The following is a 56,310-nucleotide window of genomic DNA, read 5'->3' as shown; positions in this document are numbered from 1 at the left end:
ATTTCAAATCGATGGGAAGCCAACAGCTGGTGCAGTCAACGATGTTGCCTTTTGCTGCTTGGCCGATGGTACAGGAAAAAGAGGATCAAACGGAATTTTTATTTGAGCCCAGTATTAAGGAAATATTCCACGCATTAGTTCCTCGCCTGATAAAAGCAAATATGTATCGTATCTTGCTGGAGAGCCAAGCTGCCAACTTGGCGGCCACCATGAATGCCATGGACGCGGCCAGCAAGAACGCCGGAGAATTGGCCGAAGCGTTGGGTGTAAAACTCAACAAAGTACGTCAAGCCGGCATTACCAATGAAATTTTGGACATCGTGAACGGGGCCGAAGCCTTGAACGGTTAATTTTGAAGCGGAGAATAAATTATGAATACCGGAAAAGTCAGCCAAGTAATTGGAGCTGCCGTAGATATACAATTTGACGGTGGAGAACTGCCGGCGATTGAAATGCTATTGAAATTCAATTGTCTGAAAAGCAAGTCATTGTGGCCGAAGTTGCCCAGCAATTAGGGGACGGTATGGTGCGTTGTGTGGCCTTGGAGAGCACGGACGGTTTGCAACGGGGAGCACAAGCGCGCGATACGGGCGGTCCGTTGCAAGTTCCGGTAGGCGAGGGTTGCTTAGGCAGACTGATGAATGTATTGGGCAAACCGCAGGATCACCGTGGCGAAATTAAAGCCGTCAAAAAAATGCCGATTCACCGTAATCCGCCTTCTTTGCAAGATCAAAATCCTACTCCGGAACTTTTTGAAACAGGTATTAAAGTGGTAGATTTAATTGCTCCGTATATGAAGGGCGGAAAGGTAGGACTGTTCGGCGGAGCCGGTGTAGGCAAAACGGTGCTGATTATGGAATTGATTAACAACGTGGCACGTGAACACCACGGCAGTTCTGTTTTTGGCGGGGTGGGCGAACGAAGCCGCGAGGGAAACGATTTGTGGGGTGAATTGCAAGAAACTAAACTTAGCGACGGAAGCACTGTATTAGATAAAACTGTACTTGTGTATGGGCAAATGAATGAACCTCCCGGCTCTCGTGCTAAAGTGGCCTTGACGGCTTTGACGCAAGCAGAATATTTCCGCGATGAAAAAGGACAAGACGTATTATTGTTCTTGGATAATATTTTCCGTTTTGTGTTGGCAAATTCCGAAGTATCTGCCTTGCTGGGGCGTATGCCTTCAGCCGTAGGGTATCAGCCCACTTTAAATACCGAAATCGGTAATTTACAGGAGCGTATCACCTCTACCAAAAAAGGTGCTATTACATCCATTCAGGCCGTGTATGTGCCGGCCGATGACTTGACCGACCCCGGTGTAGCGGCTACCTTCTCTCACTTGGACGCTACTTCTGTATTGTCGCGTTCGCTGGCTAGTTTAGGTATTTATCCGGCCGTAGATCCTTTGGAATCTACCTCCCGCATTTTAGATCCGCGGGTCATCGGGGAAGAGCACTATCACGTGGCACAGGAAGTGCGTCGTATTTTGCAGAAATACAAAGACTTGCAAGATATTATTGCCATCTTGGGTATGGACGAATTGTCCGATGAAGACAAAAATACCGTTAACCGCGCCAGAAAAATTCAAAAGTTTTTATCCCAGCCGTTTGCGGTGGGTGAGCAATTTACAGGCCGTCCCGGAAAATATGTTAAATTGGCCGATACAATCGCTTCTTTCAAAGGGATTGTGGAAGGGAAATACGATCATATTCCGGAGTCCTGTTTCTTTATGTGCGGCGGCATAGAAGATGTGCTCGCCAATTACGAAAAAATCAAGGATAAAGACGAATAAGTATGCCCAAAACCTTTACGCTTAATTTAATTACTCCGCAAAAACAGTTGCTCAAGGACTTGCCGATACAGTCTGTTGTATTGCCTACTTTATCGGGAGAAATGGGAGTATTGCCGGGGCATATTCCCATGGTGGTGCAACTGGGATTTGGTTCTTTGCGTTACAAAGAAAACGATACGGAAAACGAATTTGCCGTCTTGGGCGGCTTTGCGGAAATTATGCGTGAAGAAGTTAATATATTTGCGGAAGGGGCCGATTTGGTAGACGAGATAGATGAGGAAGAAGAAAAACAAAAAATCAAACGTGCCAAAGAATCTCTTTCCCGCAAAGATGCGGATATTGATTTTGAATTGGCGGAGTTGGAAATCAAACAGGCTTTGGCCCGTATGAAAGTAAAACACCGTCACTTAGGTTAAAATTAACAAGGAGAAATTATGCGAAATGTCAGCAATGAAGCAAAAGCAGTAATAGGATTAATATGGGTGGTGATTTTCGGGTTCTTTCTGGTCATCGCCTTGGGTTCTTATTTCACGGTACCGGCGGGCAGCGTAGCAGTCAAGTTGCGCTTCGGTAAAATAGTGGACTCTTATACGGAAGGTATCCATACCAAAATTCCGTTTGTGGACCAAGTGGAAAAATTCTCCGTGCGTATTAAAAAAGATTCTTTCCAAACAGAAGCTTTTTCAAAAGACTTGCAGACGGTGAAATTAACCTTGGCTATTAACCACCGCATTCTGCCCGATACGATTATTTCTATTTATCGCAACTTAGGCCCGGATTATACCAACACGGTGTTACGTCCTATGGTGGAAGAATGGACTAAAGCCGTACTAGCAAAATATTCCGCCGAAGCAGTAATTTCTAACCGGGTACAAGTGGCGCAGGAACTAGATGAAATTTTGAAGTCTAAAATGAACGAAAAACAAGTGATTGTATCGGACATCGCCATTACGGACTTTGATTTTTCTCCGCAATTTTTGAAAGCCGTAGAAGAGAAACAAATTGCCGAACAAGAAGCCAAACGTGCGACCAATTTAGTGGAAAAAGTGAAAAAAGAAGCCGAGCAGAAAATCTTGCAGGCAGAAGCCGAAGCCAAATCGTTGCGTTTGCAACGCGAAGTGGTATCCGACAACTTGATTAAACTGCGCCAAGTGGAAGCACAACTGAAAGCCATTGAGAAATGGGATGGCCGCATGCCGACGTATATGGCTGGCGGCGAAATGCCCTTTGTCATGGTAAAATAAATTCATGAAAACCTTGTTAAGATGCATGGTAGCGGCGGCTGTTATCGGGGCCATTGTGTACGGGGTGTTATATAAAAGCCCCCAACGCAAAGCCTTTGAGGCTGCATTGGCTCAAGCCCGTCAAGGGCAAGCCGCCGCACAAATGCAAGTGGCACAAGCCTATTTGGCAGGAGAAGTAATCACTCCGGACGTGTCGCAAGCGGTGGCATGGTATCAAAAAGCGGCCGCACAGGGAGATGGCGCGGCTGCCTATGAGCTGGCGCAGCTCTATTTAACAGGGGAAAAACTGGAGCGGGATATAGATTCCGGCGTTTCTTATTTGAAGTTGGCGGCGGCAAAAAATTATGCACCGACCCAGTATGCTTTGGGGCGTCTATATCAAACAGGTACCGAAAATCTGCCCGAGCATCTTGGACAAGCGGCTTGGTGGTGGATAAAAGCCAGTGCCCAAAACGATCCGGATGCACAAGCTGCTTTAGAGCAATTACAAAGTGAAAATCCGGGACTGGTTGACCGAGTTAAACAATTAGTCGAGTTGGAGCAAAAAGCGCAATCGGAGGTTAATGCAGAAACACTTGTTTTAGCAGAGGCCTATCAGAATGGGGACGCTTTGGAAAAAAATGACGAGCAGGCCGAGGCATGGTACAAAAAACTGGCTGATTCAAATGTGCCGCAAGCGCAATATGCCTTGTATCAGTGGTACATGGTCCCAACTCGATTAGACGAACTAAAAGCCTTGGAATATTTACAGAAAGCGGCCGAAGGGGCCGATGCCCGTGCTCAGTATGAAGTAGGGGACCGTATTTACCAAATGGCCCAAAATCCGGAAGAATATCAAATCGCCTTTCGGTGGTTTGACTTAGCGGCCCAGCAAAATCATGCCGGCGGTTTGTATATGCGCGGAATTATGCAAATGCAGGGCCAAGGTACCGCCAAGAATATTCGGGCGGCTATGTCTTCTTTTAAGCAGGCGGCAGAATTAGGCCATGCGGATGCTCAATATGTGCTGGGGCAATCCTATTACCGCGGTATTGGGGTCAAAGCCAACCGCAATGAAGCACGCCGGTGGTTGCAACAGGCGCGCGACAACGGAAATGAACAAGCGGCGGCCTTACTGACACAAATGCACTAATTTTTTATAACTCACTCAATAGATATCCTCCGATTTAGTCCGGAGGATTTTTTATGTAGAAATGCCGGCATTCCCTTCTAATAATGGAAAAGTCAGGAGGTGTTTGGCGGGGATTGGAAATCTAATCAAAAAAAGTACAGTGAAACCCTTTGGCTATTTTGCTACGATAAACTACTTTACAGTTGCTCTAAATAGCACAAGGGGGAAACATGAAAAAAATAATGTGGTTCGTATTTTTATGCACGTGTGCGCTGAACATCCACGCTAAGCCGCTTATAGTAACCGGCAGTGATCAGCACCGCGGCAAGGAAATCGGCCCTGTAGCGGCTTTTACTGGCCTGTCCGTTAGCGGACAGACCGAGGTAGATTTCCAACAAATTGAAGATGAAAATTACACGGTATCTCTATTCGGGCCGAATAATTTGGTGGATTTAGTAGAGGTAAAGAGTGAAGGGGGTGCTTTGTTTATCCACTATAAGGAACCGGTTGTGGTAGTGGGAGATCACCACTTGCGGGTATTGGTATTAGCCCCTTCTTTGGCGCATATTGAAGTAAAAGAACAGGGAGAGGTCCAAGTGGTAGGCTCGTTGAATGTGACGGAACTGACCATTTGGGCAGACGGAAAGACAGAAGTGGAAATAGATGCTTTGCAAGCCAACACCGTAAAGATTCATACCCAAGGAGATGCCGAGGTGGATGTGGGAGAGTTAACTTGCCAATTTTTACATATAGAAACAGCCGATAAATCTTCCGTAGATGCCCAACGGCTTAGCTGTGAACAGGTGCATGCCTTGGCGCATAACCGCTCCGATATTTCTATTTCCGGTTTAACCGGCAATTCTGTAGTGGCTGAAACCAAACAAGCCGCAGAAATAGAATTAAAGGGAAAAACAGATAGCGCTTCCTTAACTGCCCGTGACCGCAGTGAGGTAAAAGCCAGCACTTTGCAAGCAAATAATGCCGATGTTATGGCGGGCAATTCAGCACATATTGGAGTGCGGGTGGAAGGGACGCTCAATGCACAGACCGAAAAGCGCGGCGTCGTAGAATATCGGGGTTGGCCGCGTGAAATCAATCGTTCCGGTAAGGGGCTTGTGCGTAAAAACAGCTAAGAAAATTTTGTTAAAAGATCCCCCGCTTGTAAAACCAGGCGGGGAATTTTTATGCATATACTTTCTTGTGAAAACTGAATTTACTAAAATATAAGCAGGAGCTTATATGCCGCAATTTTTAGCTGATATTAAAGAAACCGAATTTTTTATAGAAGGTGCCGAAGCCCATCATGTGTCGGGCGTGGCGCGTCATACAGAAGGGGACGAAATCAAAGTGTTTGACGGGAAAGGTAAGCAGTACACCGCCCGTATTACCCGCGTGCAGAAAAATTTTATCCGCGGCGAGCTGATTACACGCTTGGAAATCAAACGCTCTGCTTTAGCGGTAGAGTTATGCTTTGCCCCGACCTCCCGCACTACCTTAGAAGATGTACTGGATAAATGTACGCAACTGGGGGTTTGCTCTTTTCAACCGATTTATACCGCGCGCAGTGAATATGATTTGCTGAAGAAATGGGAACAGAAACAGGAACGTTGGCAGCAAATTATTATATCGGCTTGTAAACAATGTTCCCGTGGAGAAATTCCGGTATTAAAAACTCCGATTGATTTTGAGCAATGCGTGGCCCGGCCGGAAACCCCGTCTTTACTGGCCTATGAAGCCGAAGAAACGCATACTTTATCTTGGGGACTGGAAAAACTGGGTAAGCCGTCCACCTTAAGCATTTATATTGGTCCGGCCGGCGGCTGGACAGATGAAGAAATTATCGTAGCGGCGCAATACGGCGTACTGCCGGTGACACTCGGCCCGCATATTCTGCGAGCTGAGACAGCCTGTATTTCTGCGTGCGCTAAATTATTATGAAATTTTTCCTAAAAACATTCGGTTGCCGTGTCAATCAAGTGGAAAGCCAAGCCATTTTAGAGGCATTTTCCACCCGTGGTTGGACGCCTTGCCCTATGGAAACGGCCGATTTATGTTTGCTCAATACGTGTACCGTTACCCATCAGGCCGATAAGGATGTGGAAAAATTAATCCGCCAAATTTTGCGTCGCAATCCTACCACACGTTTAGTGTTGACAGGTTGCTACGCGGCGGCGCATGCGGCACATATTCGCGAACTTTTTCCGCAGGCCGAACTAATTGGAAAATATGAATTGGGGAAAAAATTGTTTGGAACGGAAGATTTGTGCTGGACGGTGTCCGGCCATGAAGGGCATAGTCGTGCTTTTATTAAAATACAGGACGGATGTGATTGCTTTTGTTCGTATTGTATTGTGCCGTTTGCCAGAAAGGAAAAACGTTCTAAACCCTCGGAAGATGTATTGCAGGAAATTGCTTCTTTGGTACAAAAAGGGTTTGGCGAAATTGTGCTGACCGGTATTAACATCGGTAATTATGTATGTCCAAAAAGCGGCAAAGATTTAGCGGCTTTGTGTGAGGATATCGCCCATATGCCGGGGTATTTCCGTGTGCGTTTCTCTTCTATTGAGTTGCAAACTGTAACGGATGGTGTAATCGGCGCGATGGCTAAGTATCCGGCGCGTTTTTGCAATTATTTGCATTTGCCGCTTCAAAGCGGTTGCGATAAAGTGCTAGCGGAGATGAACCGCCATTACAATACCGCCCAATATGCCCAAAAAGTGGCCAGTCTGCGCGCCCGCGTGCCGGGGGCTAGCGTATTTGCCGATGTAATAGCGGGGTTTCCTACGGAAACAGAGGCAGATTTTCAAATCACTTACGATTTTATCGCACGCCAAAAACTATGTGGCTTGCACGTATTTAGTTATTCACCGCGTCCGGGCACAAAGGCTGCTGCATGGCCGCAACTGGCCCCGGAAGTGATTAAGGCCCGGGCGGAAAAATTGCGTGAATTGGATAAAAAATTGCGTGCTGATTTTGCTGCCTCGCTCGTGGATACCACACAAGAGGTGTTTATAGAGGAGCATAGCGGTCAGGGCATGCACGGAGTCACTTCTAATTTCCAACAAGTTTTCATAGAAAATGCTTCCGAGCAATTGCATGGTTTGATCAAAGTCCGTATCCATAGGACGGAAGGCAATTTATGTATAGGGTGCTTGGCAAAGGATAATGAATAGACCGTCAAATAAAGGAGCCGAAAATGTCTTTATCCAAAAAAACAGACACATGGGTTGAACAACAAATCATTACACCAGAGCAACGGAATAAAATACTTGCTTTTGAATCTCAAAAAAGTAATCGTACTTTTTGGAATACGGCTTTTATTATTGCAAGCAGTCTCATAGGGCTGGGGATTTGTTTATTAATAGCGGCCAATTGGGCGGTTTTACCCGCTTGGCTCAAATTAGTATGTGATTTTGCTATATTTGGCGGTTTTATTTACGGTTTGTATGAGACCACACAAAAGAAAAGAAACGGTTGGAAGGAGTTATTTGCCATTTTGTGCTTTTTAATGGTCGGCGGAACGATTGGTCTAATCGGACAAATATTCCATTTGAACGGCGGATGGCATAATTTTGCTTGTGGTTGGGCTTTGCTTAGTTTACCGTTTATTATATTAACGCGTTCTTCCTTTTTCAATATAGCTTGGCTCGTGATTATTTTAAGCGCATTGCCCTTTGAACGGTTTGAGAAATATATAGAGGTTTTCTTTAAGGAATTAACTTTATGCCAGTTGATTTTGCTGTTGTGTTTTTACGGTTTGTATATGGCAGGGGAGTTATTGCATGAGAAAATAGCGGCCTATACCCAACTATCTAAAAACGCGGCTCGCTTGTGCTTGTGGAGTGCTTACTGTTTGGTATTTTATATCGGTAGTTATTGGGGGCTTTGTAATAAAACTTTATCCTCTCAATTATACGCCCATGCTATTGTGTTTGGGTTTTTGGCTTTTCGTATGTATACAGCTTTGCGGGGAGGGCAAGTGGGGCCTTTTAAGCGCAATGCCATTTTGGTAGAAATCTATATCTTTTTGATTTTTATATCCAATATGGGCGTTTTGTGGACTACCGGTCTGGCCTTTATTGCCGGAGGTTTGCTGGTGCTTGGATTTATTTATGTGCTTCGTCGTACCCTGCGCTATATTAAAAACATGGAGGCATTCCAATGAAAAAGTACCTATTTCTCTGTATGCTTACGCTTCCTTTATTGATTTTAGCCAGTTGGGCGGGTTGGTTGGCTGTCCAACGGGAAAACGGCCGCGAGGTCAAGGTGGTAATCAGCGGATACGACCCGCGAGATTTATTATCGGGGCATTATATTGCCTATACGATTGATTGGGAGCGTACGGATTGCACGCAATTTAACGAACAGGGCGTTTGCCCTAAAAAAGATTTTTGTCAAGAAGCCCGTTGGGGCCGTCAATGCCGTTTTTATATATCGGACGTGCGGGCGAAAGCATTAGACGATTTGTTCCGTTATCACAACCGAGAGTATCTTTTTGAGGTTGTTTATGCTTATTTGTCCGGTCAGTCTCCAATCGCCAAAGAATTATTGATTAACGGGCAAGACTGGGAAACTTTTTTGGATAGTAACAAGCAGTAATAGTTACATGGCAAATTGTATTAGAAACCTTGTAACATGCTGTCTTTTGTTTCGTCAAAAACGGCCACCCTTGACACTTACTTTTTTTTTTTGTACCTTTTTGATTGTAGCCGTTTTAAGTCGTATATGTGTGTTTTTTGGTGCGTTCAACGGCGAATAAATTTAAGGAGTCAAACATTATGAATAAGAAAAGAGGTTTTACACTAATTGAATTGTTAGTTGTTGTACTCATTATCGGTATTTTATCCGCAATTGCTTTGCCGCAATATGAAAAAGCGGTTATGAAAAGCCGTTTTGCAGAAGTTAAGATGATTTCAAAAGCTATTGCTGATGGATATAAATTATGTGTATTAGAAATGGGGCCGGTTTCTGACTGTGCTTCTTCTTCTAATACAGAATTTGTCGATTTTGAAGCACCTGCTCCTTTATTAACGGGGGACGCGTGTTTGAATGATGATATTTTTTGTTTTAATACAAAATATTGGCAATACGGAACAGATGATGGAGTTGAATTTTATGTTACAAGTCTTCCTTCATCAAATATACATATACATGGGAGCATAAATGGAAAAATTCTGAATGATTGTAGCGGAAATGTTAATTTATGTAAAGCACTAGGTTTTACTAATTGCAATAGCAGTTCTTGTACAGAGCCCTAGTCACTTTTGTACACCAGGCATTAATTTGCTATAATATAAATACGAAATTTGAGCAGTAATCTTTTTTAGGCAAGAGTTAAACAAAATGGTAGCCCAAAAAAATTTATGTGTACTCATTCTGGCGGCCGGTAAAGGCACCCGAATGAAGTCTTCTCTCCCAAAACCGTTGCACCCCGTGTGCGGTTTACCGATGCTTGCGTATAGTTTGCAGGCTGCCCAACAATTAAATCCAGATACAATTTGTGTCATAATAGGTCATGAATCTTCTTTGGTAAAAGAAACAGTAACGGCCCAATTGTCCAATTGGGGTATTACCGCTCCGGTAGTATTTGCCGAACAAAAGGAATTAAATGGTTCCGGCGGTGCTGTGCGTGCGGCGTTGCCTTTGTTGCCTAAGTTTGAAGATATTATGGTATTAAATGGGGATGTCCCGTTGATCCGCCCCGAAACCTTACGCCAAATGCATTATGAATTTGAAATGCAGCAATCGGGGGCTTCCGTTTTGTCTATTCAAATGTCTGATCCAACGGGATACGGCCGAATTGTTAGAGATGAAAACGGCAGTTTTAGCCGCATTGTGGAAGAATCGGAAACCGATGAGAAAACCCGTAACATTACGGAAGTCAACGGGGGGATTTATATATTTCATTCCGATATTTTAGTCCCGGCTTTGGAAAAATTAACCCCACAAGGTCCTAAACGAGAATTTTATTTGCCGGACACTTTGCCTTTGATCCATAACTCTCAATACGAGGTACAAGTTTTTCCGTTAGCGGATATACAAGAGTCTTTGGGTGTCAACAGCCGCGCCGAACTGGCGGTAGTGGATGAAATTATGCGCTCCCGGATCAATGAAAAATTGATGGCGGCCGGTGTGCGCCTGATTAATCCAAGTGAAACCTATATTCAGGCCTCGGTCAAAATCGGCCCCGATACTACTATTTATCCAAATTGTTATATAGAAGGGGATACTGTCATTGGCTCTAATTGCTTGTTGGAAAGCAATGTGCTGATTCGCAATTGTCGCGTGGCAGATCATGTAAATATTCGCATGGGTAGTTATTTAGACGACAGCTTGGTGGCTGAAAATTGCGAAGTAGGACCGTATGCCCGTTTGCGCCCGGGGGCCGAACTAAAAACCAAAGCCAAAGTGGGCAATTTTTGCGAAGTGAAAAAATCGGTGATTGGGGTGGGCTCTAAAGTCAATCACTTAACCTATATCGGCGATACCGATATGGGTGAAGGGGTAAATATCGGTGCGGGTACGATTACCTGTAACTATGACGGGCAGAAAAAACACCGCACGATTATCGGAGACCATTGTTTTGTGGGCTCTAATACTAATTTTGTAGCACCGGTAGAAGTAAAACCGTACAGTAAAATCGGCGCCGGTTCCACGATTACCAAAGAAGTACCGGAAGGCTCTTTGGCTATTGCGCGCTCGCGTCAGGTTGTATTAGAAAACAAAGGTGTCAAACATGACTAAACTTGTCAACGGAGATTTGTGTATTTTTTCCGGAAATGCCAACTTGGCATTGGCTCAAAAAATTGCCGGCCATTTAGGTATGGAATTAGGCAAATTACGTGTAGAACGTTTTGCCGACGGAGAAATAGATGTGCAGATTTTGGAATCTGTACGTGCCCATGACTGTTATATCATTCAGCCCACTTGCCCGCCGGTTAATGAAAATTTGATGGAACTTTTGATTATGGTGGATGCTTTTAAGCGTGCCAGTGCCGGGCGGATTAACGTAGTAGTTCCGTATTTCGGCTATGCCCGGGCAGACCGTAAGGTCACCGCACGTGTGCCCATAACCGCCAAGCTAGCCAGTAATTTAATTACTACGGCCGGTGCGGACCGTATTATGACGCTTGATTTGCATGCGGCCCAAATTCAGGGATTTTTTGATATTCCTGTGGACCATATGCGTGCACGCAGTGTATTTTTGGAATATTTCAAAGATTTCAAACGGGAAGATTTAGTGGTAATTTCACCGGATGTGGGCGGAGTAGAACGCGCCCGTAAATTCGCCGCCAGACTGGATGTGGGGCTGGTTATTATTGATAAACGCCGTCCTAAAGCCAATGAGGCAGTGGTTTATAATGTAATCGGTGACGTCAAAGACAAAATTGCCATCATTTTTGATGATATTGTAGATACCGCCGGCACCTTGATTACGGTGGCCAATAAAATCAAAGAACGAGGCGCACGTGAAGTATATGCGGCTTGTTCCCACGGGCTCCTGTCCCGTGATGCGGTAGAAAAAATTAATCAATCAGCTATTAAAAAATTAATCATCACCGATTCCTTACCAATTAGGGATTTGGGCCCCAAAGTGGAAACGCTGTCTGTATCGTATATTTTGGCAGACGCCATTAGACGCAATCACGACGGTCGTTCTATTGGGGATATGTTTAGTTAATTTAATAATTAAGGAGTGAAGTAAAAATGGAAGAAATGAACATTAAAGCCGCTGTCAGAACCGGCTTGGGCGTTAAAGGTGCACTTAGCAAAATCCGCGCCGAAAAGAACGTACCCGCCGTTATTTATGGCGGACATAAAGAACCCGTGAGCATCACGGTTAGCCGCAAAGATTTGGAAAAAATCATGAAAGCGGGTAAAAACACCATCGTAGAAATTGAATTACCGGAAGGTAAAGAACAAGCGTTGGTCAAAGAAGTACAATTCCACGTGGTAACGGATTTGCCGATTCACGCAGACTTTCAACGTGTATCTTTGAAAGACAAGATGAACGTAGTCGTTCCTGTGAAACTCGTTGGCGAATCTGCTGACGTAAAAGCCTATGGCGCCATGGTAGAACACATTATGCGCGAAATCGAAGTACGCGCTTTGGTCAGCAAAATCCCGCATGAAATTGAAGTGGATATGACCCCGATGACCATTAACACCGGTATTGTCGCGGGTGATATTAAATTGCCGGAAGGCGTGGAACTGGTAACCGATCCGCAAGCCCCGGTGGTACACTTGACCATCTTGAAAGATGAAGAACCGGCCGCCGCACCTGCTGCAGCTGCTGATGCCCAACCGGAAAGCTCTTCCACTAAGGGCAAAAAAGATGCAGACGGCAATCTGACCAAGAACGCCGACGCTGCTAAGAAATAACTTTGAGTTATACACTCATTGCCGGACTGGGTAATCCGGGCGCCCAATACGAAAAAACCCGCCATAATGCCGGGTTTAGAGTAGTGGACGCATTGGCCGAGAGATTTGGTGCGGATTTCCAGTCTTGGCAAAATACAGGAGTGTATGCCAAAGTAGTAATCGGCGGACAAGATGTACTTTTGGCTAAGCCGATGACGTATATGAATTTATCGGGTCAGCTCGTTAGCGGGCTGGCCCGGTTTTATAAGATAGCGCCTTCCAACATATTAATTTGTTTTGATGATATGTCTCTAAAACTAGGCGGTATCCGCCTGCGTCCGTCCGGCTCTGCGGGGGGGCAAAAAGGCATGAAGCATATTATTGAACAGCTCGGTACTGACAAAATTGCGCGTCTGCGTGTAGGTATTGGCCCCAAACCGGACTATTTTGATGCAGCTGATTTTGTGCTGGGCAAATTTACCAAAGAAGAAGAACCTGTCTTACAAACCGCGGTTAAAAAAGCCGCTGATGCTATTCAGATTTATCTGCAAGACGGCCTAGAAAAGGCCATGAACCAGTTTAATTAAATCTCTTTTTATCTCTTGTTTTTTGTGGTTGTTTAGACTAAAATATGAAGAAGGTAGTTTATTTTACAACAGGAAAATATATTTATGAAACATTTACTATCTATATTGATTGCAATGAGTATGAGTGTTTTACCTGCGTTAGCGGCCAAGACGGCTGTTCCGACGCTTCAGCGGGTCAACACCAAAGCACCGATGTCTGTTGGTGCGGCCGTGGCAGGTGCGCAAGCTGCGGCTGCTACGGAGCAACCGGCCTCTCCGTTAGATGAGCCGTTTTCGGTGAAACACGCCTATCCGGGTACAAATGTGGCTACGGATCTAGTTGCCTTAGAGATACGATCCCTCAACCACGGAAAAGGTGTGTGTACCGGCACGCGTTTTCATAAACGCTGGATTATTACGGCAGCCCATTGTTTTGATAAGCGCTTTGATACAAAAATAAACCCTAGAATTGTGTTCGGAGCAAAACAGCTTGCCAATGGAGTATGGCAGGTAAGTATTTCAGAGCCGCAACCCGGTGCGCCTACCAATGGTACCTTGTATTTTTATCGTAACGGTTATTCTCAATTTGATGCTTATGCTCATGCGGACGATATTGCCATTATCGGAGTAGATAAAGAAGATAAGGTGATGGCTTTGATAAATAAAAATTTAAAGGAATTAGATGTTGCTACTGCCCAAATGCAGAACGTCAGTGCTATGATGGCAAAAAATAAAGCTCCTTCCTTAGCACAAGCAGAACAAGCTACTTCCGTTCAAGCTGCGGCACGTAAAAAATTGGCTAACACAATAAACGATCAAAAACGTTTTTTACAGTTGCCCTTAAACGCTTATCATTTTATGACATTTAGTCCGGAAAGCGCCCGCTTGGAACTGGCCGGACGAAAAGCAAATGGGTATTGGTTTGAACCGGTGGTAAATGAAGCTACCGAGGAGGTTCTTAACCGTAAACTCCCTGTGAAGTATCCCTTTATCTATCAAGGTGTTCCTAAAAATCAGAGTGTCGTTCAATGGCAAGGAGAAGAACCGGGTGGGATGTCCGGCACGCCGTTTATCATCAATGGTTATATCGTGACTGTAGGTAGTGGAGAAGGAAAAAACCCTTTATTGACCGACGAATTTACAGCCTTCTTGAAACGTTCTATGGGTGCGGACTACAAACAAGGTCTCTGTGTTCGCTCTGTGGCAAACGAAGAATCTATTACGCAGCGGACGCAACCGTAAAGTTTGTATTAAGATATCTAAAAAGCGTGGAGTGATGTGCTCCACGCTTTTTATATGGGATACTAATCTCCCGGCTACGGCGGGGATATTCATTGCCTTAAACTGGTTTATTAATTTTCACGTGCCACAGATACTCGGTGTTGCCGTGCGTGCCTTTGATGGGGGACTCCATCAGTTCGCACCCGGTAGCACCGTATTTTTGAGCTAAATTTTCTGTTAGAAAATTTTGCACGCGCTTAATGGCCAACTGTCTGTTCTCTTCGGTTTTGACAATGCCGTGCGGCACTTGTTTGGGCGTGAGTTCGAACTGCGGTTTAATTAAAAATACAATCTCACTTTCCGGCGCCATTACCTTGATAAGCGGCTCCATAATCATCGTCAGCGAAATAAACGATACATCCACCGCAGCAAACTGCGGCGGCGTGTCAAATAAATCAGCTCTCATATAGCGGGCATTGGTTTCGGGCCGAAAGTGAAACTTGGGATTGCGCCGGATTTCATCGGCAATTTGGCCTTTGCCTACATCTACGCCGTACACTTCGCGCGCTCCGGCCTGCAACATACAATCACTAAATCCGCCCGTTGCCACACCGATATCTACACATACTTTATCTTTTACGGAAATATTCCACGCTTGCAAAGCACCTGCCAGTTTGAGGCCGCCGCGCGACACATACGGACATGATTTTTCTTTGAGTGAAATTTTATCTTCCGGCAAAATAGTGCGGTCAGCGCGGGTATCTATTTCCCCGTTGACGAGCACTTCTCCGGCCATGATAGACGCTTGGGCGCGCGTGCGGCTTGGGAAAAACCCTTGCTCCACCAGCGCCATGTCTAAGCGTAATTTTTTACTCGGCATCTTCTTCTTCCGTATTTTCAACTGCTTCAAAAGGTTCTGTAAGCAGGGCCGCCCCTTTCTTCTTGAGTGCACTTACCTTAAATTTTACTTCTTGCAACTTTTCGGTCATCTCTTTAGAAAGCGCAATGCCTTCCTCAAACAGTTTTACCGAGGCGTCTAAATCCGTTTGTTCTTCTTCCAGTTTGGCCACGATTTCTTCTAGGCGTTGCAATTTGTTTTCAAAAGTATTTTTCATTTGACCTCCGCGTGTATCATTCCGTCTTTGACCTGTATGTAAATGGTGTCGGCAGGTTTGGTTTGGCCGACTTGCGAGATGACGTTTCCGTCTTTGTCGCGCGTAATGCTATAACCGCGTCCCAACACCGCAAAGGGGCTTAATGCTTGCAATTTTTGCATGAGTAAATCGGTGCGATTTTGTGCTTGCGTGAGTTGCTTTTCAAAGGCATTTTCCAACCGTAATAACAAATCATCGAGTTGTTGTTCTTTCTCTTGTGTTAAGAGTTCGGGATGCTTAAAAATGCGGCTTTGTACAGCCAGTTCTACGCGGCTTTTGGCGCGTTCGTAAAAAAGCGATACGGCTTGAAACAAACGTTTTTGCAGTTGTGCAATATGCGTGCGGACGCCGTCGGAATTTTGGACGACCAGTTCCGCGGCGGCAGACGGAGTAGGCGCCCGTAAATCGGCCACGAAATCGGCGATGGTGTAGTCAATTTCATGCCCCACACAAGAAATTACCGGAATTTGGCTGTTATAAATGGCGCGGGCCACCGGCTCTTCGTTAAACGCCCACAAATCTTCCATGCTGCCCCCGCCGCGCCCCACGAGTAGCACGTCTAGTGCCGGTTTTAGTTTATTCAAATCTGTAATTGCTTGGGCAATTTCCGCGGCGGCTCCTTCGCCCTGCACCAAAGCCGGGGCCAGCACGACTTCTAAATTAGGACTTCGGCGGTGCAATACCGATAAAATATCTCGTATCGCCGCACCGGTGGGAGAAGTGACCACGCCGATACGGCGCGGAAAAGCAGGAATTTCACGTTTGTGTTCCGAAGCAAATAGTCCTTCGGCTTCTAATTTCTTTTTTAATTTCTCAAATTCTAAATATAAATTGCCTTGGTGTAAAATTTCCACACTGGTAATGGAAATTTGATAGCGCCCCATTTTACCGTAGCAAGTTAAATCCCCAAATACACGCACCTGCAGTCCGTCTTGCAAAAGTTGTCCGCCTTTGCGCGCATGCCATTTGAACATCACAGCTGAAAGTAAGCTGTCTTTATCTTTCAAATCAAAATATAAATGTCCGCTTTGCGCCTCGCGCAGACCGCTTACTTCCCCTTCCACAAACACACCGCGAAACACGCCCTCCATCATTTGCTTAATGGCTAAAGTGATGGCAGAGACCGTAAATACTTGGCCGCGAAACGGTGCTTCGGGTTCCATTTATTCTCCTTTGATTTTTTTCAGCCGCTCGATAAGCGCGGCTTCTTTTCCCTGTGCGGTAGGGGTAAAAAATTTCACGGGGTCGGGCATATAAGGTTGCTTCACATAATGATTAGGGAAATCGTGTGCGTACTTGTAACCGCGGTTTTTTCCGCCGGAGCGTAAATGGTCCGGTACGCGGCGCAGTTTGCCTTCGCGCACTTCCTGCAAAGCCGCATCAATGGCTAAATAAGCAGAATTGCTTTTAGGGCAGCAAGCCACATAAATAGCCGCGTGGGCCAATGGAATGCGCACTTCCGGCATGCCCAGTTCTTCTGCGGCTTGGAAGGCTGCCTGCGCAATCATAATGGCGGCCGGTTCGGCTAACCCCACATCTTCACTGGCGCAAATTAAAATACGCCGCGCAATAAAACGAGGATCTTCGCCGCTTTCGAGCATGCGCGCTAACCAATAGACGGTTGCATCCGGGTCCGAGCCGCGCATAGATTTAATAAAAGCCGAAATAATATCGTAATGTTCGTCACCCTTTTTATCATAATTTAAGTGGCGTTTTTGTATGCATTCTTGCGCAGTTTTTAGATCTACGTGTTTGAAACCGTCGGCATCCGGTTCGGTGGTGAGCACGGCAATCTCAAGTGCGTTCAAAATCTTGCGTCCGTCTCCGTTGGCCTGCGTGATAAAATAGTCTGCCGCCTCATCGGAGAGTTGTACTTTTTCGGTCGCGGCGGCGCGGTGCAAAATTTTAGCTAAATCTTTGTCTGCTAAAGCCTTAAATTCAAATACAGAAAAACGAGATAATAAAGCGCTGTTAATATAAAAATACGGATTTTCGGTAGTGATACCGATTAGAATAATATCACCCCGCTCTACGCTGGGCAGCAAAGTATCTTGTTGGGTTTTGTTGAAATGGTGAATTTCATCTAAAATCAGTAAAGTGCGCCGTTCTTCAAAAGTGGGCGTACGTGCGCGATCTTTGGCTTCGGCAATCACTTTTTTAATATCGGCTACGCCGGCAGCCGCCGCATTGAGCTCCACTACATGGGCTTGGGTACGGCTGGCCACGTAGCGTGCCGTGGCGGTTTTACCACAACCCGGAGGCCCAAAAAAAACAGCAGATTTTAAGGTATCGGTTTCCAATAGGCGGCGCAACATTTTACCCGGGCCCAACAAATGTGGTTGTCCGGCAAAATCTTCTATTTTTTTAGGTGCTTGGCGGGCGGCCAATGGCCTGAAATCGTCTTGCATTATTTAGGTTGCTCCAAGGTATTTTGTAATTGGGAAATCAAATTATCCATGCGGATGGTGTCTTCTTGCAATTTACCGCCGCTGGCAACATCTTTCAAATAGGCTTTGGCCGCAAAGTTTAAGGCCGCCGTTAAGGCTTGACGCAACGTATCAATCACATCTTCTTCTTCTTGCAAGCGTTGCATTTCCTGCTCCACCTGCGTGGCTAAATCTGCTATTTCCACATAACCCAACTCCGGAATTTCTACTTCTACCGGAATATGTTTAATTTCTACGGTTACAGTATTTTTTGCCATATATTACACCAACTCATTATTTTGTTCACTCGCTTTTGCGATTTCTTTATCTAAACGAGTTTCTAATTTTTTTAAGGTACTGATAGTGGTACGTTTCCACTCGCGCAAAGTTTTTAACTCCGTCTCATTTTGACGCAAACGGGCAATGGTTTCTTCCTGCTGACGTATTTTTTGCCGCGCGGCCAACACGTCTCGTTGTAACGTCTGTAAACGAGAAGCTGTTTGGCTAATGAGTAATTCTAACTGTTTGAGTTTTTCTTCGTGCATTATCTAAGCTCTGCTCCGAGTTTTTCTTTCAATTGAGCCACCAATGTATTAAACGCTTGTTCTGTTTCCGTATCTTTTAGCGTGCGTTCCGGCGCCGAAAAAGCCAACGTAAACGTCAGACTCTTTTTACCGGCAGGGACATGTTCCCCTTCGTACAAATCAATTAACTGAGATTGCATTTGCACCGGTAAAACGGTTTGAGAAAGCACCGCTTGGATTTGTTCAAACGGAACCTGCTTGTCGAGTATCACGGACAAATCCCGCAAGGACGGCGGGAAGGCCGCCACAGCTTGCGCAGGGGTAAATTGTTGCGCTGAAAATAATTTTTCCAAAGGTTTTAGCGAGAATTCAAAGGCCCATACTTCCGCGGCTTTGATATCCATGGCTTTTAACGTAAGCGGATGCAGTGCCCCGAAGACACCGGCTTTTTTGCCGTTCACCACAATATCCATGCAAATTTTAGGATGCATATATACGGGTGTTTTTTCCGGCTTTGCCAGTTGCACTCCGTCAAAGTGCCCCAGCAATTGTTGCACAATTCCTTTTAAGAAATAGAAATCCGGTTTTACCGTATTATGCTCAAAGAATTCTTCGGCCGGTATGTTGCCGCACAATATCCCGGAAACGGTATAAGTTTCCGTTGGAAAACCTTTGGTTAAGCTAAAGGTGCGGGTGGCTTCAAACAACGCGGCATTTTGTTGCCCGTGGCGTTGATTAAACTCTAAGTTTTTAAGTAAGGCCGGTAACAGGGTAGGGCGCAAAAAATCCCATCCTTGTGCCATGGCATTTTTGATTTTCACGGCATTTTTGGTTTCAAAACCAAACAGAGTTAATTCTTTTTCGCCTAAAAAATCAATGTTCTTACATTCATAAAAACCGAGCGCACAAAGCTGTCTGCTCAGTAGTTCCGAGAGATCTACATTTTTGGGGTTATCGGAAAAACCGACAAACGCGCGAGAGGATCCCGTCGGAATTTGGTCAAAGCCGGCAAAACGTGCGGCCTCTTCGGCTAAATCCCAGCGGTGGTTCAAATCCCGCCTGTAAGTAGGCGCCTGAAAATGCCATTTATCTGTAGTTGCGTCAAAGTGCAGCGCCAACTGTTTGAAAATGTCTTGCAAGGTGGAAGCAGGCAGTTGCGTACCCAAAATATCGTTAATTTGTTGCGCCGTAATTTCCACCACCGGGTTTTCATACGGCAGAGGATACACGTCTCTGATTTGGCTGGGGGTGCCCCCGCATACGGATGTAATTAATTGCGTAACCCGTTGCAAAGCTAGCACAGTCATACCGATATCGGCTCCGCGTTCGAAACGTTGGGAAGAGTCGGATGATACGCCGTATTTTTTAACAGTTTTGTTAATGGTGGGCGCATCAAAGTAGGCCGATTCAATAAAAATGTCTGTGGTGTTGTCGGCAATTCCCGAGTTAGCTCCTCCCATAATGCCGGCTAAAGCCGTGGCTTTTTGTGTATCTCCGATTAAAAGGGAATTCTCGTCCAAAGTTAATTCGCGCCCATCTAAAATAGTGAATTTTTCGTCTTTTTGAGCATGGCGTACCACAATGGTATCGCCCGCAATTAAATTGCGGTCAAAAGCGTGCAAGGGTTGCCCCAGCTCAAAAAGCACATAGTTGGTCATATCGATTAGCGCATTTTTGGGGTTTAGTCCCATAGCGGTTAATCGGTCTTGAATTAATTGCGGAGAGGGAACGTTTTTTACACCGTGAATTAAACGGCCGCTGTAACGCGGGCAGGCTTTTTCATCGCGGATTTCTACGGCTAAACTTTCACCTTGTCCTACGATATCGTCTATTTTGGGCAATGTAACAGGTTTGTTTAGTAAAACGCCCAGTTCGCGCGCTACGCCCAGATGAGAGAGTAAATCGGGACGATTGGAAGTAATTTCCAAGTCAAATAAGGCATCCGCTTTTCCATATAAACTGCGCACGTCTGTTCCCAATGGAATTTTTTCGTCTAATACTAAAATGCCACGGGCGCGGGTGTTGGTTAGGCCCAGTTCATCGGAAGAGCAAATCATTCCTTCACTGCGTACGCCGCGAATGGTAGCCGGGGTTAATACCGTTTTGCCCAGACGTGCTCCTACACGTGCCAAAGGTACTTTTTGCCCAACTGCTACATTGGGAGCACCGCAGACGACCCGTTGGGTTTGTCCGCCGCCTAAATCCAAGGTCACTAAGTGCAAGTGGTCGGAATCAGGATGATTTTCGATTTGAGTAATCTGCGCCACATGAACACCTTCAAAATCAGCGCCCATTTTTTCCATAGAAGCAATTTCCAGACCCAACTGGGTAAATTTTTGAGCCAGTTCTTCCGGAGTTAAATCTAAGTCGATAAAGTCTTTGAGCCAACTGTATAATATTTTCATAATTTCCTCTAAAATTGCTTCAAGATACGCAAATCATTTTCATAGAAAGCGCGTATGTCGCGAATGTTCATCATCATCATGGCCAAGCGTTCCACACCCATACCAAAGGCATATCCGCTATATTGCTCGGGGTCAATGCCGCAATTTTTCAGCACATTGGGATGTACTACGCCGGCACCTAGCATTTCAATCCATCCGGTACCTTTGCATACATTACATCCTTTTCCTGCGCAGAAAACACACTTTACATCCACTTCGGCACTGGGTTCGGTAAAGGGGAAAAAGGACGGGCGGAAACGGATTTCCGTTTTATCACCGAGCAGACCTTTCATAAAAGCGGTCAAATCCCGTTTCAAATCGGCCATGCTGACTTGTTTGTCCACATACAAACCTTCAATTTGGTGAAACACGGGGCTATGAGTAGCATCTAAACTGTCATTGCGAAACACGCGTCCCGGTGCCATGATGCGAATAGGCGGTTTGTGTTTCTCCATAAAGCGGCTTTGCACATTAGAGGTATGCGTGCGCAGTACCATGGAAAGCGGCGAGCCGGTTTGTGCAAAAAACGTATCTTGTGCGTCGCGTGCCGGATGATGTTGCGGAATGTTAAGCATATCAAAATTATGCTTTTCATCCTCTACCCAAGGGCCTTCTGCCCACGTAAAACCGAGTTTGGATAAAATGTCGGTCATGCGCTTTTGCGCAATAGAAAGCGGATGGCGCCGGCCGCCTGCCATCGGACGGGCGGGCAAGGTTAAATCCAGTTGCACGCGGTTAAGTTCTTCGTTAAGTTGTGCCGCTTCCAACGCGGTGGTTTTGGTTTCCAACGCTGTGGTTAAGGCACTTTTAAGTGCATTACCTAAAGGACCTGCCACTTTTTTGTCTTCAATAGAAAAATCTTTTAGATTTTTAAGTAGCTCCGTCAGGGCGCCTTTACGCCCTAAGACGGCTACGCGTAATTCTTCCACCGCGGGGAGATTTTCGGCCGCGGCAATTTTAGCAGTATATTCTTGCTCCAATTGGGAACAGATGGTTTGAAATTCTTGAATAGTCATAGATACTATTATTCTACTTTATTATTAAGTCTTGGCGGAAGAAATTTAAGAAAGTGTGTGAGAATTTAAATCTGCGGCAGGGCAAGCGGAAATTTGTTATACTGAGAGTGTAGTAACAATTTGATCTGTTTTTGGAACCGTTTAAGAAACGGACTTTGCCGTTAGGCAAGAGTACCCTCTCCAAAAACAGCCGATATCAGGCACAAAATGAATGGACTAATTACCCGTTTGTTTTGTGCCGAGTGTTTGCCGCTCCTTCGGGCGCGGCAGACCACGGCTGTTCTTGGTTGAAGTGAGGATACTCTCAAGCAAGATACAGCCGTTTTTTATATCCGTTTTCCAAAAATAGAAATATAACAGGAGAGTGGATATGAAAAAAAGAGGTTTTACATTAATTGAATTATTAGTGGTAGTACTGATTATCGGCATATTGTCCGCAATTGCCTTGCCGCAATATGAAAAAGCGGTGGAAAAAGCTCGCATGGCTGAAGCTTTGCAAAATATTGGAAGTCTACAACGGGCAATAGACATATACATTCTAGAAAATGGATATCAAGAATCTTATTTTATTGCTCCTCTTAGTGAGGAGACAGTCCCTTTATCTATTGATTTAAAAACCACCTTGAACTGTAGTGAGGAAGATGAATGTATGAGTAAAAATTTTAGTTATTATGCTGGTTGTAGCCCTTCCGATTGTACAATAGTAGTTCAACGTCATCCCGGTGGAATATATAGCAATCCAGAAACTTATGAATTATGGCTACAGAAAAGCAAATCTTCAAATGTTTGGCAAAAAGCCTGCTATGGAAGCGATGCAAATAAATATTGTTCTGCTTTATGGGCAGACGGATGGAGTGACTAAAATTAAAAAGCCCTGCCAATCGGCAGGGCTTTTTAATGCTTGGTTTACAGCACAGATAAATATTTTTCCAATTCGTAGCTGGAAACGTGTGTGCGGTAATTTTCCCACTCAATATCTTTGTTGGCTATAAACTTTTCAAACGTATGTTTGCCTAAGATTTGCTCTACCAGTTTAGAGTGGCGGGTTTCGTTGACGGCTTCATACAAATAGGCCGGCAAGGTGCCGATACCGCGTTGTTTGCGCTCTTGCGGTGTCATTTGGAAAATGTTTTCTTCCGTCATGGTCGGTACGGGCAATTTGCGTTTGATACCGTCTAACCCTGCGCCCAACATTACGGCAAAAGCCAAATACGGATTGCAGGCCGGGTCGGGGAAGCGGCACTCTAAACGAGTGGAATTGGGCTTGCCGGCTTTGGCCTGCGGGATGCGCACCAGCGCACTGCGGTTTTTGCGGCCCCATGCAATATAAGACGGCGCTTCATAGCCGGGCACTAAACGTTTGTACGAGTTGACCCATTGATTGGTAATAGAACAAATTTCCGGTACATGCGCCAAAATACCCGCAATATAATGTTTAGCGGTTTTGGATAAGAACAACGGATCTTTGGCATCATAAAATTGATTCTTCCCTTTTGCAAATAAGGATTGATGTACGTGCATACCGCTACCGTTAATGCCGGCTAAGGGTTTAGGCATAAAGGTTGCATACATGCCATTGGCCGCGGCAATTTGTTTCACAACGGTTTTATAGGTGATGACTTGGTCGGCCATTTTCATGGCTTCGTCATAGCGTAAATCAATTTCGTGTTGGGAAGGAGCCACTTCGTGGTGCGAATATTCCACATGTATGCCCAATTTTTCGAGCATCAGCATCGTTTGGCGGCGCACGGCATACGAAGAGTCCAACGGAATGGTGTCAAAGTATCCGCCGAAATCTAAAGTTTCGGGATTTTTATTATCCTTGAAATAAAAATACTCCAGTTCCGGCCCCACCATGAATGCGTCAAATCCGGCTTTGCGCATGGCGGCTAAATTCTTTTTCAGAATATAGCGCGGGTCACCTTCAAATTGTTTGCCGTCGGTGGTTTGAATGTCGCAGAAAAAACGGGCAATCGGTGCACCGGTCAAATCGGGCGGGAACATTTGGAAAGTATCCAAATCCGGCATGGCCACTAAGTCCGATTCATACACGCGGGCAAACCCTTCTACGGAAGAGCCGTCAAAGCCCATGCCTTCGTTCATGGCATATTCAAATTCGCGGTGGGAAAGAGACAGAGATTTTAAGTTTCCCAAAATATCTACAAACCACAATTTAATAATGTGAATGTCGTTCTTTTGAGTAGCTTCTAAAATTTGTTTAATTTTTTCTTTTTCTTGCTTTGTGCGTTCCATATTAGTACCCGTTTGATAAATTTTCTAAAAAATTATTATACAAAAAGCCCCGCGGTTTAGGCGGGGTTTTTCGAAATAAAAAGTTATTTCATGGCTTGTTTGACATCGACGCCCATTGGGGTGGGCATACCGTTTTTATTGACGCAGACCAAGGTGGTTTTTCCTTTGGTACAGAGGCGACCGTTTTGATTGGTGATGATGTTTTCAAACACGATTTTAATGTCGGACACTTCCAAAATTTTGGTGCTTACTTCAATTTCGTCAGCGTATTGAAGGGGGTACTTGTATTCCACCTCTTGCCGTGCTACTACAAAGAATAATCCTTGTTTCATCAGCTCCGGGATGGAGAACCCTTTTTCTTTCATATAAAGGGTGCGGGCTTCTTCAAAAAATTTCAAATAATTGCCGTAATATACCACGCCGCCACAATCGGTATCGTGATAAAAAATAGTTTTTTTCATTTTATTCCCCTATGATTTTAATTAAAATGCGTTTGTTGCGCTGACCGTCAAATTCCCCGTAGAAAATGGTTTCCCACGGTCCAAAGTCCAGCTGTCCTTTTGTAACTGCCACCACCACTTCACGCCCCATAATCGTACGTTTCAAATGGGCGTCTCCGTTATCTTCTCCGGTTAAATTGTGTTGGTATTTATCCAGTCCGTAAGGAGCTAATTTTTCTACCCAACGCAAAAAGTCAGCGTGCAGGCCGCGTTCATTATCATTAATAAACACCGACGAGGTAATGTGCATGGAATTAACCAAACACAAGCCTTCTTGAATGCCACTTTTAGCCAGTGCTGCTTCCACTTGCGGGGTGATATTGACGATGTCGTAAGGTTTGTCGGTACAAATAGTTAAATATTCTGTATGAGATTTCATATATAAACTATAGCAAATCCGCAACAGTTGTGGATGGCTTGCATAGCGCGTGGATTTATTTGTTACAATGTAACTATGGATCAAAAAGAACTGATGGAACGTTTGCGCAATCCGCAAAAATTTCGCAAGCAGACACAAAACGTACAAGCACAGGAACTAGTCGATCAAACCGCTAAGGCTGCTTCGTCTTCTCAGAAAACGAACAAGATGACGATGTATGTAGGCGGTGGCATATTTTTCTTAGTGTTGGTATCTTTGCTCTTCATTTTGACCGCTCAACACCGGGCAGATAATGTCTCTCGTTCTTTAGATCCAACGGTGTTAAAGGGGCTAGTGGTAGATCACACTTTCTCTCCTAATACTGGACGCAAAGTCATTCAAATTTCAGAAGGCCAAGACCGCAATGTGACGGTAGAGCAATCCGGTTCTATGTTGCCGGTGATTAGTCGTTATAATTTCCGCGCACTCACGGAGAACAATTATAAAACGATTGGGGAAGCTCCTTTTGCTTTGTCTATTAATGTAGAAGCGAACATACAAGATCCGGAATTGTTGCGTTACTTATTTAATAACGATGAGTTGGCCAAAAAATTTAAGGAAAGAGCGGACGTAGCGCCTTTGCTGGCCACTCCGGAAGCATTGGCTAATATGGCCAAGCAAGAAGAAAAGTTGCAGCGTTTCTTTGCGCAAGATATCGTACAAAAGGTGTTAGCTTCCGAAAAGGTGCTTAGAGCTTTGGCAGGCAGCCGTTTGTTTTCTTATTTATTAATTAGTAAAGCGGCTAAATACTACCGGGATCATCCGGCAGAGGCGGCTGCTTTAATTAATAACAGCCCGACGTTGCGCGCACTGAAACAAAATCCGGCGGTACGTAAAGCGGTGCAGGAAAATACGTACTTAAAAAATATTTCCGCTACACTTTTGAAATAAAATTTGCTATAATTTTATTACGGCAAGATTTTGCGGGCGTGGTTCAATGGTAGAACGCGACCTTGCCAAGGTTGAGACGAGAGTTCGATTCTCTTCGCCCGCTCCATTTAGAAGACTCCTTCGGGAGTCTTTTTTTATGGCGTTTAACTGCGCTAATTTTTCCACATTTATCTACGTAACTGCAAAGAGGGCCCAGATATTGCTTAGGCCCTAATTTTATGGGACTTTAGGTCTAAAGACTCTGTTGCCGCGTCGTAAGAAAGGCTATGCTATAAGTAGTAGGAGGGGTTATGAAGAAATTTTTAGCAATTTTTGTGTTACTGTTTTTAGTGTCAGCATCTTTTGCTCACATGAGTGAAGAACAAAGCGCTAGGGTAAATGCCGCGGCTCGTATGGCTAGCAAGGGGCAAACATTTTTGGCGCTTGCCAGACAAGGCAAAGTAGCGGAATTTAGAAAAGAACTGGTGAACGCTCCGTATTATTCGCTACAGGAGGTAGATACTCACGGAAATAACATTTTGCATTTAGCTTCTTCCAAAGAAATGTTTTCTTTTCTGTGGAATTTACTGGATGAGCATACCCGGGAAACGTTGTTGTCTCAACGCAATAAAGCCGGAGAGACCCCGATGACCGCTCACGTTATGTATAACCATGAGGATATCTTCTTGCAGTATTTTCCGCAAACAGATTTATATCAGCAATTAAAACGCACTACAATGGCTTTGCAAGGTGCCGGGCTGAATCGCCATGTAGCGGAAATTAAAAAGGAAGAGCTCATCAAACAATGCAGTATGGGTAATCAAACCATGTGGCAACTCGCGCACGCTTTGTATCAAGATACCTACACACAGCACTATCTTGCTAAACATCGTGAGTCTATGCGGGCTGTGCAGAACATGATTGCCGATGCCGCTCCTTTCCTAGTGGTGCGCGGTTAATGGGCCCACGGGTGTTATGTTGATTGACACTATTTCCGTTAACTTTGTATAATAAAATAGTCCTGAAAAGGGACTATTTTTTTCAAAAGAATAGAAAATGGCCAGATTTGATAACAAAAGAGTTTTTAAGAAAGATTTGTACACCCGCAACGGAAATATTCGTGCGGAAGAAGTCAGAGTAATTGACAGCGACGGTGCGATGATAGGCGTGTTGCCTACCCATAAAGCCATCGCGCTGGCCAAAGAACAAGAGCTGGACTTAGTGGAAATTTCACCCAACGCCCAGCCGCCTGTTTGTAAAATACTCGATTACAACAAGTATGTTTTCGAACAGAGCAAAAAAGAGAAAGACGCCAAGAAAAAGCAGAGCAAAGTAACCTTAAAAGAGTTGCGCATTAAATCGCGTATTGCTCCGCATGATTTGGACGTCAAACTTAGACAAATCGAAGGATTTTTGAAAAAGAAAGATCAAGTGCGTTTAGTGGTCGTGTTTCACGGCCGCGAAAATCAGCACAAGGAACTAGGTGAGCAGATGCTCAACGACGCGGCTAAGCGTTTAGAGCCTCTTGCCACGGTAGACGGCGGATTGCAGCAGTTGGGCAATCGGATGTCTATGACCTTTGTTCCTAAGAATTAACTTTCTTTTGATAAAAAACACCTGCCCGCGCAGGGTTTGCGTAGGGGAGGGGCGTCGGTCCGTTTCGTTCGGGCCTCGCTAACTTACTAAAAGGAAATTAAAATGCCTAAAATGAAAAACCACAGCGGAGCCAAAAAACGCTTTCGCTTAACAGCCAAGGGTAAATATACCCACCGCAAAGCCGGCAGAAAACATTTGCTTACGCCTGTTTCTGCTTCTCGTAAACACGACATGCGCCAAACCGGAGTGATTGAAAAGAACTCCATCAACGGACGCATCTTGCAGAAACAAATGCCGATGGCAAAATAAGAGGTGAAGCAATATGAGAATTAAATTCAGCGTTCCCCGGCACGCCCGGAAGAAAAAATTATTAAGAGCCGCCAGCGGCTATTACGGAGATAAATCCCGTCGTTTACGTATGGCTACCCAGCAATTGGGTAAATCGTGGGTACACTCTTATGTGGACCGCCGCGATAAAAAACATACGTATCGCCAATTGTGGATTACCCGTATCAACGCTGCCGTGCGCGAAGAAGGCTTAAGCTATTCTAAGTTCATTAACGGGCTTACGAAAGCCGGTATCACCTTAAACCGCAAAATGTTGTCTGAAATGGCGATTAAGGACCCCGTGTCTTTCAAACAACTCGTAGATGTAGCCAAGAAAGCTTAATTGTAAAGCACAACTTTAGTTGTATATTTACAAAAACCCCGACACAAATTGTGTCGGGGTTTTGTTATTTAACAGCAACCACAAGCGGTATTTTCTTCAGGTATATTTAATAATTTAAAGTAATTTAAAGAAGTTTTGTTTGGATGATTACAATCGTCTGTCATCAGTTCGAAATGTCCGTCTTGGAAATAACAGATACAAACATCTTCTTTTTTATATTCTGCTGCTACTAAACCAGTACCATTAGTCGGTGAAGAAGTATAAACAAAATTTTTTGTTTCTCTACCTAAATCAGAAACTATTGAGCTTATTCCTCCGCCGTTTCCTGCCACACCAATGTCTATTCCCATTTCTTCAAAAGTACAATAATCCTCGCCAGTAGCTAATTTGCATGTTTGTTGTGCTTCTCCCATTGTTTTTAGGTTAAGCATAGCTTCTGCAAAGTCAGCTTTTTTAACAGCTTTTTGATATTGCGGCAAGGCAATGGCAGACAAAATGCCAATAATCAGTACCACTACCAGTAGTTCTATAAGAGTAAAACCTTGTTTGCGTTTCATATTCATTCTCCTTATTAGTTTTTGCTTTTGGAAAACGGATATGAAAAACGGCTGTTTACCTTGAGCCCTTATCCCAGATCCCAAAAGCAAACAGCCGTAGTTTACCGCCAAAAGGCGGTAAACATTGAGCACAAAACAAACGGGTAATTAAGCCGTTCATTTTGTGCTTTATATCGGCTGTTTTTGGCGGGATAAGGACCCTTTTAGGGCTCTCCGTATTCCATATACGGTTCCAAAAACAGATCAAATTGTATACGTCTTTTTTAGTATAACAAATTTTGCATATTGCAAGTTGCAAATTATCGGTAAGAAATGGGGAATGTAAAACTTTTAAGGTTGGATCATTTTGAAAAATTCTTCCGGAGTAATTACGGGTACACCTAATGTTTGTGCTTTTTTCAATTTGAGTCCGGCGGCTTTTGCGGCTACCACAAAAGAGGTTTTAGAGGAAACGGTGCCGCTGGTTTTGGCTCCGTGTTGTCGTGCAAGTAACTCTGCCTGCGTGCGGGAGAGACCCTCTATTTCTCCGGTAAATACAATCGTTTTCCCTTCTAATACGCGGGAAGAAACTTGTTTTTCCGGCTGGGTAAAGTTGACACCTAATTGACGCAATTTTTCTATCTGTTCCCGAGCGGCCGGATCATGAAAGAAATCATACACGCTTTGGGAAACTGCCTCGCCAATGTCGGGAATGTTTTGCAATTCTTCACGGCTGGCCTGCATTAAAGCATCCAAGGTATGAAAATGATCTGCTAAAGTTTCCGCAGTTTTAGCCCCTACAAAGGCAATCCCCAGTGCAAAAAGCAAGCGTGAGAGAGGACGTTTTTTGCTGGCCTCTAATCCGTCGAGTAAATTTTGAGATTTTTTTTCTTTGAAATTTTCCAGTGATAATAAATGGAAAAAGTGAAGTTGATATAAATCGGCAAAATCTTTTACGAAATTACGGTCTACCAGTTCTTCAACGGCGGCATCACCCATGCCGTCGATATCCATAGCTCCTCGGCTGGCATAGTGCAAAATGCGCCCCTTCACTTGGGCCGGACAGGCGGGATTGACACAATAGTATCCCACTTCCCCTTCAGCTTTATAAACCGGCCGTCCGCAGGCGGGGCATGTTGTCGGCGGCACAATTTCTTCTTGACCGATATGCTCCACCACCTTAACTACTTTTGGAATTACTTCTCCGGCGCGCTCGATAATAATTTTATCCCCGACACGCAGACCTAAGCGTTTAATTTCGTCAAAATTATGTAAGGTAGCATTGGAAATTACTACCCCGGCACACGATACCGGTTGCACTTGGGCCACCGGTGTGATAATGCCCGAACGTCCCACGGAAAATAAAACATGATTGACGGTGGTGGTGGCTTGTTCGGCGGGATATTTAAAAGCGATGGCCCAACGCGGACTTTTAGCCGTGTTACCCAAAATCAATTGTTGCTCAAAAGAATTGACTTTAATGACCAGCCCGTCTGTATCAAAGGGTAACTCATGGCGCTGCGTGTCAAAATCTTTATAAAACTGAATAATTTGTTTAATATCCGCAGTTTGCAGTCGTACCGGTGAAACGTCAAAACCCCATTGTTGGCAAGCAGCGATAAATCCGCTAAAACTTTCTGCCATAATATCGCCGCGACCAAACGAATGAGCAAAAAAACGTAGAGGCCGGGAGGCAGAAATGGCAGGGTCTTTTTGACGCAGAGAACCGGCCGCCGCATTGCGGGTATTGGCAAAAATTAATTGGTTTTGGGCTGCCTGTTTTTCATTTAAGGAGGCCAAATCAGCTTTGTTCAAATAAATTTCACCGCGTATTTCCAGCACGCCGGCAGGTGCATTTTGCAGGCGGTGCGGAATGCCGTGTACATGCAGTACATTGGCGGTAATATCTTCCCCTACTTTGCCGTCTCCTCTGCTGGCCGCAGTAGTAAGCACGCCGTCTACATAACTAAGCGAGCAAGACACTCCGTCAATTTTTGCTTCCAACACCATTTCAAAAGAAGTATTGGCTAGCCCTTTACAGCAACGTTCATGCCAAGCCAACACGTCTTGCGCATTGTAGGAATTATCCAAACTCATCATTGGTACTCCATGGGTAACGGGAGCAAACGTAGCGCTGGCGCGGCCGCCTATTTTTTGTGTAGGAGAATCAACGGTGATGAACTGCGGGTAGCGAGATTCCAACTCTTTTAATCGCTGATACAGCTCGTCATACTGTGTGTCGGAAAGAATAGGGTCATCTAAATCATAATACTGATGATTGTGAAATTCTATTTCTTTACGCAGACGGGCAATTTCTTCGGCAGGATTAAAAGCCATAACGTTTCTTTATTTACGTTCTTTTTTCAACTGGTCAAGTAAGCCGTTGATAAATTTGCTGGAATTATCGGTAGAAAATTTTTTGGCCAGCTCAATAGCTTCGTCAATAATAGCCGGCACCGGAGTTTTTTCTTTGCTAAATACTAGTTCGTAAGCAGCCATACGCAAAATGGAACGGTCTACTACTGACATTCGGTTAATAGTCCAGTTCTTGGCATATTTGGATACGAGGATATCAATTTGAGGTAAGTAGTGAGCAGTGCCGTCTACCAAATCTTTGCAGAACGGAAAGTATTCGCCCAGTTCTCTCTCAAAATCAGCCGTATAGGGCGCCACTTGGGTGCCGTCAGCCAATTTGGCACTGTCGGCATAGTATAAACATTGCAAAGCACATTCGCGGGCCATCCTTCGGTTACTCATGTTTTTCCCCTTATCCAACTGCTTTGTTTCATTCTACTAAATTTTATATGTTGCGTGCAGAATGGGCTTACAAATAATTAATCTTTTTGTAAAGCAAAGACTATTTCCAACCATATACTTCTAATGCATTCTGCGTGGTGATTTCGGCCAGTTTTTCAACCGGCATATCTAAGTAATCAGCTACCCACTGTGCAATCAACGGGATGTTAGAGGGATCATTGCGGGTGCCGCGTTTGCCTTGCGGAGACAAATACGGGCAATCCGTTTCTAACACCAAATGACGGGCTCCTACTTTTTTAACGGCTTGCCGGATATATTCATTTTTCTTATAGGTAAAACATCCGTTAATACCCAGCAATAATCCATAATCTAAGGCTTGAGCGGCCTGCTCATATCCGGCGGAAAAACAATGTAATATGCCGCTATGAGAACGCGGCAGAGGCGTCCATTCGTGTTTGAGTATTTCAAACGTTTTGAGGTACGGGGTATAATCTTCTTCTTGACGGCGCACATGTAAGACAATGGGTTTTTGTACAGAGTTAGCCAGCGCAATCATTTGATGCAGCGTATGCAGTTGAATATCTTCCGGACACTCTGCTAAATAAAAATAATCCAGCCCGATTTCACCCACCGCCACCACGCGCGGGTCTTTAAGTAGTTCGGTTAAACGGGCTTGTTCATGGGGAGTATAAGTGTGGGCAAATTCCGGATGAATTCCCAAAGCGCACACCGTATGTTGCGGATATTGCGTACACAAATTTAGAGCGGGTTCCCACTCGTCTGTTTGACAGCCAATTTCCACCCATCGCGTTACGCCCGTCTCTTGCATACGACGGATAACTTCGGCACGATCCTGTTCAAAAGCAGGATCTAATAAATGGGCGTGCGAATCCAAGAAATACATATTATTTCTCAAAAGCCATACAGCAATTGCCCAGCATACATTCGGTGCAAGTGCATGTATTTTTGTGATGTGTTTTGACGGCCTTTAATAATTTTTTGGCAAAGTCCGTTAAGGTTGGGTCGCGTGCTCCCAGTACCAGTAAAATATCTCCGGGTTGAGCGGCCGCGGCCATATCCGCCAGTAAATGTTCGCGGCACGGGTCAAAATGTGCATTGACCCCATTGGCTTTCAAGCCGTCATATACGCTTTTGCTGGTAATTCCTTGCGGAATGGTGCCGCCCGGATAATATACTTCGGTAAGCCATAACCCGTCATTAGGGCCGATACATTGGCTTAAATTTTCCACAAATTCGGGTGTGAGCAATTTAATAGAAGTGAAAGCATGCGGCTGATAAAACGCCAGTACACGTTTTCCTCGTAAATGTGCGGCATCAATCGTAGCATGTAATTTGTGTGGATTGTGAGCAAAATCATCAATCACTTCAATGTTGTTGTATGAACCGATAGAAGCAAAGCGACGCGCAATGCCTGAAAATTTCTCCAGAGCGGCTGCGGCAGTCTTTAAATCTACGTCGCATTCCAACGCTGCGGCTACGGCCGCGGTGGCATTGGCGATATTATGCAGGCCCGGGATGTTAAGATGAAATTTTTGTCCGTTAATTTCAAAGTCAGATCCGAACCCATTGGCGCGGATATTTTCCGGATGAATATCTCCTTGATGCAAACCAAATGTTTTGCAACCGGCTCCGGCAGCTTTGAGATTATCTTCTTCTACATTGACCACCGCTTTTTGGCAGTGTTTGATAAATTGAGTAAAAAATCCTTGCAAGACATCCAGCTCTTTATGGTCTTTGCGCAAATTCAAACACAATCCCAAATACGGATGATATTTGACGATAGAGCCGTCGCTTTCGTCGGCCTCAATGACCAGTAAGTCCGAAGCTCCTTTATACACATTGCCAAACACGCCCTGCTCTTTTTGCAAAGACAAAATGGCCGCTCCGGTGATGACGGAAGGGCTTTTGCCGGCGTAAGCTAAAATTTCATACACCATGGCGGTGGTAGTGCTTTTGCCGCTGGTGCCGGAAACGGCAATCGTGCGATGTTCGGCTACGTGTTTAGCCAATAATTCCGAGCGGTGCATGGTGGGAATATCCAGCTCTTTGGCTTTTTTAATTTCCGGGTTGTCGCTTTCAATGGCAGACGATAAAATCACTAAGTCTGTATCTTTATCGAGCCCACTACCGTCCTGCGGAAAAAGAGAGATATTTAATTTTTTTAAGTATTCCCACAGAGCCAAATCTGTATATCCTTTATTGATTAAGCGGTCAGAACCGGTGACTGTATCTCCGCTCATGGCATGCAGTTGCGCCAGTGCACTCATGCCTACTCCGCCAATTCCTACAAAGTGAATTTTCATATTAATAATGTCCTTTTTTAGAAGATTTCAAATAGCATTTTGCATAGTCGGACATGGTATAAAACCCTGCCGGCTGTTTCACAAGCCATGCGGCAATTTGTACTGCTGAAGAAGCAAATAAATCACGGTTGAGAGCTTCGTGTGTTAGGGTAATTTTGTCATACACCCCCGTTAAAGAGAGTTGGTGCGTGCCCGGCACTTGGCCGATGCGCTCATACGTGATTTTTTCCACCGGGAAATTAATTAAGTCCGCCAACTTTTTGGCAGTACCCGAAGGTGCATCCTTCTTTTGGTTATGATGAATTTCATGCAGTTGCAAATCATATCCGCTGTAGAGTTGCACCGATTTTTTTAGCAATTCCCCGAAGAAATATACGCTCAAACTGACATTGGGTGCATAAAAAAGCGGAATTTTCCGTTCTTCCTGCATCTGAAATAAAAAGCGTTCGGGCAGATTGGTGGTGCCAATCAAACAAGCGGCTTTGTGTTCTTTGGCCCACTGAAAAGCGTCTTGCGCTCCCTGCGGCGAAGAAAAATCAATAATGATGTCGCCTTGCATGGCCAGCCCGTCACCGGGTTCGCGTCCGCCGGCTACGGCTAAGTCCAGTTGCGGGTTTTGTTTAATGAGGCGTTGAATGGCCTGCCCCATTTTTCCGTTAATGCCGTTGATAATAACTTGTTTCACAGCTCTTTCTCCAATAACCACTCTACAATTTGCCGCGCATTCATGGCAGCCCCCTTGAGCAAGTTGTCAAAGGTAATAAAATAGTGAATCATGGTGGAGTCCTCTACATCTCTGCGCAAACGGCATGCATAAGTAGTTTGCGAACCGCTGATTTGTTTAGGGGTCACTATTTCTTCACTATATTTTAAGTTTGGAAATTTGTTCCATACTGTTTTGACTAGCTCTAAATCAAACGCTTTATCAGCACGCAACGTAACGCCCAAGCTATGAGCATTTTCTACGGCTACGCGCACGGTATGCGGATATACTTTGAGGTGTGGCAAATCTAAAATTTTACGCGTTTCGTACAAACCTTTCAATTCTTCGGAGGTATAGCCATTCTCTTGAATAGAACCGATTAAAGGCACACAGTTATTTTCATACAAAGAACCGTGCGTGTGGAAATCTTCCAGCAATTTCTTACCGCCTCCGCTGATAGCTTGATAGGAACAGAAAAATACTTCTTGTAAATTGTAGTGCGCCATAAGCGGTTTTAGCGTCATGACCAGCCCAGTAGTGGTGCAATTAGGGCTGGCAATCAGCCGCGTATTTGGGGTAATCGTTTGCGGATTGATTTCCGGAATCACCAGCGGCACTTGGGGGTCTTGGCGATATTGAGCGGACATATCAATAATAAAACGTACGCGGTTTTTAAGCTGCTCATAGAGGTGGACGCTATCTGCGTTGTCCGTGCATAAGACTGCAATATCTAAAGCCGGTATTTCATCATTTCTTCCAAAGGTTTTCAGTTCAAAGGGGGAAGAAACTTGTTCTAATTGCGCTCGCAATTTTTGGCCTACGGTGCCATTGATTCCAACGATACCTACTGTTTTCATAATACTCCTAAATCAAAAAGGATTTTTCTGTTTGTCCTAAAATTTGTTCTACCGTTTTTTGATGCTCCGGTGTAATGGGGCCTAACGGCAAACGCACCTGACTTGTGCCAATCCCCAGACAAGACAAAGCATATTTTACGCAGGTGGGATTGGTTTCCAAATAGCACCCTTTAATAAGAGGATATACTTGCTTAAATATCTCAAAAGTTTGGGTCGGTTTATTTTTTTGCCAAGCATGGTACATTTGCACAAAAGCCGGAGCCAAGATATTGCCTGCGGCACTGATAATGCCGGAGGCCTGCAATGATAAATACTGTGGAAACAAATCATCATTACCGCACAAATAATTAATTCTTCCCGATAAACGAGTGGCCATTTCTGTAACGTGCGTCATATCATAATCAGATTCTTTTACCGCTTTGACTTGCGGTACTTTTTCAAGCAGTTGTTCCATGACCGGCAGGGGTACTTTTAAGCCGGTGCGGCCCGGGATATGATAGAGCACGATGGGAGCCCCTAACAAGCCGGCTTGGCGATAATGTTCGATGAGTCCGGCCGGATTGGGTTTATTATAGTAAGGAGTTACAATTAACACTGCGTCGGGATTATGCTTCAAAGCCGCTTGCGTATTTTGCAACATGGTGCGGGTGCAATTGGTGCCGGTACCGATGATTACTTTGACACGCTTGTTGATTTGTTTCATGGCGGCGCATAATAACTCATCCTTTTCGGCTTCGTCCAATGTGGCCGCTTCTGCCGTAGTGCCCAGTAATACCAGTCCGTCTATACCGGCAGCGATTTGTTTTTCTATCAGTGTTTCCAAGGCGGTAAAATCAATTTTTCCCATTGTTGTAAATGGAGTGGCCAAAGCCGTATAAATCCCTCTAAACATATCTCCTCCTGCCTGTTGACTGTCGGTGTTTTTTCTTTCAATTATTCTAGCATTAATTGGTATAATGAAGTAAGATTTACTTTAAAAAGGAGTTTATATATGGAAGAAAATCCGGAAGATACTAATACAATTCCCAATACGGACATTCACGGACCGGAAAATTGGGAACAAAAATTAAAAGAGAATGAAAAAACAGTTCCTCCGCAGGATATTGAAATTGTACCCGCGGATCATAAAGACCCTTCTCCTATACATACCTCTGTCGGGTTTTGGTTCTTTTTGCTGTTGATCGCATTTTGTATTTCCGCTGTTTGCGGCGTTTATCTGAGCGTAAAGCCCGGCATGACCTGCCAAAAGGAAGAAATCGTTGCCGATACTTCTTTTGCATTTAAGAAAAATTCTAAGAATAAAAAGGAAGCCGGTCTGGCATGGATTAAAGTGCGCGGCGTCATTGAAGAGTCGGAGGATTCCAGTCCGTTTAGCCGTCCTTCCAGTGCTTCTTCTATATCCAAACGGATTCGGGAAGCTGCTAAAGACGAACGTGTAAAAGCCATTGTGCTGGATATCAATTCGCCGGGTGGTACTGTAGCTTCCGTGCAGGATATTTATGGCGAAATTTTAAAAGCCAAAGAACAAGGCAAAAAAGTAGTCGCTTTGTTTAGAGATGTGGCGGCCAGCGGTGCTTTTTATATCGCCATGGCAGCTGATCAAATTGTGGCCGAACCCGGCACCATTACCGGTTCTGTAGGTGTGATTATGCAAGCCGGAAATGTGGTAGGCTTGTTTGATAAATTAGGAATTCAAATGACGCCGATTACGTCCGGAAAATATAAAGACATCGGTTCTGCCTACCGCCAAATGACGGAAGCGGAAAAGAATTTGCTGCAAGATATGGTTAATGACACCTATTCTCAATTTTTCTCAGCAGTAAAAGAAGGCCGTCCCAATGTGGCCCCGGATATTTTAGCCGAATACACCGACGGACGCGTGTTCACCGGTCAACGCGCCTACAACTTAGGCTTTATTGATAAATTAGGTGGGGAAGAAACAGCCAAACAATTGGCCGGAGAGCTGGTAGGACTGAAAGATCCTAAAATCATCAGCCAGAGAAAAGATAACTTGCGTGATTTGATTTTCTCATTTAGCTCCGATATGGAAAGCAAGAGCTTGCCTAAACAACTGCAAACATTAAGCACACCCAGTGTGTCGTATTTGTGGGTGTTTTAGGAGGAATTATGCGGGCATTGTGGAACGCCTATTTTTCATATGTAAAAGATCCTGCCTCCACGGTACGCCAGTTGGTGCAAGAGCGCCGCTTTAATGCGGCCTTTGCCGGATATGGTGTAGCGGCTTTGTGTTGGGTCTGTTTCTTTTGGCTGGGGAAAGATTTATCTGCTTGGGGTTTTTTGTGGCGGTTTGTCTTTTTCTGGTTACTGGAAGTGTCGCTGGGTTATTTGTGGGCGGCATTATCGGGTTTGTTTTTGAATTTCTTTTCTGATGATAATGGCCCGTCCGCGTTATTTATTGCGCTGGGCATTTCCGGTTTTGTGCAAGGGCTTTTGTTGTGTTTTTCTTTGATTGCAATGGCCTCAGAAGGTTTTGCTCCGCTGATGGCTTTGGTATGTGCGGTGACGTTAATTTTACGTTTTTCGTTTGCCGTGCTCAATGCTGCGCGTGCGGTGCAGGTAAGCCTCAACAAAGCCTTAGGAGCGCTGTGTTTTGTGTTGGTGCCGGCGGCTGCGGCGGTGTGTTTATCCATTGGTGCTGTGGCCCTGTTAATCAGCTTGGCTATTTAGGAAGTTTTTGTGAAAAAAGAGACTGCTTGTTGAAAGCGGTCTCTTTTTCGTCTGGGCCTTTTTGCCTAACTAAGATAGGTCTAAAAGCCCTTGTGTAAGAAGTATTTTTTTACCATACTATAAGTATGAAGAGGATATTTTACACTTTTAATGCTTTGCTGTTGTCTATCAGTCTGTGTGCACAAACGCAATTACAAACGAGTGCACAGTTCGGCGCGCCTTCCCAACAAACAGACACGCAAATAGGTCTGCAATATCCGCTTCCAAACCTTCAAATAAATCCTATTAATTGGGAAGAATCCCGCAAACTTTCTCAAATGTTAGATCCGTATATGGCAAATCTTGAAATTGAGTTGCCCCCTGTTTCGGATATACCGGATTATCGCCGCAATAAGATGATTGTAGATGCTAATCTGTTACAGGATATTTTGCTACATAAAACTTATATTTCAGAATTAAGTTTGCAAGACGCACAAGATTTGGCTTATTATTTTGCGTTTGCAGATTCAAGTGTAGATTTAGTGGATCTATTATTTAAGCGCATGGAAAGAACGCCGCTGGAAGATGAAAAATTACTTTCTTTTTATGCGATGGCCGCCTCCAGTTTATCGCATAATTGCCGTTTCCGCACCCAAGGAGAACGCCTAAGCGTAAGAGATCGGGCTATACAAGAGGTAGAGAAGGCGTCTCTGAACCACATGTCTGCCAAATATGCTATTTGGCCGGCCCGGGTGCTACTGATGTTATCGGCGTATGCTTCCGAATATGATTGGCCGTGTGTGATGGATGAGGCGGGCCATTTGCGTTTAGAAAACAGTTTGAAACGGATGATTAATAATTATAATTGGTTGCAATATTATGAAACGGATTATGTAATGACCGGCGTAAAAAAGAAGAAACTGTGGCATCCCAGTAACCAAACTACTATGCTTTCTTTGTTCTCTCAAGCCAACAATTTCTTTGCTTCCAAGGATGAGGATTCTACGCTTGAATCTTTTACTAAGACGGGAGGCATGAACCCGATAATTCGTTGGGCACAAACCGGTGATATGGAAACGGCTGCGCAATTGCGTTTTGCAAATGACGGAGAAGTATTTTATTTTAATCATCCTACTCCCGGTACCGACGGCAAAGGAAATTACGTAGATTCCGACAATGGCCACCGCCATCAGGTGTTGTCATTTTTGGTAGAGGCCCTGTGTGTTTCTTATGCGACGCGTCCAAGCAAAGAAGCCTCTAAATTGATTGAAGAATTTACCCGCAGTTATTTTGCCACCGATTCAGATGGCCACTTTACCAAGTATTTGTACGTTCCTTTGATTTCTATGCGCACCGGAAGAGAATTATTTGAGAACGCATTTTTGGAAGGATGGGGGCCCAACGAACAAGCGTTGCAGAGCGAATTATACGCGAAGATTAAAAAAGGATATCCGGCTTCTGTAGTATGCACTACAGTACAAGGAATTTGTGAAGTAACGGCCGAATGGACAGGGCTCGGCTTGCTGTTCGAGACGCTCGGTATAGGTGTGAAGGCCGGCGTAAAAGTGGTTGGGAAAAGACTTATGCGCGTAATGCCCATTCGTATGATGTTGGATATTGCGGTGGTGGATTTAGGAGCGCGTAGAGTGCTTCAATTTAGCAAGGCCGGAATAGGAAAATTTTTATCACGATTCGGTTGGAAACAAATGGCGGCGGCCGGAGCGGTTGGCGTAGGAGTGACTGCCGACAAACCGTTGCAACGTCGTCCCGCGCGCTAAAACAAATTAGTGAATTTAATCAAAAACAGCCCCGCAATTTACGGGGCTGTTTTTGTAAGTGTGAAACGAAATTTTATTTTGCAGAAAGTAAAATACGCAGAAAAAAGGTGCGGGTGGAGATCGCCTTCCGGTAAAATTCCTGACGGAATTTTCCTGCAGGCCGGGCTCGCACAGATTTCATATACTTGCGGATTTTTCAAAGTATTTTATTTTTATGACGAGGCCGCAGCGACCGAGAGTATACTGTAAAAGGGCGGAGCCCGAAGTATCCGAGGGAGCGAGAACGAAGTCAGAAAGTAAAATACGCAGAAAAAAAAGGTGCGGGTGGGAATCGAACCCACGAATAAGAGTTTTGCAGACTCTCGCCTTACCACTTGGCCACCGCACCGTCACAACTACTTAAGTTGTTACCTATATTATAGCAAAAAAACACTTTTTTGAAAAATACCCCTTGAAAAAATTTACTTTTAGTTTATACTAGCGGTAGGGGAAGCCAACAGAGAGCCTATTTTTGAAAGGGTTATGTCCCGTAGAGGGGCGCGGCTTCCCCCCTTTTTTGTGTCTGCCAAAGGAAAAATATCTCATCATTGCTCTGCTTTTTTGATATAATATAAGTAGCTGAAAAAGTACTCCGCCGCAAAAATCACTTTTGCGAAATGTATATTTTTGCTATAATATACAGGACGTCTTTTTTGCGGGCGTAGTTCAATGGTAGAACGTCAGCCTTCCAAGCTGGTCACGTGGGTTCGATTCCCATCGCCCGCTTTTTAGTCCTAGTAGGACGATAAAACAATTTAGGTGTAAATAGCACCGAATGCTGGGGTAGCTCAGCTGGTAGAGCATCTCCATGGTAAGGAGAAGGTCGTGGGTTCGATCCCCATCCCCAGCTTATTTTGAAAAGACTAAGTAGTAAATAAGTAAACTAAAAACAGGAGAACTAACACAAATGGCAAAGGAAAAATTTTCCCGCAGCAAACCGCACGTGAACGTCGGTACCATTGGTCACGTAGACCACGGTAAGACCACGCTCACCACCGCTATTACCAAAGTATTAGCCAAAGAAGGTAAAGCCAAAGCTATGGCTTACACGGATATCGCCAAAGGCGGTGTGGTCCGTGACGCTTCTAAAATCGTAACGGTTGCTGTTTCTCACGTAGAATACGAATCCGAAAAACGCCACTATGCACACATCGACTGCCCGGGACATGCTGACTACATTAAAAACATGATCACCGGTGCCGCTCAGATGGACGGTGCTATCTTGGTGGTGTCTGCGGTAGACGGCCCGATGCCGCAAACCCGCGAACACGTACTTTTGGCCAAACAGGTAAACGTACCCAAATTGGTCGTGTTCTTGAACAAAGTAGATTTGATGGACGATAAAGAAATGTTGGATTTGGTAGAAATGGAAATCCGCGAATTATTGTCCAAATATGAATTTGATGGTGACAATACCCCCATCGTACGCGGTTCTGCTTTGAAAGCCATCGAAGGCGATCAAGGTGAACTGGGTGAACCCTGCATCCACCGCTTAATGGAAGCCTTGGACAGCTGGATCCCTGAACCGAAACGCGATACCGATAAACCGTTCTTGATGGCTGTAGAAGACGTATTCTCCATCACCGGCCGCGGTACCGTAGCTACCGGTCGTATTGAACGCGGTAAGGTGCACGTAGGTGACGCTTTGGAAATCATCGGTTTCCGCGATAACTTAAGCACCGTTGCCACGGGTATTGAAATGTTCCGCAAACTCTTGGACGAAGGTATCGCCGGCGATAACGTAGGTATTTTGTTGCGCGGTATTGAAAAGAACCAAGTAGAACGCGGACAGGTTTTGGCTGCGCCGAAATCTATCACCCCGCACAAACATTTCATGGGCCAAGTATACATCTTGAAGAAAGAAGAAGGCGGCCGCCATACCCCGTTAACCCCGGGTTATAAACCGCAATTCTACTTGCGCACCACCGACGTTACCGGCGAACTCAACTTCAAACAAGAAATGATCATGCCGGGCGATAACGCCGAAATCGAAGTGAAACTCATCACCCCGGTCGCTATGGAAGAAGGCTTGCGCTTCGCTATCCGCGAAGGCGGTCACACCGTAGGTGCTGGTGTCGTCACCAAGATCATTGAGTAGTTCTATTGTTTAGTTCACTGTTACAGGGGCATTGGTGCGCCAATGTCCCTGTAGGTATCATAAAGTGAACACAATTTATCGTAAGGAAAATTAAGATGGCAACCAATGAAAGAATCAGCATCGCCTTGGCTTGCACCGTATGCAAGAATAAAAATTATTACCAAGTGCGCGGCAAAAAGAAAGATTATAAATTAGAAGTCAACAAATTTTGCAAGAAATGCGGTAAGAGCACCTTGCATAAGGAAACCAAGGCTTCTTAAGATTTTTGGGGGGAGCGTCGGTTAACTGGTAAACCACCGGTCTCCAAAACCGGGACTGAAGGTTCGAGTCCTTCCGCTCCTGCCAGTTTTACGCAAAGGATTAATTATGAAGAAAGCAACTGATTTCCTAAAACAATGCGTGTCCGAGTTAAAGAAATCCACTTGGTTAAGCCGCAAAGAAGTAGTACAGAGTACTATTTTGGTGGCGATTGTGGTAGCTTTGACTTCTGCTTACGTAGGGATTATAGATTTTGGTCTGACCAAAATATTAGGCCTAATGGTAGGGGGACGCTAATGTCTGAAGAAAAGAATTGGTATGTGGTACATACCCAAACCGGACATGAAGATAAAGTGCGCCAAAAAATCTTGCAACAAATTGAAGTGCAAGGCTTTGGCGACCGCGTGTTTCAAGCGCTAGTTCCGACGGAAGAAGTAGTGGAAGTCAAACAGAATAAGAAAATCCTTCGCAAACGCAAATTCTTCCCCAGCTACGTACTCGTGCAAATGAATTTAACCAGCGAATCCTACTGGTTTATTAAAAACATCATCGGAGTGACGGGATTTTTAGGAGATCCAAATCCGGTCCCGCTTCCGGAAGAAGAAATTGCCGGTATTGTAGAGCTCACCGAAGAAGGTGGCAAACCGAAACATATTGTGAACTTTGAACGGGGCGAAAGTGTACGTATTACCGAAGGTCCGTTTAAGCATTTTATCGGAAAAGTGGAAGAAGTCAACGAGCAGAAAAATAAACTTAAAGTCATGGTAACGGTCTTTGATCGTTCTACCCCGGTGGAAGTAGATTTTCTGCAAGTGGAAAAGAACTAATTTAAGCCCGTTTTTATCGGGCGTTTGTAGTAAAAATTATTGGAGTAAAAAATGGCAAAAGAGAAAAAAATTAAAGGTTACATCAAGCTGCAGATCCCTGCAGGCGCAGCCAATCCGGCACCTCCGGTGGGCCCGGCCTTGGGTCAGCATGGTGTAAATATCATGGAATTCTGCAAACAGTTTAACGCCAAAACCGCGAAACTGGAAAAAGGTATTAAGATTCCGGTCGTCATTACTGTATTTGAAGACCGCTCTTTCACCTTCATCACGAAGATGCCGCCGATGGCTGTGCTTATTGTAAAAAAATTAGGCTTGGCCAAAGGTTCCGGCGCTCCGCACAAAGACAAAGTGGGTAAGATTACCCAAAAACAATGCGAAGAAATCGCCGCTGAAAAATTGCCCGACTTGAATACGAAAGATATTAAACAAGCCGCCGAAATGGTAAAGGGCACCGCCCGCAGCATGGGTGTAGACGTAGTAAAATAAATTTAAATACAGGGAGGGCGTAAGCCCGTTATTACCTAAGGAGTTTTAAGATGGGAAAAAGAATGGAAGCTGCCAAAAAAGCATTTGACGCTAACAAAACCTACAGTTTTGAAGAAGCGGCTCAAATTGTCAAAGACAATGCAAAAGCCAAATTCGATGAAACGGTAGAATTGCACGTCAGCTTAGGCATTGATACCAAAAAAGCCGACCAACAAGTGCGCACCACCGTGGTGCTCCCGCATGGTACCGGCAAAACCAAACGCATTGCTGTTATCGCCAAAGGTGAAAAAGCGCAGGAAGCGCAAAAAGCCGGCGCTGACAAAGTGGGTGCGGAAGATATCGTAGACGAAGTTATCAAAGGAAAAATTGACTTTGATGTATTGGTTGCCACTCCGGATACGATGAAAGATTTGGCCAAAGCTGCCAAAATCTTGGGCCCTCGCGGGCTAATGCCGAACCCGAAAAGCGGCACGGTAACTTTTGATTTGGCTAAAACAATCTCCGAATTGAAAGCCGGCCGTGTGGAATTCAAAGCAGATGCCTATGGTATCGTGCACACCATTATTGGTAAAGCGTCTTTTGACGCTGCCAAATTGGCGGAAAATGCAAAAGCCGTAATGGACACCATTCTTCGTGTAAAACCCAGCACCTCTAAAGGGGTTTATGTGAAGAGCATTTCCATGAGCTCTACCATGGGCCCGGGGTTATTTATTAACAAATAACCGTCTCTTTTGCAATGAAAAAACCCCCGTACTTTTGTACGGGGGTTTTATTATGTTTGTTAATGTTTATTTGCAACTAGCGTTAGCCACGCTTTCCGCACTTCCGGATATCGCCTTGCCACCGTTGTTAATCCACCAATCGCAAAACAGTTGAAACGTTTCGTCATAAGCAGGAACTGGGTAGTATTCTCGTAATCGAGACATGCTGTTTGTCCAAGTCCAGGGTTGCCCAATAGATTTTACAAAGGTATAGCCACTATTTTTTGAATTTACGAATAATTTGGAACTAGGAACAAAGTTGATACTGATAGCGTTATTGTTTTCAAGGTAGGTCCAATAAGTTCCTTCATCTGTACTACATTGCCCCCAGCCAGTTGTAGATTTGCAATTTACAGATTGGATTAATGAGTTCCAATCTCCGGTATCATATCCATTTTCCATGGTGTAGGAGTCTACATCCTGCATGAGCGCTCGTAGTGTAGTTTGTACCTGTACAAATTGCGCTTTTCTAGAGGCCTTTTCATACATAGGTAGTGCGGCGGCAGTTAAGATAGCAATAATTACCACCACTACCAGTAATTCGACGAGAGTAAAACCTTGTTTCTTTTTCATACCGTTCTCCTTATTATTTTTTGGAAAACGGATGCAAAAACGGCTGCCTTATTTGAGCCAAGTCTAGTAACCCAAATAAAACAGCCGTAGTTTATCGCCAAAACGATAAACGTTTGGCATAAAACAAACGGCTCATGACTTCCGTTCATTCTATACCTAAACGACTGTCTTTGGACTAGACTTGTGCTGTTAGTATTTAACAGCGCTCCGTATTCTGCATACGGTTCCAAAAACAGATTAAAATTGTATGCCAAATGAACATCATTTGACCTTCTTATTATACTAAAATTGCTACAATGAGGTATGATTAAAAAATTTTTGTTTTTACTGATTGGTTTATTATGGACCTCTTTGGGGACGGCACAGGTAAGTTTTGTGTCCGTCACCGATGAGGATGCGCACAGTAAAAAAGAAGATTTTTGGCATACCTTTGAGTATTATATTATTCCCGCCAAAGGGCAAGTGAGCAAATGCCAAGCCACGCGCATTAGTAAAAATTGGTTTGCCACTGCGGCGCATTGTGTCAAAAATAGTTGTCAAAATGGATGCACGTTGCGCATGGATTTATTAGAGCAACCGGTTTCCATATTTATAGATACCAAGCACACCGCGCAAAAACCCGCTGTTTTCATTCATCCTTCTTATAATCCGTCTATTCCGGTAGCTTATGATTTTGCACTTTTGAAAATGGATTTTGCCAATTTGCCGGCCAAATACTATCGGCGCCCCCAAGGGGCAAACGGACAGAATGTAGAAGTCAACCGGGCTTATTTTAATGCATTTTTGCAGCAAAATCCGTCCGCCAGACGAGAGTTTGACCAAGCGATACGCCCGCATTTGCCGCCTATCTTAGTGTTTAGCGGACTTACGCGGCGAATAGACCGCACTTTATCTGTAATTTCTATTTTCGATGGGAAAAGAAATATTCTGATCAATCCAAACCCTACGGAATACGTCAAGGAATTAGGCTTTGCTTATACCAAGAATTTTGGCGTGCGCAAAGGTATGAGCGGATCCGGCGTGATGACCAATACCGGCGAGCTGGCGGGCATTATTTCCGCTACGTTAGGCATTGGGCCGGCAAATAAACAAGAAAAAGATTATTTTATGTTTGCGGTATTTAATCAGGATTTACTAGATTTTATGGAAGAGACGATGGGCAGTGATTTTTACAAATTAGACCGCAAAGACGCTTATCCCAATTATCTTTCTATTTCTCAAGCAGATCATAGCGAAGTCATTTCAATTATGAAGGATTATCGACTCAGGACAAGGGCAAAAGCGAAGGGCACTACTAAAAAATAACTCCCACCGATTGGCGGGAGTTTTTTAGATTTATTTGCTTTTTCGTCTTTCGGCACGTTTGGCTAAACGCTCAGCCTTGGTTTCGCGGCGTTTATAACCGGCATGCTCGGGGTTTTGGGCGGCTTCATTATCTAAACTGCCGTTCCATTCAAATTCCCGCCCGCCGGCCACTAACGTATCTCCGTCCTGCACGCCGGCTTTTAACAGGGCTTTTTCCAAACCGATTTTTTTGAAAATACCGCGCAAGCGGCTGACGGCCTCTGTTTGCGTGAAATTGGTCATGGCAATAAATTCATCAATTTTTTTGCCCGTAATATGCACGATGCCTTCCTCGTCGCGGGTAATGGTAAAAATCGGCTCTACTTTGTGCAAAGCGGCTTGCGGTTTTTCCATTTTTATAACGGGCACCGGAGTAACAGATAAAATTTTGACCACCTCATCAAGCACCTGTTTAACCCCTTGACCGGTCGCGGCAGACATGAGCATTACTTTGCATTTTTTATATTTCTTTGAGAGCTGCTCATACACCTTTTGGGCCGAGGGTAAATCTGCCTTATTTACTACGATAATGCGCGGTTTTTTGGCTAGATTTTTGTCAAATTGTTTGAGCTCGTTTTCAATCACTTTGACAGATGAAACGGCGTCTAGTCCGTCAAAGCCATCCGGATCCACTAAGTGTAATAAAACGCGGGTGCGCTCAATATGTTTTAGAAATTGATGTCCGAGGCCCTTGCCTTCGCTGGCGCCTTCAATAATGCCCGGGATATCAGCCGTGGCAAAAGAAGTGCCCTTGTGCAAGGTGATACCTAAATTGGGATTGAGTGTGGTGAAGGGATAATCGGCAATGCGCGGGCGTGCGCTGGAAATAGCGGTTAAAAAGGTGCTTTTTCCGGCGTTGGGAAAGCCCAGTAAGCCCAAATCAGCCAGCACTTTTAATTCTAAAATTAAGGTTACTTCTTCGCCGGGTTGGCCCAATTCGGCAAATTTGGGGCACGTATTATTGCGGGTTTTAAAAGATTGGTTTCCGCGTCCGCCCATGCCGCCTTTGGCTACTAGCAGTTGTTGCCCGTGCGCGGTGATATCGCCGAGTAATTGACCGTCTTTATAAATCAGCGTACCTAACGGAACCAGTACAATGGTATCTTCACCGCCACGTCCGGTTTTATTGTAGGTGCCGCCTTTTTCGCCGTTTTGTCCTTCAATATGCGGATTGTAAGCCAGTTCCAAAAGAGTGGTCAGGTTGCTTTCGCCTTGGATAATTACGTCGCCGCCTTTGCCGCCGCAACCACCGTTGGGGCCGCCAAACTCGATGAATTTTTCGCGGCGAAATGACATGCAACCGTCTCCGCCTTTACCAGCGGTGATGTAAATTTTGACATGGTCCAAAAAACTTCCTGACTGCATATTATTTCTCCCGCGCTGTTGCGCTGATGGCGGCTAACAATTTTTTCCAAATTTGGCCAACTTTGAATTTTTGACTCACTTGCGTACCGAGAGTCGCTTCGCTCCCGTTCTTCTTAGTACGCGGCGTTCGTAAGAAAATTCAAATTTGTCTGGAATTTGAAAAAAATCACGCTGCATTACGAACGGCCTTTTTCATATTGTATCAAAAGTGATAACTACAAACGAGCAATTATTAGTCAAAAAAAGCGGCGGGTAGTGGCCCGCCGCTTTTTAATCAGACAGATTATTTGGTTTCCGTCTTTTTGGCTTTGGCCGGAGCTTTTTTGGCGGCCGGTTTAGCTTTCGGAGCAGCGGCTTTTACTTCTTTTTTAGCGGCTGCTTTGGCAGGGGCCTTTTTGGTTTCCGTTCCTTGCGGATAGACGGAAATTTTCTTTTTGCCTCTGTAAGCCCATTCAAAGGTTACAATGCCGTCTACGCGGGCAAAAAGGCTGTCATCGCTGGCGCGGGTTACATTGGTACCCGGCAAGAATTTGGTGCCTTTTTGGCGGACGATGATTTCACCGGCGTGTACGAATTGGGAACCGAAGCGTTTGACACCCAAACGTTGACCGTGGCTGTCGCGTCCGTTAGAGGAAGAACCTTGTGCTTTTGTATGTGCCATAGTTTTCTCTCCTTACCCGAGTACAATGTCGGCGATTTTAATTTGCGTTAAATCCTGTCTGTGACCTTGGGTTCTTTCATACCCTTTTTTCGGTCTGCGTTTGAAGACCAGGATTTTCGGACCTCTCAAATGTTTAATCACTTGAGCGGTGACCTTGGCGTTTTTAGATGCCTTGGTATCTGCTGAGGTACCTTCTTCGTTAGCGGCCCAAAGAACTTTAAGTTCTACTGTGGCTCCCACTTCCGCGTCCAGCTTTTCCACCTGCAGATCTTGACCGGGTTTCACCCAGTACTGTTTTCCACCAGTTTCAATAATTGCGTACATGTTATTTTCCATTTTTAGCGCACAAACCTCTGCCCCGCTTGCGCGCGGCAGAAGCAAGTGTGCTTCCTTCAAGTACATATATTATAGCTTATTTTTTGTTATAATGAAAAGGTCAAGTGTAGTTTTGCTTGGCGTACAATTTAATCTGTTTTTGGAACCGTATGCAGAATGCGGATCGTTTTTAGATAACTAAAAACCCTCTTGTAGTCCGAAAACAGTCGTATTAAGCACAAAGCGAACGGAATAATTACCCGGTCGTTTTGTGCTGAATGTTTATCACTTATAAGTGATAAATTACGGCTGTTGTTATGGGATGATTACAAGAGGATCTGATAATAACGGCCGTTTTTTATGTCCGTTTTCCAAAGACACATCTTATAAGGTCATCCTGAAAAGCTGTAGTTCAGGATCTCCGCCTTATAAAAACAAAAAGGAGAATGGATATGAAAAATCAAAAGGCGTTTACGCTGATTGAATTACTAGTTGTGGTACTCATCATTGGTATTTTGTCTGCTATTGCGTTGCCACAATATGAGAAAGCAGTAGAAAAAAGTAAAGCCGCAGAAGCTGTAACTGTCCTGCGTGCGGTTTCTGAGGCAGAAGAGGTTTATTGGCTGGCTAATGGCAACTTTACCGACAGATTTGATTTATTAGATGTGGATATTGCTTGGACAGGCAGGGAACAATCTCGTACATATAATCAATCTGATGTGCGTTCCAATGCCGATTGGTCATTGGAATTTTATAAAGATTCTGACCCAACATTAGCAATAAATGTTGTACGTCGGTCAGGCCCCTATAAAGGGGCTGCATTTCAAGTGAACCTTCAACATTACCAGGACTATTATCATTTGCAAGCACCTATCTGCAGAGAGTTTCATCAAACCATCAAATTCCCTTTTCAAAAACAGAAAGGTGATTACTGTGAGAAAATTTTTCACGGTACATTTTTAAGCGGCAGTGCTTGGTCAGATAATTATACACTTCCTTAATTCCGCCCGCTATACAATAATCCCGCCGCCTAGTACAATGTCTTCATCATACAAAACCGCACTTTGCCCTGCGGTAATAGAGAGCTGCGGCTCTTTGAATTTGGCACTTAGGGTGCCGTCACTGTTGAGTGTTACTTGCGCCGGCGCGGCGTGGTGTAAATTACGTATTTTAACAAGGGCTTCAAATTGCTCTGCCGGAGCGTGACCGCGCGTCCACGTCAAGCGCGTGGCTTGCAACGTATCTTTATACAAAGCATTTTTCGGGCCGATAATCACTTGGTTTTTGGGAGCATCAATGCCGACCACATACATGGGCTCTTTGTATCCGCTCAGGCCCAGTCCTTTGCGTTTGCCGATGGTGTAACCCCAAATGCCCGTATGCTTGCCGATGACTGTTCCATCTTGCAATACCAAATCGCCCGGTTTATTGGGGAAATTGAGTAAATCATTATAGTCGCCGCAATAGAAATCTTGGCTATCCTCTTTATCAGCCACCGCTAATCCGGCTTTCCGCGCGATTTCACGGATTTGCGGTTTGGTCATTTCTCCCAGCGGAAATAAAATTTCTTTTAATTGCTCTTGCGTTAAGCGGTGTAAAAAATAACTTTGGTCGCGCGATAAATCTTTGGCGGTTTTTAATAAAAAGTCCCCGCTTTTTTCATCTTGTTCCACGCGTGCATAATGCCCGGTGGCAAATTTATCAAAGGCAATGCCTTGTGCGCGTGCCGCTGTGGGCAGTACGCCAAATTTAATGCGGCTATTGCACCAAATACACGGATTGGGTGTGCGACCGCTGGCATATTCACTGCGGAAATTATCTAGCACCGCTTGGCGATACGCCTCACGGCAGTCCACGGTCAAATATTCAATGCCCAGTTTTTCCGCCAAGGCACGAATTTCTTGCAAATCTTCTTTTTTTTCCGGAGAAAGACACGCATTTTTATTGTGCGCGCCTTTGGGGATAGGCAGGGAATCATCCCAAATGAGCATGGTGGCTCCGATAACACGGTAGCCTTGCTCTTTAAGCAGTATAGCCGCGGCCGTAGAGTCTACGCCGCCGCTTAAACCGACGAGTACGGTCTTTTTGTCCATCATTTCCTCACTCAACTGAATTTGTACTTAAGGTTGAAAGCCAAAAGGACACTATATTGTAGTATTTTTGGGAGTGGGTATACCAGCGATCGGCTGCGTGGAGTCGGAGGGAGCGAAAGCCGATCCGGTAGTCGTTGAGACCGCTTGAGCAGAATATAATTTTCGAACGGACGGATAAATACGTTTGAAGGCCGCTACGACACGCGGGTCAAATGCTTTGCCGCTTTCTTGCAAGATATACTCATAGGCATCGTCGGTTCTCCACGCTTTTTTGTACACGCGGGAAACGCACAATGCATCAAACACATCTGCCACGGTAATAATACGCGCTTCGAGGGGTATTTCTTCTTCTTTGAGCCCTTTGGGATAGCCAGTGCCGTTCCATTTCTCGTGGTGGCACAGACTCATCTTATGTGCCATTTGTAATACTTTGGAATGAGCTCCTTCCAAAATGCGGCCACCGTAGACCGTGTGAGATTTCATAATTTCAAATTCTTCCGGAGTTAATTTGCCGGGTTTAAGCAAAATGTTATCGGCCAAGGCCACTTTTCCGATGTCGTGTAAAGGGCTGGCATTTTTAATAAGCTCGGCTTGTTTCTTGGTCATGCCCAAGGCCAGTGCCAGTAAATAAGAGATGATACTGATGTTTTTGAGGTGCGCGCGGGTATCTTGCTGATCGCGGTACTCGGCCGTGACAGCCAAACGGTAAATGGTTTCCAACTGGGCAACGTGCACGTCTTGATACAGACGCGCAATCTCAATAGAGCTGGCAGCTAATGTAGCCAGTAATACTAAAATCCCTTCGTCTTTTTTGTCAAACGGCGTGCCATCTGCTTTGTTGGCCACCTGAAATACGCCGAGTACTTTGCCGGAATTGTTTTTAAGTGGCACTGCTAGTAAAGTATGCGTGCGAAATCCGGTCACCATATCTACAGCCATCGAGAAACGTTCGTCTTCATAGGCGTTAGGCAGATTGATAGATTGACCGGTGCGGGCCACCGCAGAAATGATGGTATTTCCTTCTAACGGCAAGCGAATTTCTGTATGTTCTAAACCTTTTCCCTGCGCAATTTTGGACCACAATTCTTTGCGTTCCCCGTCTTTGAGGTAAATGGTGCAACAACCTACATCAAGCATACGGGTAATTTGTTTGGCAATAATATCGAGTAGTCTGTCCAAACGCACTTCGCTGGAAATGCGCGCGCCAAACTCAACGAGCAGATTTAACTTCTCGTCGGCGGATAATTTGGGTGTTTCGCTCTTGAACTGGTCCATAGTTAGTAAACAAGCATATAAAAGGCTGTGCTTTTGCCGTCGGATAGTATCGCTGTAAGGCGACGTTTAGCTCTAGCGCGGTCCAATTGGACAAACAATATATTTGAGCAATTTGTTGCCGCGCGATATCTTTTACATTTTCAAGAACTACTTGGGTTGCCTGCGCAGGGAAAATTAAACTCATTCCACCCGCTGGCAACGGAAAATGACTATACCCACACTCTACTAAATTTTTACCTACCTGTGCGCTCAATATTTTCTGCGCGCGTTCGGACAATTCTGTTACGGGAAATAATAAAGCAGAGTCTTCCAAAGCTGTTTTGGGGGAGGTATTTTGCGTCCGCGGGGGTTTAGGAAAGGAATAATCCGTTACAAAACGTACGTGAGATGCTAATTTTTCGGCTCGCTTTTGCCAAGCCGGTAAAGCGGCAAATAAAAAGGGCAAGTGTTTTAGAAAGACATAAATTTCAACGCTGTCGGTTAATAAGGGAAGTGCTTTGCGTTTGCCCGTATTTTCCCAACGTACCAATAATTTTTTAGCGGTTTGCAAACAAACAACCGAGTTGCCGGTCAGATAAAATTCGAGTCCGCTGGAGGTGTGTTGCCAAATAACGGGCTGCTTGGCATGGGCCAGTTGCAGGGTTTTTTCTGCCACGGAAGCATCCACATATTGCGCATACAAAGAAGGCAAATAAATAAGATCCGGTTGTTCTGTTTTTTCTATATGTTTGGTAAATGTTTTTGGGCGGCGCGGCAAAATTCTATACAAGTGTTTGAGCCATCCCGGGTATAAAGGATAAAACGGAATCAGGATGCCTAACCGACGTAACAAGAAGAGAAATTTCACCAGCACACTAGCGGTTTTTGGAAAGTGCAAATGTAGCCAAAACCAGCCCTTGAGCAAAGGCGGGAATAAAGAAATTTCATAGGTCCGCGCGGCGGCGAGCAGTTGATGGGGTACAGGAACTGTTCCTGCACACAGCGTACTGCATTTAGCACAGAACATACAGCTGCGTATCATCTGTTCGAGCAGAGGAGCGGCTTGATTATTTTTTAGTTTTCCTTCCAGCACCAGTCGCATTAATTGCACGCGTCCGCGGGGTGAAAACGTTTCTTGAGGATGCAACAAATAAGAGGGGCATACTCGGCTGCACGCATGACAGCGGGTGCAAGCCACCACACTATTTTGCCAAGACAAGCAGGTATCTGCGGCGGGCATGGGTTGTTGAGGGTTTAGATATTTATATTTTTTCATGCTCCCTCCGTAGAAAACGCCGGGGACAAGAACAATCCGTCGGGATCTATTTCTTTTTTAACAGCTCTGAATAATTCATCGGCGTGGGGTGTTTGCGGCGCGAGGGCCTCTGTCTGGCAAGCCGAGGCATAAATTTTGAAAGTAAGTTGCGTGATAATTCCCAAGGCTCCCCATGAACCGGCCAGCAAGCGGCCTATATTATAACCGGCGGCATTTTTCATCACTTTTCCGCCGTAGGAGATAAAATCTCCATTGGCAAGCAGGGCCTCTATCCCTGTAATTTGAGAGATAAATTCCGGCGCAGCTTTGGTGGCTACCAACGCGCCTAATGTGCCGGTAAAACCGGTTGGCAATTTGGCATAAAGCTGATGACCGGCCAGTGTTTTCACAATGGAGTCTACGGCTACTCCTGCTTGTATGGTAGCGGTATAATTGACCGTATCAATTTCTATAATGTGCGATAAAGAGGACGTAGAAAGCGAGGTAGAATCGGTACTCGGTCCGCCGGTAATGCTACTTTTTTGTTTGCGTTGAAATCGTTGAATGACATCTTGTTGCAAGGCCATTACCTCCGGCCTTGTGGGTTGCTTAGAAAGCGCTTTTTCCTCAAAATTTACAGGAAGAATTTTGGATGGGTTGGCCAAGTGATAAGGGTCAAATGCATTCTTAATTTTTTGGAATAATTGCAAAGTTTGTTGCGAGTATTGGTAGGCCATTAAAGCTCTTTTTTCTACACCTATTCCATGTTCCCCCGATATAGTGCCACCGCAATCCACACAAGTTTTCAAAATCGCTTGCAGGGCTTTTTTGGCTTGACGGGTCTGCTCGGGACTGCGCGCATCAAACACCAGTTGCGGATGGAAATTTCCGTCTCCCGCGTGAAACAACAAACAGGCCTTTACTCCGTAATCGGTAATAATTTGTTGTACTTGTGCCAAGGCGCGCGGCAACTCACTGCGCGGTACGGTGCCGTCTCCTACGGCTATGTTGGGCGCTAATGCGGTCATGGCAGAATAAGCCGCGCGACGTCCTTTCCATAATTTTTCCCGTTCGGCGTCTGTTTGAGCCATCTTAAAAGAGAGGCAATGATGTCGATGACACAAAGTGTCTAAAGTGCGCTGAGCAGTTTGTACTTGGCGTAAAGTGCCGTCCACTTCTATAATCAGCACCGCTTCTGCCAACGGATATCCGGAAGGAGTGGCTTGTTCAATAGCACGCAGCGTATGCCCGTCCATGGCTTCTATGCAACGCGGAATAAGTCCGTGTCTTACCAAATCTGTCACCGTTTCGATACTTTCTGCCAGAGAAGAAAAGGATACTAAAAAGGTGTAAATGTATGGTGGGCATGGTAAAATTTTCACACGCATTTTTTGCACAATGCCCAAAGTCCCTTCGCTACCGGCAATAACTCCCAACCAATCCGGTCCGGCATTGTCATGACGCAATACAAGCGACTGGCCACTGGGGAGCAAAAAATCTGCCTGTAAGGTATTGTCAGCCGTGTTGCCGTATTTCATACAACGAGCCCCGCTGGCGTTTTGAGCTAAATTTCCGCCTAAGGTACACACTTTTTCGCTGGCGGGATCGGGCGCGTAAAAATAATCGAGCGGTTGCAGTACGGCCTGTAATTGCCCTGTAACCACCGCCGGATCTACTTCTGCAAATTGGTGCAGCGTATCAATGCGGTGAATGCGCCGTAAAAAATTTAATTCCAGTATCACACCGCCTTGCACTGCGGCACAACTTCCGGCGTGATTGGTGGCGTGGGCGCGCGTGATGAAAGGAATTTTTTCGCGGGAAAGCAATTGTAATAAAGTAGGCAATTGCGACGGATTTGTCAGCGTTAATACCGCATCCGGCCGATGGCTACTAGGCGAACAATCGTATCCGTTTAACGCCAAAGACGCTTCATCGGTTTTTACGTGCTCACTTCCCAATAACTGTTGAAATTTCTTTACTGTTTTTGGCAATATATACATATAAGAAGCCTCGGCCTTTTCCGACAATTTTGCTATACTGTTATTATATTATTTATGGACAACATCAGACCACAAAGGCAAATTATTGTTGTAGGGGATGTGCACGGCCAGTACGATGCATTTGTAACGATTTTGCGCCATGCCGGACTAATTGACGGACAACTCAATTGGTGCGGGCGGCGTAATCGGTTAATACAAATGGGAGATATTTTGGACCGTGGTCCTAAGCCGCGCCAAGTGGACGATTTGTTAGATAAAATTCAGCAGCAGGCCAATGCCGAACAAGGAGAAGTGATCCGGTTGGTGGGCAATCATGAGTTAGAACTGCTCATGAGCAATTTTTTAATTTCCGGTTTTGGCAAAGAAGAAGCGCGTTATATGCGTGATAAAATAAAACGCCAAGTGCTGGACTTTGAAGTGCGCGCCGCGTATGCTTATAAAGGGTTTTTGTTTACGCATGCGGGAGTGACGCATAAGCTGATGAAAATTTTTAAAATGCAATTAGATGAGCTGACAGAAAATAATGTGTCTCTAATGATTAATATGGTTTTTCGAGAGGCGATTAAGCATGAATTTTTCCGACATCCTATTTTCAATATCAGCTTGCACCGTAGCGGAACAGATAAATTCGGCGGTATTTTCTGGGAAGATTTGGACGATTTATTAGCTTCGTGTCCTCGTAGTGAACTGCGGCAAGTGGTGGGGCACACGCCGGTAGAAGAAATTGTGGTGGATAACGGCCACAACATTATTCCGGTGGATGTGGGATTACAAAATAACTTGCAATATCTAAAAATTGTGGGTGATACCGCCACTCCTATTACAGTATCTTAAATTTTTAACTTGCCTAAAATCTTTTCTGTATAAAAACATTATCCTCTTTGTTGTTTTCCTTTTTGGCCGTTTTCTCGTCGAGAAATAAAAACGCTTGACATCGTTTTTTTTTTTTGATAGTATCTTAAAAGCGGGGATAGTATCCCCTGATGTTTGTTGTGTAAAACACGCATTTTGAGGTTGTTTTATTGAAAAGAATAGAGCTGTAGAAAAGAATATAAAAAGGAGAAACTATGAAAAAAGGTTTCACGTTAATTGAATTATTAATAGTTGTGTTAATTATCGGTGTGTTAACTGCAATTGCTTTGCCGCAGTACCAAACCGCCACCGATAAAAGCCGGTACGCTACTTTGATGCCG

General features: G+C 44.8%; 60 protein-coding genes, 5 tRNA genes and 2 pseudogenes (1 of these 67 only partly in view). 39 read left to right on the top strand and 28 right to left on the bottom strand.

What is annotated here, in order from left to right; translation table 11 throughout:
• The 16 genes and pseudogenes from atpG to IKN49_02070 form a co-directional block, all read left to right on the top strand.
• Positions 1-350 carry the end of an ATP synthase F1 subunit gamma gene (atpG, locus tag IKN49_02145; protein MBR3631850.1) on the top strand. Its footprint begins 559 nt before the window's first position, so the window shows 350 of its 909 coding nt (coding positions 560-909); the start codon falls outside the window, past its left edge; its stop codon occupies positions 348-350.
• 21 nt (positions 351-371) lie between these two features.
• A pseudogene (gene atpD, locus IKN49_02140) lies at positions 372-1,792 on the top strand (F0F1 ATP synthase subunit beta).
• A gap of 2 nt (positions 1,793-1,794) precedes the next feature.
• Positions 1,795-2,208, top strand: coding sequence for an ATP synthase F1 subunit epsilon (gene atpC / locus IKN49_02135; GenBank protein MBR3631849.1), 414 nt, complete (start codon positions 1,795-1,797; stop codon positions 2,206-2,208).
• Positions 2,209-2,226: 18 nt separating this feature from the next.
• Complete coding sequence (locus tag IKN49_02130) at positions 2,227-3,036, top strand: prohibitin family protein (GenBank protein ID MBR3631848.1); 810 nt, start codon at positions 2,227-2,229, stop codon at positions 3,034-3,036.
• A gap of 4 nt (positions 3,037-3,040) precedes the next feature.
• Complete coding sequence (locus IKN49_02125; GenBank protein MBR3631847.1) at positions 3,041-4,168, top strand: sel1 repeat family protein; 1,128 nt, start codon at positions 3,041-3,043, stop codon at positions 4,166-4,168.
• Positions 4,169-4,377: 209 nt separating this feature from the next.
• Positions 4,378-5,280, top strand: coding sequence for a DUF2807 domain-containing protein (locus IKN49_02120; protein MBR3631846.1), 903 nt, complete (start codon positions 4,378-4,380; stop codon positions 5,278-5,280).
• A gap of 106 nt (positions 5,281-5,386) precedes the next feature.
• Positions 5,387-6,085, top strand: coding sequence for a 16S rRNA (uracil(1498)-N(3))-methyltransferase (locus tag IKN49_02115; GenBank protein MBR3631845.1), 699 nt, complete (start codon positions 5,387-5,389; stop codon positions 6,083-6,085).
• Complete coding sequence (gene mtaB / locus IKN49_02110) at positions 6,082-7,320, top strand: tRNA (N(6)-L-threonylcarbamoyladenosine(37)-C(2))-methylthiotransferase MtaB (GenBank protein ID MBR3631844.1); 1,239 nt, start codon at positions 6,082-6,084, stop codon at positions 7,318-7,320. Before IKN49_02115 ends, mtaB begins: the two co-directional genes overlap by 4 nt.
• Before the next feature lie 23 nt (positions 7,321-7,343).
• Positions 7,344-8,312 carry a DUF2157 domain-containing protein gene (locus IKN49_02105; protein MBR3631843.1) on the top strand — a complete coding sequence of 323 codons (969 nt, stop codon included), beginning with the start codon at positions 7,344-7,346 and terminating at the stop codon, positions 8,310-8,312.
• A complete protein-coding gene (locus tag IKN49_02100; protein MBR3631842.1) occupies positions 8,309-8,746 on the top strand; it encodes a GDYXXLXY domain-containing protein in 438 nt (145 codons plus the stop codon). Before IKN49_02105 ends, IKN49_02100 begins: the two co-directional genes overlap by 4 nt.
• A gap of 179 nt (positions 8,747-8,925) precedes the next feature.
• Positions 8,926-9,405 carry a prepilin-type N-terminal cleavage/methylation domain-containing protein gene (locus IKN49_02095; GenBank protein MBR3631841.1) on the top strand — a complete coding sequence of 160 codons (480 nt, stop codon included), beginning with the start codon at positions 8,926-8,928 and terminating at the stop codon, positions 9,403-9,405.
• An 85-nt stretch (positions 9,406-9,490) separates the two neighbouring features.
• A complete protein-coding gene (glmU, locus tag IKN49_02090; protein MBR3631840.1) occupies positions 9,491-10,891 on the top strand; it encodes a bifunctional UDP-N-acetylglucosamine diphosphorylase/glucosamine-1-phosphate N-acetyltransferase GlmU in 1,401 nt (466 codons plus the stop codon).
• Entirely contained in the window at positions 10,884-11,828 is a 945-nt protein-coding gene (locus IKN49_02085) for a ribose-phosphate pyrophosphokinase (GenBank protein MBR3631839.1), read from the top strand. Before glmU ends, IKN49_02085 begins: the two co-directional genes overlap by 8 nt.
• 26 nt (positions 11,829-11,854) lie before the next feature.
• A complete protein-coding gene (locus IKN49_02080) occupies positions 11,855-12,529 on the top strand; it encodes a 50S ribosomal protein L25 (protein MBR3631838.1) in 675 nt (224 codons plus the stop codon).
• A gap of 2 nt (positions 12,530-12,531) precedes the next feature.
• Positions 12,532-13,095, top strand: a complete 564-nt coding sequence (locus IKN49_02075; GenBank protein MBR3631837.1) for an aminoacyl-tRNA hydrolase — start codon at positions 12,532-12,534, stop codon at positions 13,093-13,095.
• 84 nt (positions 13,096-13,179) lie between these two features.
• The gene (locus IKN49_02070; protein MBR3631836.1) at positions 13,180-14,316 is read left to right on the top strand and encodes a trypsin-like serine protease; all 1,137 of its coding nucleotides are present in this window, start codon (positions 13,180-13,182) and stop codon (positions 14,314-14,316) included.
• 97 nt (positions 14,317-14,413) lie between these two features.
• On the opposite strand, the gene IKN49_02065 is transcribed toward IKN49_02070, so the two are convergent.
• Genes IKN49_02065 through pheS form a run of 8 tightly spaced genes read right to left on the bottom strand, consistent with a single transcriptional unit; the run spans position 14,414 to position 21,859 of the window.
• Positions 14,414-15,175 (bottom strand): TlyA family RNA methyltransferase, encoded by a 762-nt coding sequence (locus IKN49_02065; GenBank protein ID MBR3631835.1) that lies wholly within the window; start codon positions 15,173-15,175, stop codon positions 14,414-14,416.
• A complete protein-coding gene (xseB, locus tag IKN49_02060; protein ID MBR3631834.1) occupies positions 15,165-15,410 on the bottom strand; it encodes an exodeoxyribonuclease VII small subunit in 246 nt (81 codons plus the stop codon). The genes IKN49_02065 and xseB overlap by 11 nt, the downstream gene beginning before the upstream one ends.
• Entirely contained in the window at positions 15,407-16,612 is a 1,206-nt protein-coding gene (gene xseA / locus IKN49_02055) for an exodeoxyribonuclease VII large subunit (GenBank protein ID MBR3631833.1), read from the bottom strand. Before xseA ends, xseB begins: the two co-directional genes overlap by 4 nt.
• Entirely contained in the window at positions 16,613-17,857 is a 1,245-nt protein-coding gene (locus tag IKN49_02050) for a replication-associated recombination protein A (GenBank protein ID MBR3631832.1), read from the bottom strand.
• Complete coding sequence (gene zapA / locus IKN49_02045) at positions 17,857-18,153, bottom strand: cell division protein ZapA (protein ID MBR3631831.1); 297 nt, start codon at positions 18,151-18,153, stop codon at positions 17,857-17,859. The genes IKN49_02050 and zapA overlap by 1 nt, the downstream gene beginning before the upstream one ends.
• 3 nt (positions 18,154-18,156) lie before the next feature.
• Positions 18,157-18,420: a hypothetical protein gene (locus IKN49_02040; GenBank protein MBR3631830.1), complete on the bottom strand. Its 264-nt coding sequence runs from the start codon at positions 18,418-18,420 to the stop codon at positions 18,157-18,159.
• Positions 18,420-20,804 (bottom strand): phenylalanine--tRNA ligase subunit beta, encoded by a 2,385-nt coding sequence (locus IKN49_02035; GenBank protein ID MBR3631829.1) that lies wholly within the window; start codon positions 20,802-20,804, stop codon positions 18,420-18,422. Before IKN49_02035 ends, IKN49_02040 begins: the two co-directional genes overlap by 1 nt.
• Before the next feature lie 8 nt (positions 20,805-20,812).
• Positions 20,813-21,859: a phenylalanine--tRNA ligase subunit alpha gene (pheS, locus tag IKN49_02030; GenBank protein MBR3631828.1), complete on the bottom strand. Its 1,047-nt coding sequence runs from the start codon at positions 21,857-21,859 to the stop codon at positions 20,813-20,815.
• A gap of 370 nt (positions 21,860-22,229) precedes the next feature.
• On the opposite strand from pheS, the pseudogene IKN49_02025 reads away from it, so the two are divergent.
• Positions 22,230-22,352: pseudogene (locus IKN49_02025) on the top strand (pilin).
• Between the two features lie 413 nt (positions 22,353-22,765).
• Here the strand turns inward: IKN49_02025 and glnA are convergent.
• The 3 genes from glnA to IKN49_02010 form a co-directional block, all read right to left on the bottom strand.
• Complete coding sequence (gene glnA / locus IKN49_02020; protein MBR3631827.1) at positions 22,766-24,112, bottom strand: type I glutamate--ammonia ligase; 1,347 nt, start codon at positions 24,110-24,112, stop codon at positions 22,766-22,768.
• A gap of 83 nt (positions 24,113-24,195) precedes the next feature.
• The gene (locus IKN49_02015) at positions 24,196-24,573 is read right to left on the bottom strand and encodes an acyl-CoA thioesterase (GenBank protein ID MBR3631826.1); all 378 of its coding nucleotides are present in this window, start codon (positions 24,571-24,573) and stop codon (positions 24,196-24,198) included.
• Position 24,574: 1 nt separating this feature from the next.
• Positions 24,575-24,991: a secondary thiamine-phosphate synthase enzyme YjbQ gene (locus IKN49_02010; GenBank protein ID MBR3631825.1), complete on the bottom strand. Its 417-nt coding sequence runs from the start codon at positions 24,989-24,991 to the stop codon at positions 24,575-24,577.
• Positions 24,992-25,066: 75 nt separating this feature from the next.
• Here IKN49_02010 and IKN49_02005 point away from each other — a divergent pair, with 75 nt between their 5' ends.
• From IKN49_02005 to rplT, 6 genes are all read left to right on the top strand, one after another.
• Positions 25,067-25,921, top strand: coding sequence for a hypothetical protein (locus IKN49_02005; GenBank protein MBR3631824.1), 855 nt, complete (start codon positions 25,067-25,069; stop codon positions 25,919-25,921).
• A gap of 32 nt (positions 25,922-25,953) precedes the next feature.
• Positions 25,954-26,027: transfer RNA gene (locus tag IKN49_02000), tRNA-Gly, on the top strand.
• A 184-nt stretch (positions 26,028-26,211) separates the two neighbouring features.
• A complete protein-coding gene (locus tag IKN49_01995; protein MBR3631823.1) occupies positions 26,212-26,859 on the top strand; it encodes a hypothetical protein in 648 nt (215 codons plus the stop codon).
• A gap of 97 nt (positions 26,860-26,956) precedes the next feature.
• On the top strand, positions 26,957-27,496 hold the full coding sequence (gene infC, locus IKN49_01990; protein ID MBR3631822.1) for a translation initiation factor IF-3: 540 nt from the start codon (positions 26,957-26,959) through the stop codon (positions 27,494-27,496).
• A gap of 102 nt (positions 27,497-27,598) precedes the next feature.
• Positions 27,599-27,805 carry a 50S ribosomal protein L35 gene (rpmI, locus tag IKN49_01985; GenBank protein ID MBR3631821.1) on the top strand — a complete coding sequence of 69 codons (207 nt, stop codon included), beginning with the start codon at positions 27,599-27,601 and terminating at the stop codon, positions 27,803-27,805.
• Between the two features lie 13 nt (positions 27,806-27,818).
• Complete coding sequence (gene rplT / locus IKN49_01980; protein ID MBR3631820.1) at positions 27,819-28,166, top strand: 50S ribosomal protein L20; 348 nt, start codon at positions 27,819-27,821, stop codon at positions 28,164-28,166.
• A gap of 68 nt (positions 28,167-28,234) precedes the next feature.
• Here rplT and IKN49_01975 read toward each other — a convergent pair whose 3' ends face one another.
• The 8 genes from IKN49_01975 to dapA all read right to left on the bottom strand — a co-directional run bounded on the left by IKN49_01975 (position 28,235) and on the right by dapA (position 36,235).
• Positions 28,235-28,723, bottom strand: a complete 489-nt coding sequence (locus IKN49_01975; protein ID MBR3631819.1) for a type II secretion system protein — start codon at positions 28,721-28,723, stop codon at positions 28,235-28,237.
• Positions 28,724-29,053: 330 nt separating this feature from the next.
• Positions 29,054-31,039 (bottom strand): NAD-dependent DNA ligase LigA, encoded by a 1,986-nt coding sequence (ligA, locus tag IKN49_01970; protein MBR3631818.1) that lies wholly within the window; start codon positions 31,037-31,039, stop codon positions 29,054-29,056.
• A gap of 9 nt (positions 31,040-31,048) precedes the next feature.
• Entirely contained in the window at positions 31,049-31,459 is a 411-nt protein-coding gene (gene nusB / locus IKN49_01965; protein MBR3631817.1) for a transcription antitermination factor NusB, read from the bottom strand.
• Between the two features lie 100 nt (positions 31,460-31,559).
• Positions 31,560-32,363, bottom strand: coding sequence for a TatD family hydrolase (locus IKN49_01960; GenBank protein MBR3631816.1), 804 nt, complete (start codon positions 32,361-32,363; stop codon positions 31,560-31,562).
• Position 32,364: 1 nt separating this feature from the next.
• Entirely contained in the window at positions 32,365-33,783 is a 1,419-nt protein-coding gene (locus IKN49_01955) for a hypothetical protein (GenBank protein MBR3631815.1), read from the bottom strand.
• A gap of 1 nt (position 33,784) precedes the next feature.
• Positions 33,785-34,468, bottom strand: a complete 684-nt coding sequence (locus IKN49_01950) for a hypothetical protein (protein ID MBR3631814.1) — start codon at positions 34,466-34,468, stop codon at positions 33,785-33,787.
• Positions 34,465-35,343 (bottom strand): hypothetical protein, encoded by an 879-nt coding sequence (locus IKN49_01945; GenBank protein ID MBR3631813.1) that lies wholly within the window; start codon positions 35,341-35,343, stop codon positions 34,465-34,467. Before IKN49_01945 ends, IKN49_01950 begins: the two co-directional genes overlap by 4 nt.
• A gap of 7 nt (positions 35,344-35,350) precedes the next feature.
• Positions 35,351-36,235 carry a 4-hydroxy-tetrahydrodipicolinate synthase gene (gene dapA / locus IKN49_01940; protein MBR3631812.1) on the bottom strand — a complete coding sequence of 295 codons (885 nt, stop codon included), beginning with the start codon at positions 36,233-36,235 and terminating at the stop codon, positions 35,351-35,353.
• Between the two features lie 99 nt (positions 36,236-36,334).
• On the opposite strand from dapA, the gene sppA reads away from it, so the two are divergent.
• From sppA to IKN49_01925, 3 genes are all read left to right on the top strand, one after another.
• The gene (gene sppA / locus IKN49_01935) at positions 36,335-37,462 is read left to right on the top strand and encodes a signal peptide peptidase SppA (GenBank protein MBR3631811.1); all 1,128 of its coding nucleotides are present in this window, start codon (positions 36,335-36,337) and stop codon (positions 37,460-37,462) included.
• Between the two features lie 8 nt (positions 37,463-37,470).
• Positions 37,471-38,031, top strand: a complete 561-nt coding sequence (locus IKN49_01930; GenBank protein ID MBR3631810.1) for a hypothetical protein — start codon at positions 37,471-37,473, stop codon at positions 38,029-38,031.
• Positions 38,032-38,156: 125 nt separating this feature from the next.
• The gene (locus tag IKN49_01925) at positions 38,157-39,788 is read left to right on the top strand and encodes a hypothetical protein (GenBank protein MBR3631809.1); all 1,632 of its coding nucleotides are present in this window, start codon (positions 38,157-38,159) and stop codon (positions 39,786-39,788) included.
• Positions 39,789-40,104: 316 nt separating this feature from the next.
• Here IKN49_01925 and IKN49_01920 read toward each other — a convergent pair.
• Positions 40,105-40,176, bottom strand: a tRNA-Cys gene (locus IKN49_01920).
• A 306-nt stretch (positions 40,177-40,482) separates the two neighbouring features.
• Between IKN49_01920 and IKN49_01915 the strand changes: the two genes are divergently transcribed.
• The 9 genes from IKN49_01915 to rplA all read left to right on the top strand — a co-directional run bounded on the left by IKN49_01915 (position 40,483) and on the right by rplA (position 44,218).
• Positions 40,483-40,553, top strand: a tRNA-Gly gene (locus IKN49_01915).
• A gap of 51 nt (positions 40,554-40,604) precedes the next feature.
• A tRNA-Thr gene (locus IKN49_01910) sits at positions 40,605-40,677 on the top strand.
• A gap of 57 nt (positions 40,678-40,734) precedes the next feature.
• Entirely contained in the window at positions 40,735-41,925 is a 1,191-nt protein-coding gene (tuf, locus tag IKN49_01905) for an elongation factor Tu (protein ID MBR3631808.1), read from the top strand.
• 95 nt (positions 41,926-42,020) lie between these two features.
• Positions 42,021-42,185 carry a 50S ribosomal protein L33 gene (rpmG, locus tag IKN49_01900; GenBank protein ID MBR3631807.1) on the top strand — a complete coding sequence of 55 codons (165 nt, stop codon included), beginning with the start codon at positions 42,021-42,023 and terminating at the stop codon, positions 42,183-42,185.
• Between the two features lie 10 nt (positions 42,186-42,195).
• Positions 42,196-42,270, top strand: a tRNA-Trp gene (locus tag IKN49_01895).
• Positions 42,271-42,291: 21 nt separating this feature from the next.
• Positions 42,292-42,480: a preprotein translocase subunit SecE gene (gene secE / locus IKN49_01890; protein ID MBR3631806.1), complete on the top strand. Its 189-nt coding sequence runs from the start codon at positions 42,292-42,294 to the stop codon at positions 42,478-42,480.
• Entirely contained in the window at positions 42,480-43,010 is a 531-nt protein-coding gene (nusG, locus tag IKN49_01885) for a transcription termination/antitermination factor NusG (GenBank protein ID MBR3631805.1), read from the top strand. The genes secE and nusG overlap by 1 nt, the downstream gene beginning before the upstream one ends.
• A 51-nt stretch (positions 43,011-43,061) precedes the next feature.
• The gene (gene rplK / locus IKN49_01880; protein ID MBR3631804.1) at positions 43,062-43,496 is read left to right on the top strand and encodes a 50S ribosomal protein L11; all 435 of its coding nucleotides are present in this window, start codon (positions 43,062-43,064) and stop codon (positions 43,494-43,496) included.
• Positions 43,497-43,546: 50 nt separating this feature from the next.
• A complete protein-coding gene (gene rplA / locus IKN49_01875; GenBank protein MBR3631803.1) occupies positions 43,547-44,218 on the top strand; it encodes a 50S ribosomal protein L1 in 672 nt (223 codons plus the stop codon).
• Between the two features lie 66 nt (positions 44,219-44,284).
• Here rplA and IKN49_01870 read toward each other — a convergent pair whose 3' ends face one another.
• Complete coding sequence (locus IKN49_01870; GenBank protein ID MBR3631802.1) at positions 44,285-44,830, bottom strand: prepilin-type N-terminal cleavage/methylation domain-containing protein; 546 nt, start codon at positions 44,828-44,830, stop codon at positions 44,285-44,287.
• A 303-nt stretch (positions 44,831-45,133) separates the two neighbouring features.
• Between IKN49_01870 and IKN49_01865 the strand changes: the two genes are divergently transcribed.
• Positions 45,134-46,135 (top strand): trypsin-like serine protease, encoded by a 1,002-nt coding sequence (locus IKN49_01865; GenBank protein ID MBR3631801.1) that lies wholly within the window; start codon positions 45,134-45,136, stop codon positions 46,133-46,135.
• A gap of 30 nt (positions 46,136-46,165) precedes the next feature.
• Here IKN49_01865 and obgE read toward each other — a convergent pair whose 3' ends face one another.
• The 3 genes from obgE to rplU all read right to left on the bottom strand — a co-directional run bounded on the left by obgE (position 46,166) and on the right by rplU (position 48,524).
• Positions 46,166-47,539 carry a GTPase ObgE gene (gene obgE / locus IKN49_01860; protein ID MBR3631800.1) on the bottom strand — a complete coding sequence of 458 codons (1,374 nt, stop codon included), beginning with the start codon at positions 47,537-47,539 and terminating at the stop codon, positions 46,166-46,168.
• Between the two features lie 283 nt (positions 47,540-47,822).
• On the bottom strand, positions 47,823-48,200 hold the full coding sequence (gene rpmA, locus IKN49_01855) for a 50S ribosomal protein L27 (protein ID MBR3631799.1): 378 nt from the start codon (positions 48,198-48,200) through the stop codon (positions 47,823-47,825).
• A 12-nt stretch (positions 48,201-48,212) separates the two neighbouring features.
• The gene (gene rplU / locus IKN49_01850) at positions 48,213-48,524 is read right to left on the bottom strand and encodes a 50S ribosomal protein L21 (protein MBR3631798.1); all 312 of its coding nucleotides are present in this window, start codon (positions 48,522-48,524) and stop codon (positions 48,213-48,215) included.
• A 443-nt stretch (positions 48,525-48,967) separates the two neighbouring features.
• Between rplU and IKN49_01845 the strand changes: the two genes are divergently transcribed.
• On the top strand, positions 48,968-49,516 hold the full coding sequence (locus IKN49_01845; GenBank protein MBR3631797.1) for a prepilin-type N-terminal cleavage/methylation domain-containing protein: 549 nt from the start codon (positions 48,968-48,970) through the stop codon (positions 49,514-49,516).
• Positions 49,517-49,525: 9 nt separating this feature from the next.
• Here IKN49_01845 and mnmA read toward each other — a convergent pair whose 3' ends face one another.
• From mnmA to IKN49_01825, 4 genes are read right to left on the bottom strand one after another with little or no spacing between them, the layout of a single operon-like run.
• Positions 49,526-50,611, bottom strand: a complete 1,086-nt coding sequence (gene mnmA / locus IKN49_01840) for a tRNA 2-thiouridine(34) synthase MnmA (protein ID MBR3631796.1) — start codon at positions 50,609-50,611, stop codon at positions 49,526-49,528.
• A gap of 48 nt (positions 50,612-50,659) precedes the next feature.
• Complete coding sequence (locus tag IKN49_01835) at positions 50,660-51,883, bottom strand: GAF domain-containing protein (protein ID MBR3631795.1); 1,224 nt, start codon at positions 51,881-51,883, stop codon at positions 50,660-50,662.
• The gene (locus IKN49_01830; protein MBR3631794.1) at positions 51,819-53,138 is read right to left on the bottom strand and encodes a (Fe-S)-binding protein; all 1,320 of its coding nucleotides are present in this window, start codon (positions 53,136-53,138) and stop codon (positions 51,819-51,821) included. The genes IKN49_01835 and IKN49_01830 overlap by 65 nt, the downstream gene beginning before the upstream one ends.
• A complete protein-coding gene (locus tag IKN49_01825) occupies positions 53,135-55,117 on the bottom strand; it encodes an FAD-binding protein (protein ID MBR3631793.1) in 1,983 nt (660 codons plus the stop codon). Before IKN49_01825 ends, IKN49_01830 begins: the two co-directional genes overlap by 4 nt.
• Before the next feature lie 54 nt (positions 55,118-55,171).
• Between IKN49_01825 and IKN49_01820 the strand changes: the two genes are divergently transcribed.
• On the top strand, positions 55,172-55,951 hold the full coding sequence (locus tag IKN49_01820; GenBank protein MBR3631792.1) for a metallophosphoesterase: 780 nt from the start codon (positions 55,172-55,174) through the stop codon (positions 55,949-55,951).
• Between the two features lie 233 nt (positions 55,952-56,184).
• A partial coding sequence (locus IKN49_01815) for a prepilin-type N-terminal cleavage/methylation domain-containing protein (GenBank protein MBR3631791.1) occupies positions 56,185-56,310 on the top strand: 126 nt, incomplete at its 3' end.

This window comes from Elusimicrobiaceae bacterium (genome assembly GCA_017528825.1).
GTDB lineage: Bacteria > Elusimicrobiota > Elusimicrobia > Elusimicrobiales > Elusimicrobiaceae > Avelusimicrobium.
The sequence above is the reverse complement of the archived record's forward strand: the minus strand, read 5'-3'. Positions and strand labels throughout refer to the sequence as shown.

Bases quoted from the DNA above. Each gene is read 5' to 3' on its own strand.
- atpC (MBR3631849.1), top strand. From the start codon at position 1,795: ATGCCCAAAACCTTTACGCTTAATTTAATTACTCCGCAAAAACAGTTG.
- IKN49_02130 (MBR3631848.1), top strand. From the start codon at position 2,227: ATGCGAAATGTCAGCAATGAAGCAAAAGCAGTAATAGGATTAATATGG.
- IKN49_02125 (MBR3631847.1), top strand. From the start codon at position 3,041: ATGAAAACCTTGTTAAGATGCATGGTAGCGGCGGCTGTTATCGGGGCC.
- IKN49_02120 (MBR3631846.1), top strand. From the start codon at position 4,378: ATGAAAAAAATAATGTGGTTCGTATTTTTATGCACGTGTGCGCTGAAC.
- IKN49_02115 (MBR3631845.1), top strand. From the start codon at position 5,387: ATGCCGCAATTTTTAGCTGATATTAAAGAAACCGAATTTTTTATAGAA.
- mtaB (MBR3631844.1), top strand. From the start codon at position 6,082: ATGAAATTTTTCCTAAAAACATTCGGTTGCCGTGTCAATCAAGTGGAA.
- IKN49_02105 (MBR3631843.1), top strand. From the start codon at position 7,344: ATGTCTTTATCCAAAAAAACAGACACATGGGTTGAACAACAAATCATT.
- IKN49_02100 (MBR3631842.1), top strand. From the start codon at position 8,309: ATGAAAAAGTACCTATTTCTCTGTATGCTTACGCTTCCTTTATTGATT.
- IKN49_02095 (MBR3631841.1), top strand. From the start codon at position 8,926: ATGAATAAGAAAAGAGGTTTTACACTAATTGAATTGTTAGTTGTTGTA.
- glmU (MBR3631840.1), top strand. From the start codon at position 9,491: ATGGTAGCCCAAAAAAATTTATGTGTACTCATTCTGGCGGCCGGTAAA.
- IKN49_02085 (MBR3631839.1), top strand. From the start codon at position 10,884: ATGACTAAACTTGTCAACGGAGATTTGTGTATTTTTTCCGGAAATGCC.
- IKN49_02080 (MBR3631838.1), top strand. From the start codon at position 11,855: ATGGAAGAAATGAACATTAAAGCCGCTGTCAGAACCGGCTTGGGCGTT.
- IKN49_02070 (MBR3631836.1), top strand. From the start codon at position 13,180: ATGAAACATTTACTATCTATATTGATTGCAATGAGTATGAGTGTTTTA.
- IKN49_02065 (MBR3631835.1), bottom strand. From the start codon at position 15,175: ATGCCGAGTAAAAAATTACGCTTAGACATGGCGCTGGTGGAGCAAGGG.
- xseB (MBR3631834.1), bottom strand. From the start codon at position 15,410: ATGAAAAATACTTTTGAAAACAAATTGCAACGCCTAGAAGAAATCGTG.
- xseA (MBR3631833.1), bottom strand. From the start codon at position 16,612: ATGGAACCCGAAGCACCGTTTCGCGGCCAAGTATTTACGGTCTCTGCC.
- IKN49_02050 (MBR3631832.1), bottom strand. From the start codon at position 17,857: ATGCAAGACGATTTCAGGCCATTGGCCGCCCGCCAAGCACCTAAAAAA.
- zapA (MBR3631831.1), bottom strand. From the start codon at position 18,153: ATGGCAAAAAATACTGTAACCGTAGAAATTAAACATATTCCGGTAGAA.
- IKN49_02040 (MBR3631830.1), bottom strand. From the start codon at position 18,420: ATGCACGAAGAAAAACTCAAACAGTTAGAATTACTCATTAGCCAAACA.
- IKN49_02035 (MBR3631829.1), bottom strand. From the start codon at position 20,804: ATGAAAATATTATACAGTTGGCTCAAAGACTTTATCGACTTAGATTTA.
- pheS (MBR3631828.1), bottom strand. From the start codon at position 21,859: ATGACTATTCAAGAATTTCAAACCATCTGTTCCCAATTGGAGCAAGAA.
- glnA (MBR3631827.1), bottom strand. From the start codon at position 24,112: ATGGAACGCACAAAGCAAGAAAAAGAAAAAATTAAACAAATTTTAGAA.
- IKN49_02015 (MBR3631826.1), bottom strand. From the start codon at position 24,573: ATGAAAAAAACTATTTTTTATCACGATACCGATTGTGGCGGCGTGGTA.
- IKN49_02010 (MBR3631825.1), bottom strand. From the start codon at position 24,991: ATGAAATCTCATACAGAATATTTAACTATTTGTACCGACAAACCTTAC.
- IKN49_02005 (MBR3631824.1), top strand. From the start codon at position 25,067: ATGGATCAAAAAGAACTGATGGAACGTTTGCGCAATCCGCAAAAATTT.
- IKN49_01995 (MBR3631823.1), top strand. From the start codon at position 26,212: ATGAAGAAATTTTTAGCAATTTTTGTGTTACTGTTTTTAGTGTCAGCA.
- infC (MBR3631822.1), top strand. From the start codon at position 26,957: ATGGCCAGATTTGATAACAAAAGAGTTTTTAAGAAAGATTTGTACACC.
- rpmI (MBR3631821.1), top strand. From the start codon at position 27,599: ATGCCTAAAATGAAAAACCACAGCGGAGCCAAAAAACGCTTTCGCTTA.
- rplT (MBR3631820.1), top strand. From the start codon at position 27,819: ATGAGAATTAAATTCAGCGTTCCCCGGCACGCCCGGAAGAAAAAATTA.
- IKN49_01975 (MBR3631819.1), bottom strand. From the start codon at position 28,723: ATGAAACGCAAACAAGGTTTTACTCTTATAGAACTACTGGTAGTGGTA.
- ligA (MBR3631818.1), bottom strand. From the start codon at position 31,039: ATGGCTTTTAATCCTGCCGAAGAAATTGCCCGTCTGCGTAAAGAAATA.
- nusB (MBR3631817.1), bottom strand. From the start codon at position 31,459: ATGAGTAACCGAAGGATGGCCCGCGAATGTGCTTTGCAATGTTTATAC.
- IKN49_01960 (MBR3631816.1), bottom strand. From the start codon at position 32,363: ATGTATTTCTTGGATTCGCACGCCCATTTATTAGATCCTGCTTTTGAA.
- IKN49_01955 (MBR3631815.1), bottom strand. From the start codon at position 33,783: ATGAAAATTCACTTTGTAGGAATTGGCGGAGTAGGCATGAGTGCACTG.
- IKN49_01945 (MBR3631813.1), bottom strand. From the start codon at position 35,343: ATGAAAACAGTAGGTATCGTTGGAATCAATGGCACCGTAGGCCAAAAA.
- dapA (MBR3631812.1), bottom strand. From the start codon at position 36,235: ATGTTTAGAGGGATTTATACGGCTTTGGCCACTCCATTTACAACAATG.
- sppA (MBR3631811.1), top strand. From the start codon at position 36,335: ATGGAAGAAAATCCGGAAGATACTAATACAATTCCCAATACGGACATT.
- IKN49_01930 (MBR3631810.1), top strand. From the start codon at position 37,471: ATGCGGGCATTGTGGAACGCCTATTTTTCATATGTAAAAGATCCTGCC.
- IKN49_01925 (MBR3631809.1), top strand. From the start codon at position 38,157: ATGAAGAGGATATTTTACACTTTTAATGCTTTGCTGTTGTCTATCAGT.
- tuf (MBR3631808.1), top strand. From the start codon at position 40,735: ATGGCAAAGGAAAAATTTTCCCGCAGCAAACCGCACGTGAACGTCGGT.
- rpmG (MBR3631807.1), top strand. From the start codon at position 42,021: ATGGCAACCAATGAAAGAATCAGCATCGCCTTGGCTTGCACCGTATGC.
- secE (MBR3631806.1), top strand. From the start codon at position 42,292: ATGAAGAAAGCAACTGATTTCCTAAAACAATGCGTGTCCGAGTTAAAG.
- nusG (MBR3631805.1), top strand. From the start codon at position 42,480: ATGTCTGAAGAAAAGAATTGGTATGTGGTACATACCCAAACCGGACAT.
- rplK (MBR3631804.1), top strand. From the start codon at position 43,062: ATGGCAAAAGAGAAAAAAATTAAAGGTTACATCAAGCTGCAGATCCCT.
- rplA (MBR3631803.1), top strand. From the start codon at position 43,547: ATGGGAAAAAGAATGGAAGCTGCCAAAAAAGCATTTGACGCTAACAAA.
- IKN49_01870 (MBR3631802.1), bottom strand. From the start codon at position 44,830: ATGAAAAAGAAACAAGGTTTTACTCTCGTCGAATTACTGGTAGTGGTG.
- IKN49_01865 (MBR3631801.1), top strand. From the start codon at position 45,134: ATGATTAAAAAATTTTTGTTTTTACTGATTGGTTTATTATGGACCTCT.
- obgE (MBR3631800.1), bottom strand. From the start codon at position 47,539: ATGCAGTCAGGAAGTTTTTTGGACCATGTCAAAATTTACATCACCGCT.
- rpmA (MBR3631799.1), bottom strand. From the start codon at position 48,200: ATGGCACATACAAAAGCACAAGGTTCTTCCTCTAACGGACGCGACAGC.
- rplU (MBR3631798.1), bottom strand. From the start codon at position 48,524: ATGTACGCAATTATTGAAACTGGTGGAAAACAGTACTGGGTGAAACCC.
- IKN49_01845 (MBR3631797.1), top strand. From the start codon at position 48,968: ATGAAAAATCAAAAGGCGTTTACGCTGATTGAATTACTAGTTGTGGTA.
- mnmA (MBR3631796.1), bottom strand. From the start codon at position 50,611: ATGATGGACAAAAAGACCGTACTCGTCGGTTTAAGCGGCGGCGTAGAC.
- IKN49_01835 (MBR3631795.1), bottom strand. From the start codon at position 51,883: ATGGACCAGTTCAAGAGCGAAACACCCAAATTATCCGCCGACGAGAAG.
- IKN49_01830 (MBR3631794.1), bottom strand. From the start codon at position 53,138: ATGAAAAAATATAAATATCTAAACCCTCAACAACCCATGCCCGCCGCA.
- IKN49_01825 (MBR3631793.1), bottom strand. From the start codon at position 55,117: ATGTATATATTGCCAAAAACAGTAAAGAAATTTCAACAGTTATTGGGA.
- IKN49_01820 (MBR3631792.1), top strand. From the start codon at position 55,172: ATGGACAACATCAGACCACAAAGGCAAATTATTGTTGTAGGGGATGTG.